Genomic DNA, 55,756 nt, shown 5'->3' with positions numbered 1-55,756 from the left:
CGCCGCGAACGGCTCGTCCAGCAGGAGGAGTTCCTTCTCACCGGCCAGCGCCCGGGCGATCGCCACCCGCTGCTGCTGACCGCCCGAGATCTGCCAGACGCGGCGGTCCGCCACGCCCGCGAGGTCCACCCGCTCCAGCAGCGCCTCGATCCGCTCCGCCCGCTCGGCGCGTGGCACTCCCGCGTAGCGCAGCGCCAGCCCGATGTTGTCACCGACCGTACGCCACGGGAACAGCCTCGGCTGCTGGAAGACGACCCCGGCCCGGCGGCCCGGCTCGGGCGGCTCGCCGGCCACGGTGACCCGGCCGGACGAGGCCCGCTCGAACCCGGCGATCAGCCGCAGCAGTGTGCTCTTCCCGCATCCCGACGGGCCGACGAGCACCAGGAACTCACCCGCCGGAACCTCCAGCGACAACGGCCCCAGCGCGGTCACCTCGTCGGCGCCCCGGCCGTACCGGTGCGTGACGTCCCGCACGGAGACGGCCGTACCGGAACGGGAGGCTTCCACGCCGCCCCGCAGGCCGGTTGACGGAGCGTCAGTTCTTGACGTCATCGTCGAGCCCCTCCACGTAGACCGACTTCTCCAGGGACTTCAGATCCGGCGCGGCGTCGATCTGCTTCTGGTCGACGAGGAACTCGGCGGCGCTGCGCAGATTCTCCGCCAGCCCGCCGGCCCGGCCCGGCCGGCCCAGCCAGGTGGCGCTCGCCTGGTCGGCGGGGGCCAGGAAGATCCCCTGTTCGAGCTGCGCCGCCGCCTCCTTCGGGCTGATGCCCAACTGCCTGCCGACGGCGGCCGACGCGGCGTCCGGATCGTCGTGGATCAGGTCGAGCGCCCGCGCCTGCGCCTTCCGCCAGGCGGCGACGGCCTGCGGATGCGCCGTGACGAAGGACGTGGCGGCCACCCCGAGATCGAGGGTCGGCTTGCCCGAGGCGGCCAGCTCACGGCTGGTCACCAGGGTCTTCCCGGACTTCTTCAGCTCGTCCAGGGTCGGCAGCCAGACATACGCGGCGTCGATGTCGCCGCGGGTCCAGGCGGCCAGGATGTCCTGCGGTTCGAGATCCAGCAGCTGGACCTTCGACGGTGCCACCCCCGCCCGGTCCAGCGCGGCGAGCAGGCTGTAGTGCGAGGTCGAGCTGAACGGCGTGGCCACCTTGTGCCCCGCCAGGTCCTTCACACTCGATATCCCGGCTCCCTCGCGGGCGACCAGGGCCTCGTTGTCACCGGCGACATCCAGGACCCAGGTGACCTGGTACGGGATGTTCAGCGGCGCGGAGAGCCCGCGCGCGACCGGGCTGGAGCCGATGGCGGCCAGATCGACCGACTCCGCCACGAACGCCGTGTTGATACTGGCCCCCGAGTCGAACTTCGTCCACTTGACGGTGTATTCGGGCAGCGCCTTCTCCAGCCACCCCTGGTCCTTCACGATCAGGTCGCCGCTGGGGAACGACTGGTAGGCGATCCTGATCGTCCTGCCGTCGCCTCCCGGTCCACCGCCCGTCGTGCCGCCCGATCCGCAGGCGCTCACGGTGAGCAGAGCGGCCAGTGCCGCGATCAGGGGGAGTGCGCGGCGCATACCGCGTGGTGCGGACATGAGGGAGTCCTTCGGTAGAGAGGGCGGAGCGGAACGACAGGGACGAACGGGAAGGGGGGACGGTCGGTCAGCCGCGGCCCCGCCAGGGCGCCAGCCGGTGTTCCAGGGCCCGCAGCACCCCGTCGATGAGCAGGCCGGAGATCCCGATCGCGAGGAGGCCGAGGACGACGATGTCCGACTGGTTGTAGCGCTGCGCGTCCCGGATCATCCCGCCGATCCCCGGCAGACCGTTCACCGTCTCCGCGGCGACCACCGACGAGTAGGCGATGCCGAACGAGAGCCGTACCCCGATGAGGATCTCGGGCAGCGCGGACGGCAGGACGACCGCGCCGATCACCTGCGTACGCCGGGCACCGATCGCTCGCGCCGCCTCCACCAGCGGGGCCGGCGCGGAGGCCACCGCCGAGGCGGTGGCCACGGCCACCGGGGGCAGCGCGGCGATGGCGAGCAGCCAGAGCTTCGGGGCCTCGTCGATGCCGAACCAGATGATGAGCAGACTGAAGTAGGCCAGCGGCGGCAGTGTCCGCAGGAAGGCGACCGCCGGTTCGAGCACGACCCGCACCCATGGCAGTGTGCCCATCAGCACGCCGGTGACCAGCCCGGCCAGCACGCCCAGCCCGGCCCCGACACCGATCCGGCGCAGACTGACGCCCAGATGCTCGATCAGGGTGTGTCCCTGATATCCGCGGACACCGTCATGATGGGTACCGGAGGTCTCCACCAGCGCGTGGAGCACGGCGGAGGGCGGCGGGACCAGCAGCGGCGACCAGAGCCGCAGCGCGACCACCGACTGCCACAGGGCGAGCAGCACGACAAGTGCCAGCAGCCGCAGGCCGATCCGGCGCACCAGGTCCCGGCGGGCCGTGGAGCCGGCCCGGCCGGCCGGGGGAGGGGCGGTGGCGCGCGGTTCGGCGGACAGCGAGGTCGTCGACATGGGTGCTCCGTCGGGGACATGACACACCCGCGCCCGCAGGTGCCGGTACGGGCCCGCGAGGGCGTCCGGAACACCGCGCGTTCGCGCGCGTGGTCAAAAGGGGGAAGGCGGGAAGCGAGGAAGGAGCGGGAAGCGGGGGGCGCTCAGGAGCGCCGCGGCAGGCTCAACAAGAGGCGCTGGTCACGCGGCACAGATCGATGTGGAGACACTCCACCAGAAAACGATCGCCTGTCACGGGAGGATTTTTAGCACACCCGTGTGGCCGGCACCAGCACGTCACCACACCTTGAGACATCTCACCCGCGCGCTCCGCCGCCGGCCACGGCGACGCGGGTGTCCGCCGGCTCGACAGCCGGCGGACACCCGCGTCCACCGTCGCGGCGCCTCGGCGCCTCCTCGGTCAACTCGTGGGAATCCGGGTCCGCGTGACGATCAGGGAGCGTCGACCAGGTGGTGCGGGGGCACCGTCACCGTACGGGCGCCGGGCTCACCGCTCAGGACGACCCGGCGCAGCGCGATGTTGTTGCCGAGATCCGTCTCGTGGAGCCGGTTCCGGGGTTGGCGATCACCTCGATGTCGTACGTGCCGTTGGGCAGATCGGTGATCTCGAAGGACTGGCCGGGACGGTACTGCGTGCAGGTGTCACCGGAGCCGACGTCGAGCACCTCCCGCACGGAGAGCGAGTTCTCCCCTCCGCGGGCGGTCGACAGATCCGTGTTGTCCGGGTGCCGGTTGGCGTTCTTCACCGTGTAGTCGATGGCGTCGGTGTCGGCGAGACAGAACGCCTCCTTGCCGCCGCGCACGACCTCTTTCCGGTCGGCGCCGAGCAGCCGGTAGCTGGCGAAATCGGTGAAGTGCCAGTGCTCGTGCCCCACCCGCGCGTCCCACTCCATGGTGCCCGCGGGCGCGTATCCGACCTGCTTGCCCCGGGCGTCGTGGAAGTACGGGGAGGCGTCCATCAGGTCCTCGCCGGGACTGCGGAAGCCGTCCCAAGGCGCCCAAATTCTCCGAAAAATGGGCGCTGGAGAGGAAGATCAAGCCACCGGCGGACGCCCGGGCCCGCCGCCCTTGCCGTTGCCCGGACCGAAGGCGATCCGGCCGTCACCGACGGCGTACTCCGTCGTCTCGAAGGACAGCTCCCCGCCGCCGGTCCGCTCCCGCATCCCGTACGTCGACCGCGGTGAGCGCGAGCGCCAGCGGGCCCGGTGCCAGGAACGCGAGCGGGAGCATCATCCACGCGCACAGCACGGCCGCCGCCAGCGCGGCCAGCACCAGCGCGCTGCCGCCCGGATCGCGTACGGCGTCACCGGCCGCCCGCCGCACCGCCCCGCGCCAGTCGGACACCGACTCGGGACGCGCGCACGCCCGCAACGCGACCACCAGCGCGGCTGCCCCCACCAGCGCGGCCACCACCGAGAAGGCCCGCGCCCCCGGCAGCCCCGCCCCGGCGAGCGCCAGGTCCGCCGCGAGCAGCAGCGCCCCGGCCAGCGCGGCGACCCCCGCGACCAGATCGCGCGCCGGCGGCCTGCGGCGCAGCAGCGCGAGATAACGCCCCGCGGTCACCGGCCGGTTGTGCCGGGCGCCGCGCAGCACCGCACAGGCGGTGGAGAGCGCCGCCGGGACGGTGACCAGCGGCAGACAGACCAGCGCCGTCATGACACCGATGCTCAGCACATCGGCGAACAGGGTGGTGCGCGGCCCGAATATCTCGCCCGGCTCCCGGGTGCGCGCCGCGCTCATCCCTTCACCCCCGAGCTGGCCATGCCCTCGACCAGGAACCGCTGGAAGGCGAGGAAGAACAGCACGATCGGCAGCAGCGCGATCACCGACATCGCGAACATCGGACCGAACGCCGACTGGCTGGACGCGTCCACGAACGAGCGCAGTGCCAGCGTCAGGGTGAACTTCTCCGGCGAGAAGAGGTAGATGAGCTGGGTGAAGAAGTCGTTCCAGGTCCAGATGAAGGTGAAGATCGCCGTGGTGATCAGCGCCGGCCTGGTGAGCGGCAGGATGATGGAGAAGAAGCTCCGGAACGGGCCGCAGCCGTCGATCCGCCCCGCCTCCTCCAGCTCCCGGGGCAGCCCCCGCATGAACTGCACGATGAGGAAGACGAAGAACGCCTCGGTCGCCAGGAACTTCGGCAGGATCAGTGGCCAGTAGGTGTTCACCATGCCCAGCTGGTTGAAGATGATGTACTGCGGGATCAGCACCGCGTGGTGCGGGAGCATGATCGTCGCGATCATGAAGCCGAACAGCGGCCCCCGGAAGCGGAAACGCAGCCGGGCGAACGCGTAGGCCGCCAGGGAGCAGCTCAGGACGTTCCCGAGGACGGCGCCGCCGGCGATCAGCAGCGAATTGGTCAGCAGCTGCCAGACGCTCACCCCGTTCACCCCGTCCAGGGCGGTCGTGTAGTTCGACCACTCCAGCCGGCCGGGCAGCAGGTTCAGGCTGGCGATGACCTCCTCGGCGGGCTTGAGCGACGTCGCCAGCAGCCAGGCCAGCGGATACAGCATCACCGCGAGCACGGCCAGGGCGCCGACGTGCAGCGCCACCCGGCGCCACGGCACGGGCCGCCGGTCCGCGGCGGCGGGACCCCCGGCGCGCGGGGCGGTCCCGGTGGGCGGGACGGTGGTCATCGGCCCTCCTCATCGGCGTAGAAGACCCAGGAGCGCGAGGTGCGGAACAGCACCGCGGTGACCGCGCCGATGGCCAGCAGCAACACCCAGGCCATGGCGGAGGCGTAGCCCATGTGGGACGCGACGAAGCCTCGGTCGTAGAGATAGAGCGTGTAGAACAGCGTCGAGTCGGCCGGTCCGCCCTTGCCCGCGCTGACCGCGAAGGCCGGGGTGAAGACCTGGAACGCCTGGATGGTCTGGAGGACGAGGTTGAAGAAGACCACGGGCGAGAGCATCGGCAGGGTGATGGACAGGAACTGCCGCCACCGGCTCGCCCCGTCGACCGCGGCCGCCTCGTACAGCTCGCCGGGGATCTGCTGGAGCCCCGCCAGGAAGATCACCATGGGCGCGCCGAACTGCCACACCGTCAGCAGTGCCACGGCCAGCATCGCCCAGCCGGGCCGGTTGACCCAGCCGCCCGTGCCCAGCAGGTTGTCGACCGTACCGCCGTCGTTGAAGATCGCCCGCCAGACCAGCGCGATCGACATCGAAGCGCCGAGCAGCGAGGGCGCGTAGAACGCCGACCGGTAGAACGCCTTGCCGCGCCGCATGGACTTCAGCGCGACCGCGACGGCCAGCGCGACCGCCAGTTGCAGCGGTACGGCGATCACCACATAGGTGAGGGTCGAGCCGACCGAGCGCCAGTAGCGGGGGTCCTCGGTGAACATCTGGACGTAGTTGCGCGCCCCCACCCAGCGCGGCGCGTTGAACATGTCGTAGTCCGTGAACGACAGATACAGCGACACGGCCATCGGCAGCAGCGTCAGCACGCTCGCGCCCAGCACCCAGGGGGAGAGGAACACCCAGGCCGCGCCCTCACGGCGGCGTCCGCCGCGCTTCTTCCCCGGAGTGTCGCGCGCCTCGCGCGCCGGGGCCGCGGGTATGTCGGTGGTGGTCATCTACCTCAGCTCCGCCTTCGCCTCGGTGACGTAGCTCTCGGCCGCCTCGCGCGGCGACATCCGCCCGAACGACACCTGGTCGTAGTCGCGGCTGAAGGTGTTCTGGAGCGCGTTGTCGCCCGAGGGCGGCGCCTGCGGCGGGGCGTTGAGGGTGCCCTCCACCGAGGACTGGTACGCGGCGACCGTCGAGTCGAAGCCTTCGAGGCCGGGGACCAGGTCCCCGCGGATCGGCTCGTTGACCGGGATGCCCCGGGTCGCGCCGAGGATCTTCGCCGCCTCCTTGTCGTTGGTCATGAAGTCGATGAGCACGGCCGCCTCCTCGGGATGCGAGGTGCTCGCCCCCGCGCCGATGAACATCGCCGGCTTGAAGTACTGCCCCGGAGTGCCGTCCTGCCCCACCGGCATCGGCGCCAGCGTCAGCCCCGCCCCGACGAGGTCCTGGAAGCCGCTGGCCGGCGCGTCCCAGTTGAAGTCGGAGACGGCCCTGCCACGCCCGAGCGGGGTGTTCTCCACCGATCCGTCGAGCTGGGTCGTCTGCTCGGCGGGGGAGACCGCCCCCTCGCGCCGCAGCCCGTCGGTAAAGGTCCACCAGCGTGTCAGGTCGTCGGCGGTGAAGCCGAGCCCGCCGTCCGCGGTGTACAGGGACTTGCCCCGGCCGCGCAGCCACACCTCGAAGCAGTCCTCGCTCTGCCCGGGATCGACGGAGCCGGGCCCGCCGCTCTCATGTGCCACCTCGCGCACGCTGTCGGCCCACTCGTCCCAGGTCCAGCCGGCCCGCGGCAGGGCCACCCCGGTGGCCTTCCACCGCTTCGCGTCGTACGCGACGGTCATGGTGCCCCGGGCCATCGGGATCGCGTACTGCGTTCCGCCCAGCCGGCCCGCGGCCAGCAGCCCCTTGTCGATCGCTTCGGTGCTCAGCTCCGCCGACCGCTCGCCCAGATCGAGCAGGACCCCGCCCGAGGCGTACTGGTCGATCATCCGGTAGTCGAGCTGCATGACATCGGGGGCGTCACCGCCGGCCGCCTGGGTGGCGAGCTTCTGCTTGTACGCGTCGTAGCCGGCGAAGGACGTCTGCACGTCGATCCCGGGGTGCTTCTTCTCGAACAGCGCGACGGCCCGGTCGGTACGGGCCGCCCGGTCGGGGTTGCCCCACCAGGTGAAGCGCAGGGTGACCCGGTCGCCGCCCCCGCTCGTGTCGCCGGAACCGCCGCAGGCGGTGAGCAGGGCACTGAGCGTGAGGGTCACCAGTAGCGCGCAGGACCTCTTCGTCCTGTGTCCGGGCATGCTGAACTCACCTCTCCTCTCGGTAGGTCGACAGTGGCAGGTGCTGACGCGCCGGAGCGCGGTGACGGGTGGCGCCCCCGCCGGGCACGACTGATGGCGCTACGCGTCGGGAACGGGGAGCGTGGTGCCGGGCAGTGTGTACTCGTCGCGCCGCCCGCACATGCCGTAGCCGCCCCGCCGCGTGGGAACGGCCCCGTACACGCCGGAACCGGTCAGATAGCCGGGCGCGCCCGCCTCCAGGGCATCGAGCTGAGCGCCGGTGCGCTCGGCCGCGGCCAGCGCCCCGGCGCGCCACAGCTCACGCCAGGCGGGGACCTTCGCCCGCACCAGCCGGGCCGCGGCGCGCTGGAAGTCGAGATACGGACCGCTCTCGCCCGCTTCGAGCGCCTCGCGCAGGACCGAGTAGCCCTCCACCGCGAGATCCCGGCGGCGCCGCGCGGCGGCCTCCGCCTCCGGGCCGGACGCCGCCGGCAGCGCCGCGGCGGCCGCGTACCGCTCCGGATCGTCGAGATGGCCGGGCGGGAAGGTGAAGACCGCGTCGCCCGCCTCGGGCAGCCCGCTGTTCTGCATCAGTACGGTGATCCGCAACCCGCCCCCCTGCACCATCCGGTGCACGGTGCCCGGGGTGAACCAGGCGACCGATCCGGCCTCCAGCGGCGTCTCCCGGTAGCCGTCGGGGCTCAGGGTCTGCACCGCGCCCCGGCCGCCGGTCACCACGTACGCCTCGGTGCACACCAGGTGCAGATGCGGCGATCCGCCGCACACCCCGTCGGCCGCCTCCCAGTCGTAGGCGCTCAGATGCGACAGTCCGACGGCGCCCGGAAGCGGGTGCGGCAGGCTCACCATGCCAGCCCCTTGAGGTGCGCGCCGACCCGGTCCCGGTCCCAGGCGCCGTCCGCGACGACCAGCCGGTAGCGGTAGGCGAACGAGTCGCCCGGCTCCAGCGCGAACTCCTCGAAGAACGCCCAGGAGAACGCGACGGTCGGGATCGGCTCCGCCCGTACGAACCAGTGCGAGACGTGCGCCGCGCTGCCCTCCTCGCCCTCGGGCGCGTGCGCGAAGACGAGGGTGGAGTGCGCGTCGACGTCGTCGTGCTCGGCGGTGTAGGCGAGCCAGGGCCCGCGCGTGCCCATCAGCCCGTACTCCGGCCGCGCCGGGTCCTGCGGCCCGAACACCGTCCCCCCGGTGAAGTCGCGCGGGCCGCGCCACTGGAGCCCCGTGTAGCCGGCCATCTCCCGGCCCGCCGTGGTCGGCGAGCCGAAACGCAGCGGTTCCGCGCGGAGGTTGGTGAGCCGGATCGACCAGTCCAGGGCCCAGGCACCGGCCGCCTCGTCGACCGAGTGGACCGTGATGCCACGCTCCTCGCGCGCCCACTCCTGACCGCCGTTGGCCACCCAGGTCAGCTCCTCGGCGAGGGAGAACCGGTCGTCCTCCACCGCGAGGACGGGGAAGGAGTCGTGGCGCATCGAGCCGACCCGCTCGGGCAGGGCCAGATAACCCTCGCCGTGCACATAGGAGTTGCCGCCCCAGAAGTTCTGCCCCGACAGATGGCTCGCGGTCATCTGCAGACCCTTGTGCCAGCGGTGGTCGTTCGGCCGGTAGCCGCTGACCCGCCGCCCGCCGAGGGTGCGCAGCGGATGGATGTACGGCTTGCGCGCCTCGAACGCCTCGGGGTCGGGCCGGTACACGTAACGCAGCAGCTCGACGCCGCCGGAGCGCACCGTGATGTCCTCGCCGTGGGTGTGGGTGACCTGGATCGTCATCGCTGGGGGCTCCAGTCCGGGTGGTCGCCGTGCATGGCCGTGTAGTAGGGGTCCCCGGGCGCGATCTCGCCCGCGTGCACGGGCCGCCCGGTGAAGGCCGCCTTGTAGAGGGCGGCGGCGAATTCGAGGGTGGAGCGGGCCGCGGGACCGCTCCCCGGCGGACGCGCCCCCGCCTCCCGCGCGTCGAGGACCGCGCCGAGCTGCGCGGTGTGCGAACTGGGCACGTCCGCGGCGGGGGAGCGCCAGGCCCGCGCCCGCTCCGGCGCGACGTGCGGGGCCGGGGTGTACGTCCAGTCCTGGTTGGTGTGGCCGTAGAGATGGGTCAGCTCGACCGTCGCCTCGGCGCAGTCGACCCGGATGCGGCTGACCTCGTCCGGGGACAGGACGCTGTTGACGACGGTGGCCAGCGCGCCGTTCGCGAACCGCACCAGGGCGGTCGAGACGTCCTCGCTCTCGGTGTCGTGGACCAGCCGGGACGCCATGGCCCGCACCTCGGTCCACTCGCCGAGCAGATGCAGCAGCAGATCGTACTGGTGGATGCCGTGCCCCATCGTGGGGCCGCCGCCCTCGGTGGCCCACCGGCCGCGCCACGGCACCGCGTAGTAGGCGGCGTCCCGGTGCCAGGTCGTCTGGCAGTGCGCCACCAGCGGGGCGCCCAGCTCCCCGCTCGCCAGCAGCGCCGCGGCGTGGGTGGCCCCCGAGCCGTAGCGGTGCTGGAAGATCACGGAGGCGTACGCGCCCGACGCCCGCTCGACCGCCGCTGTCTCGTCGTACTCGGCGAGCGTGAGACAGAGCGGCTTCTCGCACAGCACCCAGGCGCCCGCCTTCAACGCGGCGACGGTCTGCGCGCGGTGCAGCGACGGAGGGGTGCCGATGAGCACCAGATCGGGGCGTACGGCGTCGAGCATGGCCCCCAGGTCGTCGTACCCGGCCACCTCGGACCCGGCGGCGGCCGCCGTGGCGCGGAACGCGTCCAGCCGGCCCGGATCCACATCGACGGCCGCGACCAGCTCGACCCGGTCGGAGTGGGCCGTCAGGGCCGGCAGATGGCTGCCGGTGACGATGGCACCTGTCCCGACGACGGCGGCGCGGAGACGGTCGGACTGGCGTGGCATATACGGCGCTCCTCGGAGACGGTTGAGGCGACGTGGGATGCGGGACGGCCGGGAGGACCGGGCGCGGCCCGCGGCCGGTGCGGCTTCGCGCGATCTTCATTGACGCCGGTGGGCCGGGGTGCCAACCTCGGGGCGTGCAGGTGACGATTCGTGAGGTGGCCAAGGCGGCGGGGGTCTCCCCGTCCACCGTGTCGCGGGCGCTGGCGGCCGGCGGCACGGTCAGCGCGCTGACCCGGGAGCGGGTCAGGGCCGCCGCCGACCGGCTCGGCTATCAGCCCAACCCCGCCGCGCGCGGTCTGATCACCGGGCGGACCGGCCATCTGGGCCTGATCGTCCCCGACCTGCTGAACCCGTTCTTCGCGGATATCTGCAAAGGGGTGCAGGCCCGGGCCCGGGGGCTCGGCCACGCGGTCTTCGTCAGCGACGCCGAGCGCGACGAGGGCCTGGAGCTCGACGCGATCCGCACCCTCGCCCCCCAGGTCGACGGCATCCTGCTCTGCTCGCCGCACCTGAGCAGCGAGGAACTGGCCTCCCTGCCCGGGCTCACCGACAAGCCGATCGTGCTGCTGCACCGCAAGGAGCCCGGCTTCGCCAGCGTCACCGCGGACCTGACGGAGGGAATGACCGACGCGCTGACGCATCTGCACGCGCTCGGCCACCGCCGGGTCGCCTACGTGGGCGGCCCGCGCTCCACCTGGGCCGCGAAGGAACGCGCCGCCGGAATCGAGGCGGTGGCCGCATCCGGTCTGCTCGACATCGTCCGTGTGGGCAGCGTCGCCCCGCACTTCGACGGCGGGATCACCGGAGCCGCCGACGTGGTGCTGGCCAGCGGGGCGAGCGCGGTGGTGGCCTTCAACGACATCGTCGCCTTCGGGCTGATCAGCCGCTTCACCGCGCGCGGCGTCCGGGTGCCGGACGAGATGAGCGTGGTCGGCTGCGACGACATCGCCCTGTCGGGCATGGCCGCGCCGCCCCTCACCACCGTCTCGGTCCCGAAGTCGCACGGTTCCAGGGCCGCCGTCGATCTGCTCTTCCGCATGCTGGGCACACCCGCCGTCGACGGCGCGCCGCCCCTTCAGCGGGTGCTGCCGACCCACTTGGTGGTACGGGGGTCGACGGCCGCCCTCGAACGCGGCTGACCTCGGCACATCTCGGCCTTTCACTCGACACGCGACAGGCGGCTGCAAACGTTGCCAGTCTGTTTCCAACTGGCCGGGAAGCTACGCCCGCAGCCATATCCCAGTCAATGAAAACTCCCGGATCAAATGTAATTACATAGGCGCCGGCGGCCTCTTGTCGATCCCCGTGCGGCATGCAATCGTTGCCGCACCGACCGTCATTCAGCAGCGCCGTACCGCTGCCCGTCCACCGATCGGAGCTCCCGTATGCCCCCCGACACCGCACCCCGCCGCTGCGCCGTCGTAGGGCTGGGCGCCCGGGCCCGGCTCTACACCGAGGCGCTCGGCGGACCGTACGCGGACCGTGCCGAACTGGTCGGCCTCTGCGACGTCAACACGCACCGCATGACCGTCCACAACGGCTGGATCTCCGCCGCCCGGCCGGGCCGTCCGCCCGTACCCGCCTACCCCGCCGGGCGGTTCGACGAGATGCTGCGCCGCGAGCGCGTCGACCTCGTCGTCGTGTGCGGCGTGGACCGCACCCACGACGACTACATCGTGCGGGCCCTGGAGGCCGGCTGCGACGTGGTGACCGAGAAGCCGATGACCACGGACGCCGCGCGCGCCCGCCGCATCCTGGACGCCCGGCGGCGCACCGGCCGCGAGGTGCGGGTGGCCTTCAACTACCGCTACAACCCGGTGCACGCCGCCGTACGGGAGATCCTCGCGGCGGGCCGGATCGGCGAGGTCGGCTCGGTGCACTTCGAGTGGCTGCTCGATCTGCGGCACGGCGCCGACTACTTCCGCCGCTGGCACCGCGACAAGGCCAACTCCGGCGGCCTGATGGTGCACAAGGCCACGCACCACTTCGACCTGGTCAACTGGTGGCTGGACACGGCCCCCGAGACGGTGTTCGCCCAGGGCGGGCTGTTCTTCTACGGGGACGAGGCCGGCCGGCGCCGAGGTCTGGCCCGCGACTACACCCGCGCGCACGGCTCCCCGGCCGCCGCGGACGACCCCTTCGCCGTCCACCTGGCGGACTCCGCCGTACTGACCGAGCTGTACCTCGACGCCGAGGCCGAGGACGGCTACCACCGCGACCAGAACGTGTTCGGCCCCGGCGTGAGCATCGAGGACGACATGGCCGTCCTGGTGCGCTACGCCTCCGGTGCCACCCTGACCTACCACCTCACCGCGTACGCGCCCTGGGAGGGATACCGGATCGCGTTCAACGGCAGCGAGGGCCGTCTCGAACTGCTGGTCGAGGAGTCGACCTGGACGCGGCCCGCCGCCCGTGGCGCGGGCGCGAGCGCGGTGATGCACGGCGCCGCCGTCGGGGACGCGGCGGGACGAACGGAACTGACGCTGCGCCGGTTCTGGGAGGAGCCGGTGGAAGTGAAGGTCACCACCGGCGAGGGCGGCCACGGCGGCGGCGACGCCCGAATGCTCGCCGACCTCTTCGGCGAGCGGGCCCCCGGCGCGACGGATGCCCTGGGCCGCGCGGCGGACGCCACCGACGGGGCCCGCTCGCTGGTCACCGGCCTCGCCGCGAACGAGTCCTTCGTCACCGGCCTGCCGGTCAGGGCCGGGGACGTCCTGGACATCTGACCCCGCCTCCGCGTCCGCCCGCCCGCGTGATGTTTCACCGGGCGCACACGGGCGCACACTGCGGAACGGACCTGTTCTTCCCCGGACCGGAAGAAGGAGCGCACGCATGCGGCTTCCCTCCCGTACCCGCGTGGGCATCGTCGGAGCCGGCCCGGCCGGTCTGCTGCTGGCCCGGCTGCTGCACCGGGCCGGCGTCGACTGCGTCGTCCTGGAGAGCCGGGAGAGGGAGTACGTCGAACAGCGCCAGCGCGCCGGAATCCTGGAACAGGCCACCGTGGACGTCCTGCGCGGCTGCGGCGCCGCCGAGCGGCTGGACCGTGAGGGCCTCGCGCACGAGGGGATCGAGCTGCGCTGGAACCGCCGCGCGTACCGGGTCGACTTCCCGTCCCTGACCGGCGGCCGCCGGGTGTGGGTGTACGCGCAGACCGAGGTGGTCAAGGACCTGATCGCGCTCGATCTCGCGGCCGGAGTCCCGCTCGCCTTCGCCGCCCCGGCCGTCGCCGTCACCGGCGCGGACACCGACCGCCCCGTCGTGCACTACCGCGACCGGGGCCGGGAACGGACGCTGGCCTGCGACTACCTGGTCGGCTGCGACGGCTTCCACGGCATCGTGCGGGCCGCGGTGCCCGCCGCCGCGCGCACCACGTACGAGCGGCTCCACCCGTACTCCTGGCTGGGTGTGCTGGCCGATGTCCCGCCCTCCTGCGACGAGTTGATCTACGCGCGCTCACCGCGCGGCTTCGCGCTGCACTCCCTGCGCTCCACCACCGTCTCGCGTCTCTACCTCCAGGTGGCGAACGGAACGGACCCCGAAGCCTGGAGCGACGAGCGGATCTGGGACGAGCTGGACAACCGATTCGCCGTCGAGGGCGACTGGAGGCTCCGGCGCGGGCCCATCACCCAGAAGTCGGTCCTGCCGATGCGGGGCTCCGTCACCGTGCCGATGCGGTACGGGAGCGTCTTCCTGGCGGGCGACGCCGCGCACATCGTCCCGCCGACCGGCGCCAAGGGGCTCAACCTCGCGGCGGGCGACGTCACCGCGCTGGGCAGGGCGTTCGCCGCGCGGTACGCGGACGGTTCGGACCGGCTGCTGGCCGCCTACTCGGACAGCCGCCTCGACCGCGTCCGGCGCGCCCAGGAGTTCTCGTACTCGCTGACCACCATGCTCCACACCGACCCCGGCGGAACGGACTTCGACGCCCGGCTCCAGGTCTCCCGGCTGGAGCGGATCGCCGAGTCCCGCGCCGCCCGCGCCGAACTGGCCGAGAACTACGTGGGACCGCCGTCGGACTGACGGCCCGGACACACCGGAACCGGTCGGTGAACACAGTGGTCCGGCCCGCGCCCGGTCCGGGCGGAGACCGCCGCGTGCGTTACGGCGCACCCTCCGTGCCCCCGGCCGTGCCCTCAGCGAAGTGCGCCCGCAGCACGCCCGCCACGGCCCCCGGCCGCTCCGCGGGCGCCAGGTGCGAGGCGCCCGCCAGCTCCACGAGGCCGGCGCCCGGAACCGCTCCGGCGATCTCCCGGGCGTGCGCCGGCGGGGTCACCGGGTCCTCGCGGCCCGCGACGGCCAGTACGGGGACGCGGATCACCGGGAGGAGTTCCCGCAGGTCGTAAGCGGCCAGCGCGTCGCAGCACGCCGCGTAGCCGGCCGGATCGACGCTCCGTACCCCGTCGACCAGGCCCGGCACATTGAAGCCGGGCGTGAACCAGCGCGCCGGCGCCGCCCGCGCGATGGCCTCCATGCCCTCGCGCCGTATCCGCGCGGCCCGCTCCTCCCACGGCCCCGGCGGGCCGAAGCGCGCCGACGAGCAGACGACGGCGAGGCTCGCCACCCGCTCGGGGAAGTGGGCGGCCAGGTGCAGCCCCACCGCGCCGCCGAGCGACACCCCCGCGTACGCGAACCGGCCGAGCCCGAGCGAGTCGGCCAGCGCCAGCACGAGGTCCGCCAGGTCGGCGACGCTCGCGCCGGGGGCGATCAGCTCCGCCGGGGAGCCGCCGTGACCGGGCAGATCCCAGCGCACCACCCGGTGCGCGGCCGACAGTTCGGAGGCGACCGCGTCCCACAGGGCGGTGGTGGTGCCCAGGGACGGCCCGAGCAGCAGCGGGGGAGCGCTGTCGGGTCCCTCCTCGCGATGGTGCGGCAGCGCGGGGTCCGGTGGCGTCACGACCGCTCCAGGGCCCGGTCGGTGAGGGCTCCGGCGGCCCCGGTGTAGTGGGTGGGATCGGCCGACCGGGCCGGATCGAGGGTCTCGTCGCCCAGGTCCGCGAGCTCCGGCTCCGCTGCGAGGATCTCCCCGAGCGGCCGCCCCTCGCCGACCGCGCGGCGCGCCGCCTCCGTCACCAGGGCGTCGGCGCGGGCGCGGCCCAGACGCGGGGCGAGCATGGCGGCCAGCCGCTCGGAGACCAGCAGTCCGTGGGTGAGACGCAGATGCGCGGCCATCACCTCCGGGTGGACCCGCAGGCCGCCGCACAGCTCAGCCGCGTCGTGCGCGGCGCCCCCGACCAGCCGCAGCAGGTCGCGCAGGGGTTCCCACTCGGCGTGCCAGGCGCCGGCGGGCCGTTCGTCCTCGGCGGCCATCGACGCGTAGAGCGTGGCCGCCTGGGCGGGGGCCCGGCGCGCCGCGGCGGCGATCAGCGTGGCACGGACCGGGTTGGACTTGTGCGGCATCGCGGAGGACGGCCCGCCGGCGCTCTCGGACAGCTCCGCGATCTCGGTGCGCGCCAGGACCAGCACATCGGCCGCCGTCTTGCCGAGCGCGCCCGCCGTGAAGGCGAGCGCGCCCGCGAGATCGGCGACGGGGGTGCGCAGGGTGTGCCAGGGCAGCACCGGCTCCGCCAGGCCGAGTTCCCGCGCGAAGGCCCCGGTCAGCGCGGGCCCGTCCGCGCCGTACGCCTCGAAGGCGGCCAAGGTGCCCGCCGCGCCGCCCAGTTGGACGGGGAGCGAGCCGCGTACCGCTCGCAGCCGGTCGCGGGCGTCCAGCACCAGGCTCCGCCAGCCCGCCGCCTTGAGGCCGAACGTCGTCGGCACCGCGTGCTGGGTGAGGGTGCGCCCCGGCATCACCGTGTCCCGGTGCGCCGCCGCGAGCCGGGCCAGCGAGCGTTCGGCGCGGCCGAGGTCCGCCAGCACCACGCCGAGCGTCCGCGCGGCCACCAGCATGGCCGCCGTGTCCAGGATGTCCTGGCTGGTCGCGCCCCGGTGGACGTGGGGCGCGGCCTCGGGCGGTACGGCCGCGGTGAGCTCCGCGACCAGCGGGATCACGGGATTGCCGCTCTCGCGGCCGCGCAGCGCGAGGGAGCGCGGGTCGTATCCGGCGGCGTCGGCCGCCCTGGTCACCTCGCCCGCCGCTCGCAGCGGCGCCAGCCCCAGACCGGCCAGCGCGCGGGTGAGCGCGGCCTCCGCGTCCAGCATCGCCTGGAGGAACGCCCGGTCGTCGGTGGTGGCCTCGGCGCGGGTGCCCGCCCGCCCGGGTGCGAGCAACCCGGCGTCGAGCGACCCGGCGCAGGGCGATCCGGCTTCGAGCGACCCGGTGCCGAACGGCTCTGCGCCGAACGGGCCGCCGCCGCTCACGAGAACTCCAGAAAGACCGTTTCCCCTTCGCCCTGAAGGCGGATGTCGAACCGGAAAGCGCCCGGCGCACCCGGATCGGCGGCGGCCAGCAGGGTGGCGCGGCGGTCCGGTTCCAGCGCATCGAGCAGGGGGTCGCTCGCCCCCGTCAGATAGGCACGCGTGTACAGATGGCGCAGCAGCCCCCGGGCGAAGACCGCGACCGCGATGTACGGAACACCGCCGGGCGGCAGCGTACGCACCGCCCAATGGCCGTCCGCGTCCGTGGGCACCCGCGCGAAGCCGGTGAAGGAGACCCCGTCGCGGCCGATGACCCGCCCGTCGACCGGATCGCGCCGCAGCGACCCGGGCCGGCCGGCGCGCGAGCCGTCGGGCGCCGGCTGCCAGGTCTCCACCAGCGCGTCGGGCACCGGATCGCCCGCGCCGTCGAGGACGTACCCGTGCAGGGTGAGGGCGTCGGGATGGCCGGCCGGGGCGACGTCACCGCCGCCCGCGAAGGGCAGCGCGTAGCCGTAGAACGGGCCGACGGTCTGGGAGGGGGTGGGCGCGAGGGACATCAGCGGTCCTGTCCTTCCTCGAAGAGGGTCGCGGACGGTCCGTCCAGGACGATGTCCCATCGGTAGCCGAGGGACCGTTCGGGCACGGACAGGGCGTGGTCGTACGTCGCGATCAGCCGCTCGCGCGCCGCGGCGTCGGACACCGACTGGAGAACCGGGTCGTACGGGACGACCGGGTCGCCGGGAAAGTACATCTGGGTGACCAGCCGCTGCGCGAACGCGGTGCCGAACAGCGAGAAGTGCAGATGCGCGGGGCGCCACGCGTTGACGTGGTTGCGCCACGGATACGCGCCCGGCCTGATGGTCGTGAAGGCGTAGCCGCCCCCGTCGTCGGTCAGACACCGCCCGAAACCGGTGAAGTTGGGGTCCAGCGGCGCCGGATGCCGGTCGAGCCGATGGGCGTACCGCCCGGCGGCGTTGGCCTGCCACAGCTCCACGAGCTGCCCGCGCACCGGCCGCCCGGAGCGGTCCACCACCCGGCCGGTGACGGTGATCCGCTCGCCCAGCGGCGCGCCCGGATGGTGGGCGGTCAGATCGCTGTCCAGGGCGGTGATGTCCGTGACGCCGAACGCGGGCCCCGTCAGTTCCACCGCCTCGGGGTCGCGCAGGGGTATCAGGGGCCGCTCGGGATGGCGCAGCCGGGTGCCGCGGTACGGGGGGAAGTCGCGCGGCGGATGGTGCCCGCCGCGCGAAGCGGCCCGCGCCCGGGCGACCGCGTGGTCGATCTCGTCCTGACTGAGCCCGTCGGGCAGGGCCGGGGACATGGTCATGGGACGGCTCCATGAGTGAGGGGACGTGGGCACGGGCGGTCCGGCGCCCCGAGCGGTCCGGGGTACGCGCGGTCGGGCGCACGAGCGGCGCCGGCGGCTGTCACGGCGGCGACGGGCGCGCGGTCAGCGTTCGAGCACGAGGGCGAGACCCTGGCCCACGCCGATACAGAGGGCGGCCACTCCGGTCCCCGAGCCCCGCGCCGCCAGCTGGTGGGCGACCGTCCCGGCGAGCCGGGCCCCGGAAGCGCCGAGCGGATGGCCGAGGGCGATGGCGCCGCCGCGCGGGTTGAGGATCCCCGGATCGAGGTCCGGCCACTCGGCGACACAGCCGAGCACCTGCGCGGCGAACGCCTCGTTGAGCTCCAGGGTCGCCAGCTCGCCGAAGTCGCGGCCCGCCTTCGTCAGGGCGCGGTTCACGGCGTCGACGGGCGCCAGCCCGAAGTAGTGCGGTTCCCGCGCGGCCACACCGGACGCCGAGATCCGGGCGAGCGGCTCACGGCCCGTCTCCCTGAGCCCCGCCTCGTCGGTCAGCAGCAGGGCCGCCGCTCCGTCGTTCAGCGGCGAGGAACTGCCCGCCGTGACCGTTCCGCCGCTCTCCCGGAACGCCGGCCGCAGTGCGGCCAGCGCCTGCGCCGACGCGTCGGACCGTACGCACTCGTCCTGGTCGAAGAGGACCGGGCCGCCCTTGCGCCGCTCCACCGGGACCGACACCACCTCGGCGTCGAACAGGCCCTCCCGCCAGGCCCGTGCCGCCTTGCGGTGACTGTCCAGCGCGAACGCGTCCTGCCGCTCGCGGCTGATCCCGTGCTTCTCCGCGACGAGTTCGGCGCTCTCCCCGAGCGGCACGGTCCACTGGGGCTCCATCCGCGGGTTGACCATGCGCCAGCCCAGTGTGGTGGAGAACATCTCCGGGTGCCCGGCCGGGAAGGCGCGGTCGCTCTTCGGCAGCACATAGGGGGCGCGGGTCATCGACTCGACACCGCCCGCCACGGCGACCGAGAGGTCCCCGAGCGCGATGGCCCGCGCCGCCTGGACGACCGCCTCCAGACCGGAGGCGCACAGCCGGTTGACGGTGACACCGGGCACGGACACCGGCAGCCCGGCGAGCAGCCCGGCCATCCGGCCGACGTTACGGTTCTCCTCGCCCGCGCCGTTGGCGTTGCCGAAGTACACATCGCCGATCAGCGCCGGGTCCAGCCCGGGGGTGCGGTCGAGCAGCGCGCGGATCGCGTGGGCGCCCAGATCGTCCGGCCGTACGCTCCCGAGCCCTCCGGCGTACTTGCCGATCGGGGTGCGCACGGCATCGACGACAAAGACCTCACGGGACTGCGGCATCAGTTGACTCCTTCGGCGACACGTATTCTCGCGGCGGTTCTGCGGGCGACCTCGGCGGCCGGTACGCCCGGCGCGCACTCCATCAGCACCAGACCGTCCGGGGTGACGTCGAGGACGCCGAGGTCGGTGACGATCCGGTTCACACACGCCCTGCCGGTGAGCGGAAGGGTGCACTCCCGGAGGATCTTCGCACCGCCGTCCCCGGCCGTGTGGGTCATCACGGCGATCACCGTACGGGCGCCGTGCACCAGGTCCATCGCGCCGCCGATCCCGGTGATCATCCGGCCCGGCACCGCCCAGTTGGCCAGATCGCCCCGCGCGGAGACCTGCATCGCACCCAGCACCGCCACGTCGACATGGCCGCCGCGGATCATCCCGAAGGAGAGCGACGAGTCGAAGAAGGAAGCGCCCGGCAGCACGGTGACGGTCTCCTTGCCCGCGTTGATCAGATCGGGATCGACCTCGTCCTCGCGGGGGTAGGGGCCGACCCCGAGGACGCCGTTCTCCGACTCCAGGACCACCTCCACGCCGTCCGGCAGGAAGTTGGGTATCAGCGTCGGCAGCCCGATCCCGAGATTGACGTAACTCCCGTCGGGCAGTTCACGCGCCGCGCGAGCGGCCATCTCCGGCCTCGTCCAGGCCATCAGCCGGTCACCGTCCTCTTCTCGACCCGCTTGTCGGCGGCCTGCTCTGGGGTGAGCGCGACGACGCGCTGGACGAAGATGCCGGGCAGATGCACCGCGTCCGGATCGATCGCCCCCGGCTCCACCAGCTCCTCCACCTCGGCCACGGTCACCCGCCCCGCCATCGCGGCCAACGGGTTGAAGTTGCGGCTCGACCTGTTGAAGACGAGATTGCCGTGCCGGTCGCCCCGCGCGGCGCGCACCAGCGCGAAATCGGTCCGGATGGAGCGCTCCAGGACGTACGGCGTACCGTCGAACTCGCGCACCTCCTTGGGTGGCGAGGCGACCACCACGCCGCCCCGCCCGTCGTAACGCCAGGGCACCCCGCCCTCGGCGACCTGGGTGCCCACACCCGCCGGCGTGTAGAACGCGGGGATACCGCAACCGCCGGCCCGCAGCCGTTCGGCCAGCGTGCCCTGCGGAATCATCTCGACCTCGATCTCACCGGCCAGATACTGCCGGGCGAACTCCTTGTTCGCCCCGATGTACGAGCCGGTCACCCGGGCGATGCGCCCGGCCGCCAGCAGCAGCGCCAGCCCCGACCCCAGCGCACCGCAGTTGTTGGACACCACGTCGAGGCGGCCGGCCCCGAGCCGGTGCAACGCCTTGATCAATGCGTCCGGCACACCGCTCAACCCGAACCCGCCCACGGCCAGCGACGACCCGTCCCGGACATCCGCCACCGCCTCGACGGCGGTGGCGACCACCTTGTCCATGCGTGAGATCCCCCTCCCGGGCACTCCGCGCCCCTCGACGAGCCGCCGCCTGTGCCGAGACGGTCAGCACACTGACTGTTCCGGCGAGGCCGCGCTCACGCTGCCACCAGCCCGTAATCCCGTCAATACCCCACGCACAGAAGGGAGATGACGGTACGCACGCTCGACAACCGGACCTGCGCGGGGGACGATCGATCAGTACACACACGGATCGCCTCGACGGACGGGAACGAGAAACACGCATGACGGCGGTGGACCTGACCACACATCCCGGGCATCTGGCCCGGCGCCTCCAGCAGGCACACCACCTCCTGTGGAACGCCATGGTCTCCGAGGACATCACCTCCCCCCAGTACGCCGTCCTCAACGCCCTCGTCGCCGAACCCGGCCTCGACCAGCGCACCGTCGGCGACCGCGTGGGCCTGGACCGCTCGACCACCGCCGAGGTCATCAGCAGACTGGAGCGCCGGGGCCTGCTCGCCAAGACCCGCGCCCCCCGGGACGGCCGCCGCTTCCTGCTGCGCCTCACCGACGAGGGCGACCGCACCCACCGCAGACTGACCGTGCGCACGGCCCGGATGAACCAGGTCTTCCTCGGCCCCCTCTCCGCCGACGAACAGCGCGTCCTCCTCGATCTGCTGCGCCGGGTCTCCGACGCCGCGGAGACACTCCGGACCCCCGGCCGGCCGGCCACCACGACCGGCGGCTGACCGGCGCCTTCCCACCGTCACCGCCCCGACGACGGGCGCGTTGTTTCACAAAGCCGTAACGTGTGCAACGTTCGGGGTCTCCCAAGGGTCTACGCCGTCATGAAGATCTCCTTTCTGATTCACAACGCCTACGGGATCGGGGGCACGATCACCACCACCTTCAATCTGGCCCGAGCGCTCGCGGACCGGCACGAGGTGGACGTCGTCTCCGTCCTCCGGCACCGGGAGGCCCCCAACCTCACCCCGGACCCGAGGGTGCGGCTGCGGGCCCTGGTGGATCTGCGCCACGAGGAGGATCACCCCGATCATCTGCGCCCGGCCGGCGTCTTCCCGGCCGCCGAGCGCCGCTACGGGCAGTACAGCGAACTCACCGACCGGCGGATCGCCGCGTTTCTCGCGGACACGGACGCCGACATACTGGTGGGGACGCGTCCCGGGCTCAACGTCCACCTCGCCCTCCAGGCCCCGCGGCACATCGTGCGGGTCGGGCAGGAACACCTCACGCTCGACCGCCACTCACCGAGACTGCGCACGACGCTGCGCCGTGCCTACCCCCGGCTGGACGCGCTGACCACCGTCACGGAGGCGGACGCGGCGGCCTACCGGCGCAAGGCCCGGCTCCCCGGCGTCCGGGTGGAGGCGCTGCCCAACAGCGTGCCCGACCCGGTCCTGCCGCCCTCGGACGGTGAGTCGCACACCGTGATCGCCGCCGGCCGGCTCGTCCGCGTCAAGCGCTACGACCTGCTCATCGAGGCGTTCGCCGCGGTGGTCGCCGACTACCCCCACTGGCGGCTGCGGCTGTACGGGAAGGGGGAGGAGCACGACAGACTCCGGCGGCTCATCGAGGACCTCGGGCTCTACGACAATGTGTTCCTGATGGGCGCCGCCACCCCCATGGAGGCGCAGTGGGTCAAGGGCTCCATCGCGGCGGCCACCTCCGACTTCGAACCCTTCGGCATGACCATCGTCGAGGCGATGCGCTGCGGCCTGCCGGTCGTCAGCACCGACTGCCCCTACGGTCCCGGCGAGATCATCGCGGACGGCGTGGACGGCCGGCTGGTGCCCGTGGGCGACCGCGACGCCCTCTCCGCCGCCCTGCTCGACCTCGTACGGGACGACGAGGGGCGCCGCCGAATGGGCCGCGCCGCCCTGGAGAACTCCCGGCGGTTCGCCCCGGGCCCCGTCGTCGCCCAGGCCGAGCGGCTGTTCGAAGAACTGCTCGCGGCCCGGGCCGACGGACGCCCCGCCGCCCCCCGCCGCACGGACCACCCCCTCTCCGGCCGGGGCCACGCGGTCAAGGACGGCGCCCTGGTCGCCGCGAGCGGCGTCCTGCGCACCATACGAAAGGTCACCCGATGAGCGAGGACCGCACCGAGGCCCTCCGCGCCGACTGCCTGATGGACCGGGAAGGCCGGCTCACCGTCGACCTCAGCCTGCCGGAGGCCCGGCAACCCCGGCTCCTGCTGCGCCCGCGCCCGAAGAAGGGCCGCCCCCAGGAGCCCGGCCACACCCTCGAACTGCGCCCCCTGGCGGAGCACCGCCGGCGCGCCGTCCTGGAACCCCACCCGCCCCTCGCCGAGGGCCGCTGGGACGCGTACGTCCTGGACGGCCCCGGCGGGGAAGGCACCCGGCTCCGCCCCGGCCTGCTCGACCTGCGCGCCCTCCAGCCGGGCCGCGACCCGGGCCGGACGGCGACGCCGCTGGCCGTCCGCGTCCCGTACCCCACCCGGGACGGCTTTCTCGCGGTCAGGACCTGGCTGCGCACCACGCACGGCGAGATCGACACGATCCGCGTCTCCGGCGACTCGATGACGGTACGCGGACGCCTCTTCGGCGCCCGGCTCGCCGACGGCGCGACGGTGCGGCTGGTCCGCCGGGGCACGGACCACGCCGTACGCGAGGGCGTCGTCCACCATGACCGCGGCCACGGGTTCTCCCTCACCGCGGCCTACCGCGACCTGCTGGACGAGCGCGCTCCGGGCAGCGAGCCGCGCCGCGCCTTCTGGGACGTCTTCGTCCACCCCGCACCGGACACTCCCCGGATCCGGCTGGGCCGGCTGCTCGACGACGTGGCCGACCGCAAGGGAGTCTTCGTCTACCCGTCCACCGAACTCGACGGGGCGACGGTGCGGCCCTACTACACCGTCGACAACGACCTCGCCGTGGTGGTCGACGGCTGAGGACGCGCCGCCCCGCCTCCCCGGTCAGGCCCGGCCCAGCAGGCGCCGCCCGACCGGGGAGCCGGCCCGGCCAGCGAAGAACGCGCCGAGCCCCGCCGCGAACTCCGCGACCGTGACCCGGCCGTCCCCGTCGGTGTCCAGCAGCCGGAAGCTCTCCAGCAGTTCGGGCCCGTGCCCCCCGCCGCCGAGCAGATGGGCGTACTCGGCCTGGTCGACGAAGCCGTCGCCGTCCCGGTCCACGGCGGCCGCCACGGTGTCCATCGCGGCGCGCAGCGCGGCGCCGTCCGGGCCGGTCCGCGCGTACTCCTCCCGGCTGAGCAGCCCGTCGCCGTCCGTGTCCGACCCGGCCCGCAGCTCCAGCCACCAGGTGTGGAAGGCGTCGTAGAGGGCCGTCTCCGTGGCCTCGTCCACCTCCAGCCGGACCGCCACCACCCGCGCCACCGCCGCGAGATCGGCCCAGCTGACGAACCCGTCGCCGGTCTGGTCGAGAATCCGGTCGAACAGCTCGGGCACCGCCGCGTCCGGTCGGGCGGCCCGGCGCGCCAGACTGCGCCGGAGCTGAAGCTCGGCGGCGATGGCCGTGGCCGCCACCGGCATGTAGCGCAGCCGGGGCGGCGCGATCCGGTCGAGCAGCCCGGCCGCCCGGCACACCACCGCCGCGATCGCGGGACCGGCCGGCCCCGGCCGCAGATCGAGCCGCTCCCGCAGCGCGGGGGAGAGCAGCGCTGCCGTCATGTCGAGATACGCGCGGGCCGCCGCACCGCGCACCGCGCGCCAGAGCGGCGCCGGCAGGAAGTCGAGCTGCGCCGGGGGCGGGAAGTCGCCGGACAGGGCCGACACCAGGCCGCGCAGTCCCCCGGTCGCGTCGAGCCGCTCGCGGGTCATCCGCTCGAAGTACACCCAGAAAGCGGCGACATCGGCGGGCATCACGTCGTCGTCCAGCCCGATCACCCGGCCGCAGGCCCGCCACTCCTCGTACAGCTGCTCCTCGTCGCGCGCCGGGAGCGGGTCGCCACCGACCCGGCACATCGTGACGATCGCCTCGAAGAGGGTCAGATGAACCCACGCCTTGGCCTCCGGGTCGAGCGCGTCGAAGGAACGGCCCGCGCCGTCCACGCCCTTGATGTGCCGGTGCAGCCGCACCAGCCTGGCCGCCTCCTTCTCCCGTCCCCGTACGTCGAGATACACGACCCGCTGGAGGCTGAGCAGGGTCTGCTGCGCCCGCCGCCACGGGTGGTAGCGGTACGTCGAGAACGCCTCGACGCCCGAGCCCACCACCGGATGGGCCGTCTCCAGCACCAGGGCCCGGCCCAGAACGGTCAGCAGCCGCCACTGCCCGACATAGCGCCAGGCGATCGAATCGGGTCCGGGGAGCGGAAGGGCGCCGGACGCGGTGCCGGGGTCCGGCCGGCCGGGAATGTCGTTCATGGTGCCGCCTAAACACGAGAGGGAAACGTGGAGATGGGAGGGGAGCGGGCGGGGGAAGCACCCGGTCAGCGGCCGCCGAAGCGCCGTTCGCGCCGGCTGTACGCCACCGTCGCCGCCCACAGGTCGTGGCGCCCGAAGTCCGGCCACAGGGTCTCGGTGAACAGCAGTTCGGCGTAAGCGCTCTGCCAGAGAAGGAAGTTGCTCAGCCGCTGCTCCCCGGAGGTACGGATGAACAGATCGACATCCGGCAGATCCGGCCGGTACAGATGACGGGCGAAAGTCCGCGCGTCGATCTGCGCGGGGTCGATCCGGCCCTCCACGCTCTGCCGGGCCAGTTCCCGCGCCGCCCGGCACAGTTCGTCGCGGGCACCGTAGTTGAGCCACACGGTCATCTCCAGCCGGGCGTTCCCCGCCGTCCGCGCCTGGAGGGCGTCCAGATCGCCGAGCAGCCCCGCGCCCATCCGGCCGCGCCCGCCGGACCAGGTGACCCGCACCCCCCGCCGGTCCAGCCAGTCACCGTGGTCCGTCGCGAACCCGTTGATCAGCCGCAGCACTTCAGCGACCTCCGCCGGGTCGCGCCGCCAGTTCTCGGTGGAGAACGCGAACAGCGACAGGTGCCGCAACCCGAGCTGGAGGGCACCGTCGACCGTGTCCAGCACGGCCCGTGCCCCCGCCCGGTGGCCCTCGGTACGCGGCAGCCCCCGCCCGGTCGCCCAGCGGCCGTTGCCGTCCAGCACCAGGGCGACATGGACGGGCAGCCGCCCGTCGGGGATCGGCGGCGGCCCTTCGTCCGGGCACCGCCGGGGGCCGGGAGCCCGCTCCTCTGGGACAGTGGGAACAGAAGGGATCACCACGGGCTCGCCTTCGCCGACCGGTGCGTCTGTGAACGGGACACGGGGGAGCGGACGCCAGGCGTCCGGGCGGCGCGGCGCCCGGACGCATCGGATACTCTCCGTACCTCAATAGTAACATCAGGTAGTTGTGCGGTGGTTGAGGTTCGTCCTGCCCGGACGCCCGGTCAACTTCCGCTCCGAGCGAGGGAGATCGCATGAACGGCTGGCGGCGCGGGCTGACGGAGGCCGGGGTCGGCGAACCGGGCCTGCGTGAGAGCTACACCCGGCAGGCGACGCGACTGGCCCGCTACGCGCCCGCCCAGTACGCCGCCCTGCGGCTGCTGCTGCCGCCCGCGACCGCGGTGCACGTGGTGGCGGCGGTGTCGTTCATGCACACCTGCGACGAACTGCTCGACCGGGACGACCGGGCGCCCGTCGAGGTGCGCGCCGCCCGGTTCGCGCGCTACGAGACGCGGGTGCGCGACGTCCTGGCCTCCCCGACCGCGCCCGCCGGCGGCCTCGCCCCGCTGTGGCACACCGTGCACGCCCATCCGCGCCTGGCCGGCCGCGTCGACGACTTCTTCCGGGCGGCCCCGGCCGACCTGTACTTCACCGGCTTCGCCGGCGAGCCCGACTTCCTGGCCTACGTCGACGAGTACGTCGTGCCGGGACTGATGCTGATCGGCGCCGTCCTCGCCGGGTCCGAGGAGAGCGACGCGCGGCTGCGGGAGAGCGTGCGACTGCTCGCCGTACCGATCCAGCGGATCGACTTCCTGACCGACCTGGCCGAGGACCTCCGGGCGGGCCGGCTCTGTCTGCCGCGCTCCGACCTGCGGGCCGAGGGCGTCGAACCGGACGAGCTGCGGCAGGGGCGCGCCACCGCCCGCGTGCGGGCGCTGCTCGCCCGTACCGCCGCCAAGTGCTGGACCGATCTCGTGGCCGCCAGGCCGGCCGCGGCCGGCGTCCCCGCGCTCTACGCGCCGATGATCGCGGCCCAACTCGACGTGTACGCCCATCTGCTCCAGGAGGCCCAGGCGCACGGGTCGCGGCTGCTGCGCGGCGGCGTCCGGCCGAGGATCCCGGCCGCCGTCGCCATCCTGCTGCGCCACCGCCGGACGTCCTCGCCGGCCGGTTCCGGTCGTATGAGCGGCCTTTACGGCAAAAATGCCTCATCCGGGTGAGGAAGCCGTTTCAGTCTGGCGAACGCGACGTTCGGCATGTCATAAGGAGGTAACACCCAAAAGGGAAAGAGGCAATTGTGCACAAGATCCGCGTCAACCACCGTGTCACCACCGTGCTCGCCGCCGCCCTCATCGCCGCCTCGGGAGCCCTCGCCGCCACCCCCGCGGTCGCGGACGGCGCTCCCGGCACCGCCGCGGGAGGTGTCTCCGCGGTCCCCGCCGCTCTGCCCAAGGGGAAGGTCGTCTCCCGGCTCCCGCTCCACATCCGAGAGCGGGCGACGACCGATTCGCCGTCCCTGGGCGTCCTCCAGCCGGGCGCCGTCGTCCCGTTGTCCTGCAAGGTGCACGGCCAGAACGTGGACGGCAACGACCTCTGGTACCGACTCGGGGACGGCTGGACCGGCTATGTCGCCGCCCGCTACGTGCAGAACCTGGCGCACGTGGACTTCTGCCGCCGCTGACCCCGTCCCTCCCCGCCGGCGGTCGCGCCGGACGTCCCGGCCGGCCCGCCGGGACGGGAGCGCCCCGGGTGGGCCGATGACGCCACCGCGCGCCGTCGGCCCACCCGGCCGCCGTGCGGGCCCGCCGCCCCGTGCCCCGTGAAGTCGCCCGCCCGCGCCGCCCGTTGGGACCGGCGGCCGGGCCTTCCGGCATCCGCGGCCACACGCTGCCCGACGGGGCCGGTGGCGCTCACGTCCGTACGGACCGCCCCGCGCCCGGGCTTACGATCACTGCGTGCGCGACCACGAGGCGGAGGCTCCCATGCCCTACCAGCAGCCGGTGCTCGACGAACTCGACCGGCGGATCCTCGCCGCCCTCGTCGCCAACGCCAGGACCAGCTTCACCGAGATCGGCCAGACGATCGGGCTCTCGGCGCCCGCCGTGAAACGACGCGTCGACCGGCTGCGCGAACAGGAGGTCATCACCGGCTTCACCACCGTCGTGCGGCCCTCCGCCCTCGGCTGGCGCACCGAGGCGTACGTCGAGATCTTCTGCGACGCCGCCGCCCCGCCCCGGCGTATCGCCGAGGTCGCGCGCACCTACCCCGAGGTCGTGGCGGCGGTCACCGTGACCGGGGGAGCCGACGCGCTGCTGCACATCAGGGCCGCCGACATCCAGCATTTCGAAGAGGTGCTGGAGCGGATCAGGGCCGAGCCGTTCGTCACCAGGACCAACAGTTTCATCGTCCTGACGCATCTGCTCCCCGACAGCCCCGAGGCCGGTGCCCCGGCCGACCTCCCCACCGTGGAGCCCGGCACACCGCCGAATGGAACGATCAGCCGCTGAATGGCCCCACTGCGCAACACTCTTGCGCGTACACGCAATCCTTGATCCTTGAGCATCGCCACCCGCGGTTCCTATCGTTGAGAACATCCCCGGCAACGAGAGGAGGCCGCGTGCCGCCCGTTCCCGTACGCGTGTCACGTCCCCGGCGCTACCTCACCTGCGCGCCCACGCATTTCGACGTCACGTATGCCATCAACCCCTGGATGCGCGAGAACGCACCGGTCGACCGCGCCCTGGCCCGTGCCCAGTGGGAGTCCCTGGTACGCGCCTACCGCGAGGCCGGCCACACCGTGGAGACCGCCGAGCCCGTCGCCGGTCTGCCCGACATGGTGTTCGCCGCCAACGCGGCGCTGGTCCTCGACGGCAAGGTCCTGCGCTCCCGGTTCCGCGCCGAGCAGCGCCGGCCGGAATCGGCCGCCTACGCGACGTGGTTCAAGGCGGCCGGCTTCGACGTGCACGAACTCGAACCCGGCCCGGTCTGCGAGGGCGAGGGCGACCTCGTCCCCGTCGCCGGACTGATCCTGGCCGGCACCGGATTCCGTACGACGGTCCCCGCGCACCAGGAGGCGCAGGAGTTCTTCGGCGTCCCCACGGTCAGCCTCCATCTCACCGACCCGTACTTCTACCACCTGGACACCGCGCTGTTCGCCCTGGACGACCGGAACATCGCCTACTATCCCGAGGCGTTCTCGCCCGGAAGCCGCGAGGTCCTGCGCCGCCTCTTCCCCGACGCCGTGACCGGCACCCGGCAGGACGCCATGGCGTTCGGGCTGAACTCCGTCTCCGACGGACGCCACGTGTTCGTCCCGCCGCGCGCCACCGGTCTCATCGACCGGCTCACCCGGCGCGGCTACGTCCCCGTCCCCGTCGACCTGTCCGAGTTCCACAAGGCGGGCGGCGGAATCAAGTGCTGCACCCAGGAGGTCCGTACCCCATGACGTACACCGCTGCCGCCCCCGGCACCAACGCCACCGCGACGCGCACGTCGGCGGAGCTGATCCGCGCCGACGAGGCGGCTCTCGCGCACAACTACCACCCGCTGCCCGTGGTCGTCGCCCGCGCCGAGGGCGCGTGGGTCGAGGACGTCGAGGGGCGCCGCTATCTCGACATGCTCGCCGGCTACTCCGCCCTCAACTTCGGACACCGGCACCCCACGCTGATCGAGGCGGCCAGGCGCCAGCTCGACGAGGTCACCCTCACCTCCCGGGCCTTCCACAACGACCGGCTCGCCGGCTTCGCCGAGTCGCTGTCGGCGCTCGTCGGGCTGGAGACGACCCTGCCGATGAACACGGGCGCCGAGGCGGTGGAGAGCGCCGTCAAGGTCGCCCGCAAATGGGCGTACGAGGTGAAGGGTGTCGCCCGGGACCGGGCCACCATCATCGTGGCCGCGGGCAACTTCCACGGCCGCACGACCACCATCGTCAGCTTCTCCGACGACGAGACGGCGCGCGGCGGCTTCGGCCCGTTCACCCCCGGCTTCCGGATCGTGCCCTACGACGACCTCGCGGCCCTCGAAGCGGCGATCGACGAGACGACCGCGGCCGTCCTCGTCGAACCGATCCAGGGCGAGGCCGGCGTCATCATCCCCTCCGACGGCTATCTCAGGGGCGTACGCGAACTCACCCGGCGCACAAACGTGCTGTTCATCGCCGACGAGATCCAGTCGGGACTGGGCCGCACCGGCACGACCCTCGCCGTCGAGCACGAGAACGTGCTCCCCGACATGCTGCTCCTGGGCAAGGCGCTCGGCGGCGGCATCGTCCCCGTCTCCGCGGTCATGGCCGACCGCGCGGTCCTGGGCGTCCTGCACCCCGGCGAGCACGGCTCCACCTTCGGCGGCAACCCGCTGGCCGCGGCGGTCGGCTCCGCGGTGGTCGAGCTGCTCGAAACCGGTGAGTACCAGCGCCGCGCCAGGGAGCTGGGCACCGTCATGGACGCCGGTCTCGCCTCCTTGGTGGGCAAGGGGGTGGCGGGCTACCGCTGCCGCGGCCTGTGGGCCGGTGTCGATGTCGACCCGGCCGTGGGCACGGGCCGCGAGATCAGCGAGCGTCTCGCGCGCGAGGGCGTCCTGGTGAAGGACACCCACGGCTCCACCATCCGGCTCGCCCCGCCGCTGACCATCACCGGGGAAGAGATCGAATCCGCGCTGGACGCGCTCGCCCGCGTGCTGGGCTGAGCCCCCGCGGTCCCGCCGACCGGGCTGACCGGGGCGCTGGACCGCTACCGCGACACGGACCGGGACCGGGACGACCCCGCCGCCCTCGACGGCGCGCCGATCGCCCGGCCCCCGCCCTCCGTCGACACCGGGACCGGATACCCGGATCGGCCCCCTACGGGCCGTTCCCCCGTCCGCCGAACGGGGTACTGCTCGTGCGAGGGGGAGGTACGGACGCGACGGCGCCCGCCACCGCCCCGACACAGCCGACCCGGCCCCGGGAGGACCCGTGAACGATGACAACCCCGCCCAGGACCTGCCGAGGCTGCGGCTCGGCCTCTACATCGAGACGCTCAAGGCCAGAATGCCCGAGCCGCAGTACCGGCTCCTCATGGACGTCATCCGCATGTGGGCCGAGAACGGCGGCGGTACGGTGCGCCTGCGGATGGACGACGAGGAGAAGGAGCTGTTCACCCGGGACGTGCAGCGGGAGATGCTCAACATCATGGGGCTCATCGGCGCGCTCCAGCCCGGCCACGAGGACCGGGCCGACCATGTCGTCGCCGATCTCGGCGACGGCGAACACACCAGCGGCGCCCTGACCCTGGTCCCGCCCGAGGTGGCCGCCGACCCCGAACGGCTGCGCACCATGCGCGACGAACTCGACGCCAAGGCGGAGCGGCGCCAGAAGGACGAGGAAGCACTCGACGGCATCGCCAGGGCAAGCGGCATGCTGCCCGACCAGCGGGACGGTCAGGACGGCTGAACCCCTCGGAACCGTCCCGCCGTCCCGGTTGCCACGCCCCGGCGCGACGCCGCCCGTGCGCGGATCAGGAGCCCGTGCGCGACTCCAGATCGCGGCGGGTGTTGGCGCCGTAGACGCCGGTCTCGTCGCCCCGGATGCCGTACCAGAGCTGGAAGCGGCCGATGGCCTCGGCGAACGCGGCGTCGTAGATCCCGTCGACGCTGCCCCCCTCGTACACGCCGGGGACGCGCAGCAGCCGCTCCTGGACCTCGCGCACCTCCGGGCCGCTGTCGCCCTGCCGCAGCACGTCGGCGCCGGGGACCGCGGGCGCCGGGCCGACGGGCGCCCCGGGATCCGATGAGGCGGTGGCCGGAGGCGGGGCGAGGGCCGGAGGGGTCTCCTGCGGCCCGTTCCGGGCGAGCAGCAGCAGCGCGGCGGCGAGCCCCACCGCCGCCAGGCCGGCCAGCGCGACCAGGGCCGTGGTCCTGCCGCGCCCGTCGCGCCCGCCCGGACGCGGCGGCCCGGCGGGCGGTGGCGGATACGGCGGTACGGGCGGCAACTCCGCTGTCTCCTGGGCGTCCTGGGCCGGCCCCGGCCCGGACGCAGCGCCCACCGCCACCCGCTCCCAGCCCTCGCCCCGGCCGTCCTCCGGCTCGTCCGCCCGGAACGGAGCGCCGAAGTCGGACAGCGGCTTCGGTCGCCCGGGCCGCATGACATGGGTCGGTTCGAGCACTCCGCGCCGGTCCTGCGGGCGCTGCTCGGCGGATCCGGTCATCTGCGCGCATCCCTCCTGTCCGGCGCCGCCGGCCTGCCGGGCCGGCGGGATACGGGACGCTACCGCTCCCGCGCCGGACATGTGTGCGAATCGGGGTACTGGCTGGTCAGCGCCCCGGTCACCGGCTCCCGATCTCGATCAGCAGTGCCTGACCGGGGTTCAGCGTCGGCATCGGCAGCCCCGCGCCCGTGAGCACCGCGCCGGGCAGCGTGACCCAGCCCTCCAGCGCGGCCGGGAACCACGCGGGTCCCGCGATCTGATGCGCCGACGGGAGACCCGCCTCGGTGCGGATTCGTGCCCGGTAGCGCCCGCGCGGATCCAGCCCGGGCAGCCGTACGCGTCCCGACTGCCCCTCGGGGGAGGTGGCGAGCCGGGCCCAGCAGTAGAGCGCGGAACCCCGGTCGGCGGCCACCACCCCGTGCAGCACGGTCGCCTCGTCCGGCAGGTCCGCGCGCACCACCCGGCCGCCGTGCAGCAGCGGTCGCAGCTCCTTGTACAGCTCCGCCCACCGCCGCAGCTCCGCCAGCTCCCGCGGCGTGCGCGCGGTCAGGTCGTCCTCGATGCCGGCGTGCCCGAACAGCGCGGTGATCCGGCCGAACGACGCGTCGTTGGTGCGCGCCGTGGTGTGACTGCGCGGCGCGCCCACATGCGTGCCGATCAGTTCGGGCGGCAGCAGCTGACCCGTCCAGCGCTGGACGGTCTGACGCTCGACGGGATCGTTGCAGTCGGACGCCCACACCCGGTCGGTGCGGGCGAGCACGGAGAGATCGACCCGGCCGCCGCCGCTGGAGCAGCTCTCGATCTCCAGCGCGGGGTGCCGCTCGCGCAGGGTGTCGAGCAACCGGTGGACGGCGTGGGTCTGGGCGTGCACACCGGGCCGGTCCGCGCCGTCCGCGCCCTGGCGTACCGCCTCGTGCAGATCGCGGTTGTGGTCCCACTTCAGATAGTCCACCGCGTACCGGGAGATCAGGGCGTCCAGCGAGGCCAGCAGATACTCCCGGGCGCCGTCGTCGGCCACGTTCAGGACGTACTGGTGACGGGCGCTCGGACCGAGGCCCGCGGTGTACGGGCCGAGGATCCACTCGGGGTGCTCCTCGGCCAGCCGGGAGTCCAGGTTGACCATCTCCGGCTCTACCCACAGCCCGAACTGCATGCCGTGGCCGTGCACCCGCTCGGCGAGCGGTCCCAGCCCCCGCGGCCACACCGTCTCGTCCACGGTCCAGTCGCCGAGTCCGGAGGTGTCGTCGCGGCGGCCCGAGAACCACCCGTCGTCCAGGACGACGCGCTCGACCCCCGTCGCCGCCGCCAGGTCGGTCAGCTCCAGCAGCCGGTCCAGGCGGTGGTCGAAGTAGACGGCCTCCCAGGTGTTCAGCGTCAGCGGACGCGGGCTCGACGGATGCGCCGGCCGCGCCCGCAGCAGGGTGTGGAAGCGGTCCGCGAGTCCGTCCAGGCCCGCGTCGGACCAGACGAAGTGGCAGACGGGCGCCGTGTACTCGGCGCCGGGGGCGAGCCGGATCTCACCGGGCGCGAGCAGTTCACCGCCCCCGAGGACGGCGCCATGCACCCCGGCGCCCTCCGGAAGGCGCTCGGCCAGCCAGCGCTGGTCCCCGCTCCACGCCACATGCAGACCCCACACCTCGCCCGAGCGGAAACCGAAGCCGGGCACCCCGACGGTGAGCAGATAGGGCGAGTCCTGCCCCGGACGCCCCCGGCGCGTCTCGCGCACGTGCGCCCCGTATCCGAGCCGGCCCCGCTGCGGCGACCGTTCCCGGCACCACTTCCCGGTGAAGTCCATGACCTCGTCGGCCCGTTGCGGCAACGGCAGCAGGGTGGTCACCCCGGCGAGGTCGTACGGTGTGCCGTCGTCCACCGAGTCCCCGCCACCGGGCCGGAGGGGACGGGCGAGGCGGGTGGTGACACTGAGCACCCCGGACCGGTCCAGCCGGTAGGAGAGGGTGATGTCGAGATCGCTGACGCGGTCCGCGAGCCGTAGCACCAGCTCGTCCGCGCTGTCCCGGGCTTCCGTCAGCCGCACCCGCGGCGTGGTCGCGACACCGCCCCGGTGTCCCTGGTGCGCCGGGGTGCCCGACCATGTGTCGGCCTGGGTCGGCCAGACCGTGAACCGCCTCGGCCCGTCCGGCGCGTTGTGCAGCACCGCGCCCTCGGAGGTCAGGCACAGCGCGGCGAGATCCTCGTCCGTCAGCTCTCCCAGATCCTCGCCCCAGTGCAGCACACGGGGCAGCGGATCGCCGAGTTCGACGACGAAGCTCACTCCGGCCGCGCGCAGATGGACGGTCCGCGCGATGGTGCGGGTCATGCGGTTCCCCTTTGGCTGCCGTTCCTGCCGGTGGTCGTACGCTACGTGCCCCACGGGTACGCCACGGCAGTGGTGCGCCGCCAGGGCCCCGCGCGGTCCTCCCTCTCAGATGCCCGGTGTCCCGCCGTCCCCGGCCGGCCCGTCGCCGAACAGCTCCCGTACGGTGGCCCGGTGGTTGGCCCGCACATGGGCGAGGGCCTCGGCCCGTGCCCGTACCGGGTCGCCCGAGGCGATGGCCTCGTACAGGGCGCGATGTTCGGCCAGTTGCCTGGACCACCGCTCGTTGCGCCGGGTGAGCCAGCGCAGCCGTCCGCCGACCGGTTCCATCACCGAGCTCAGCAGGCTGTTGCCCGCCACGGCCAGGACGCGGTCGTGGAAGAGGGTGTTGAGGTCGGTGATCCGCTCGGCGTCCAGTGCCCGGGTGGCGGCTGCGGCCCGCTCCAGCACCTCCGCCAGCCCGGCGAGGCTCGCGCGGTCGGCGCGCTCGGCGGCGAGCCCGGCCGCGTACACCTCCAGGGCCTCGCGCAGTTCGAAGAGTTCGTCGACGTCGTCGACCGTGAGCCGGCGCACCACCGCGCGGCGCGGGGTCTCGAAGAGGACGAAGCCCTCCGCGACCAGCGCCCGGACCGCTTCGCGCACCGGGACCCGGGAGACGTCGAAGCGTTCGGCGAGTTCGCGCTCCACGAGCCGGTCGCCGGGGCGCAGCCGGCCCGCGATGATGTCCTGCCGCAGTCCGGCGAGCACGCGCTCGCGTACGGCTCCCAGCGGTTCGGGGGTCGTCATGGTCCCCATGATCCCCGACCCGCCGGTGTTTTACCGGGCCGTAACCGCCGGGACACGATCGGTGGTGATCGAGGGGTCGACCATGGGGCGCAGCTTTGGTATACCAAAACCGCCCCCATTTCCCCCACCGGGAGGCCCCGTGTCCCTCGTCGACCGTGCCGAGACCACCGGCACCACCGCGTTCGTCCCCGATCCCCGGCTCACCAACGAGGACCTGGCGCCCGCCACCACCCGCACATGGAAGGTCTTCGACCTCTTCGCGCTCTGGATGTCCGACGTCCACAATCTCGGCAACTACACCTTCGCCGCCGGGCTGCTGGTGCTCGGCATGAACGTCTGGCAGGTCTTCACCTCGCTGCTCGTCGGCTTCGTCCTCATCTATCTCGGGATGAACCTGATGGGCCGCATCGGCCAGCGGCACGGCGTCCCCTTCCCCGTGGTCAGCCGCATCAGTTTCGGGGTCTGGGGAGCCAACGTCCCGGCCCTCATCCGGGCCGTCATCGCCATCATGTGGTACGGCATACAGACCTATCTGGCCTCCGTCGCGGTCAATGTGATGCTGCTGGCGGCGCTACCCGACCTGGTCTCCTGGACGCGCCACTCCTTCCTCGGACTCGACGCGCTGGGCTGGACCTCCTTTCTCGTCCTGTGGATCGTCCAGGCGCTGATCATCAGTCAGGGCATGGAATCCGTCCGCAAGTTCCAGGACTTCTGCGGCCCGGCGATCTGGCTCGTGATGATCGTGCTCGCCGTGTGGATCCTCGCGAAGGCCGGCTGGACGATCTCGCTCACCTCCACCCCGCACCCCGTCTCCACGGGCAAGCAGGTCGCCCAGTGGTTCGGCGCGATCGGTCTGATCCTGTCGATCTACGGGACGCTGATGCTCAACTTCTGCGACTTCTCGCGCTTCGCACCCGACTACCGGACCGTCAGGCGCGGCAACTTCTGGGGCCTGCCGGTCAACTCGACGGCCTTCGTCATCGTCTCCGTCATCGTCACGGCCGGCTCCATCGAGGTCTTCGGCGAGGCGATCACCGACCCCGCGCTGCTCGTCGCCGAGGCGGGCAACACCTGGGTGCTGGTGCTGGGCGCGCTCACCTTCGCGATCGCCACGATGGGCGTCAACATCGTCGCCAACTTCGTCTCACCCGCGTACGACCTGGCCAATGTCTGGCCGCAGCGGATCAGCTTCAAGGTCGGCGGAATGATCAGCACCGTCGCCGCGCTGCTGGTCACGCCCTGGAACCTCTACTCCAACCCCGCCGTGGTCAACTACTTCCTCGGCGGACTCGGCGCCTTCCTGGGACCGCTGTTCGGCGTCATCATGGTCGACTACCACTGGGTGAAGCGCGGCCGGATCGACGTCGACCAGCTCTTCGACGCGGGGAAGGACTCCCGCTACTACTACCGCAAGGGCTTCAACCCGAAGGCGCTCCAGGCTTTCCTGCCGTCGGCCGGCGTCGCGGGGGTGCTCGCGCTCGTACCGTACTTCGGCGACATCGCCGCCTACTCCTGGTTCATCGGCACGGCCGTGTCGGCGGCGCTCTACGCGCTGCTCTGCCGTACGGAACGCGCCGCGTCCGCGGGCGAGGGGTCCGGCCACGCCTCGGCGGTGTCCGCCCCGAGCGTGGAGGTCTGAGCGGCGTGCGGATCGTCGTCACCAACTGCAACACCACCCGGGCGATGACCGACGAGATCGTACGCGGCGCCAGGGCCGCGGCCGCTCCGGGCACCACGATCACCGGTCTCACCCCGGCCTGGGGCCCCGAGTCGGCGGAGGGATGGCTCGACAGCTATCTCTCGGCGGCGGCGGTCCTCGACACCCTGCGCGGCCACCGGGAGCCGTACGACGCCGTGGTGATGGCCGGGTTCGGCGAGCACGGCCGCGAAGGGGCCAGGGAACTCGTGGCGACGCCCGTCGTCGACATCACCGAGGCCGCCGCCCATCTGGCCTGTCTGCTGGGGCGGCGCTACGGAGTCGTCACCACCCTCGACCGCGCCCGCGGCCAGATCGAGGACAGCCTGCACACCGCCGGCGTCGGCCGGAACTGCGCCGCCGTCGTCTCCACCGGGCTCGGCGTACTCGACCTGGGCGATGAGAGCCGTACCACCGAGGCGTTCCTGACCGCCGCCGCGCGGGCCAGGGACGCCGGGGCCGAGGTCCTGGTCCTCGGCTGTGCGGGCATGACCGGACTTCAGCGCACGGTGGGGGAGCGGCTCGGGATGCCGGTGGTCGACGGTGTCGCCGCCGCCGTGAAACTCGCCGAGTCCCTGGTCTCCCTGGGCCTCACCACCAGCCGTACCGGCGGCTACGCCCGCCCTCTGCCCAAACGGCGCTCCTGGTCCGCGCCCACATGAGGCACGGCGTGCCGGGCTCCGCCCACCGCCCGCGCCGTCTTCGGGGCCCCGGCCTACTTCGGGGTGTAGACGACGCCGAGCTTGTCGATCTCGTCGCCCGAGCGCCCGGTGAAGCCGCTGATCCGCCAGCCCGCGGGCGCGGTGTATGTCACGGCGTCCGAGGTGGGGGTGCCCGCCGCCAGGGCGCGCCCGCGGTCGGTGGTGAACGCGGCGGAGAAGATCCTGCTGCGGCCGTCCTTCCGGCCCTGGGTGAGGGTGACCGAGGTCAGGTGCTCGCCGGAGGCCAGGGTGAGGGAGGCGGCCGTGCCTCCGGTGCCGCCGTGGCTGAGCACGCTCCCGCCGTCGAGGGCGAGGGCGAGGCCGTCGAGCCGGGCGCCGCCGCGCAGGGTGAGGGTGCGGGGCGAGGGCGCGGCGGGCAGGGCGCCTGCGTCGTTGAAGGCGGTGCCGTGCGGGCCGCCGAAGCGGTCGGAGGCGCGGCGGTCGGCCGGCAGCGACCAGGTGAAGGCGGTGGAGTGCGGATAGTGGTCGGAGAGGTGTTTGCCCGCCGGGTCGAGGAACGCACGCCACGCGTTGGTGTAGCGGGTGGCGGTCAGCCGCAGCAGCGGGCCGCTCCGGTAGAGGACCTTGTCGACCACCTCGCAGTCGTCGCCGGGCGCGAGCGCGTCACAGACGAGTGCGTCGCTTCCGGCGGCCGGCGCCGAGCCGCCGCGCGCCAGCTGCACCCAGGCGTCGGTGAGGCCGTTGTCCGAGACGAGCGTGCGGATGTTGTCACCGGTGCGGGTGTAGCGGGTGTTGGTGTCGCCCATGACGATCACGGCGTTGGAGTCGCTGTTGGCCTGGATGAACCGGGAGAGCTGGGTGATGTTGGCGCGGCGCGCGGCCAGTGCGGCGGCCGTGGTGTCGGCGTTGGTGTGGACGTTGTACACGTCCACGGACACCCCGGCGGCGAGCCGGACGCGGGCGAGCGAGAACCCCTTGGGGGTGAGGCAGTCCGTACCCGTGCAGTCGTTCCAGCGGACCCGCTCGAAATCCTCGAAGGAGTGGTCGGAGAGGGTGTTGAGCCCGTCCCCGAACGCCGCGCCGCCACTGGTGGCGGTCCGGTAGGGATGGGTGTCGTTCGCGTACAGCGAGGCGTGATAGTTGAAGTCCTCCTGCACGTTGACGATGGCGTACGGCGCCAGCCGCTTCCCGATGAGCGGTGTGTTGACCTCGGGATCGCCGTCACCGAGCCCGAGCGGCAGCCCGGCGATGTTGTACGTGAGGACGGTGAACGCACCGGATTCACCGGCGGCGGCCGAGGCGGGCGCCGCACCGGCGCCGGCCGCACCGGTGAGCGCGAGGACGCCGGCGACCAGGACGCCGGCCAGTCTTCGGATCGGGATTGGCATCGTGGGGGCCTCTTCCATGAGGTGCGGGGGTACGGGCGTACCCGCCCGGCCGCGCCGGCCGGACGACCACTGTCTACGGTGAAGTAACGTGCAAAGCAAGGGAGTTGGGAAATTCTTCCTGCGCTCGTCCGCTCGTCCGCTCGCGCGCTGGACCGCTCGTCTCCTCGCTCCGCACGGTGAGGAGGCGATGGCGGCGGCGGCCCGGCGGGTCGGGTCCCGGTGGCCTCCCCGCCGAAGCTCCCCCCCTCGAAGCGCCCGTCGTTTTCAAGGAATCCCCATCCGATCTTGCATAATCATGTGCGAGAATGCATACTCTTCCTATGTCTAAGGTTCTTACCTCCCTGCCCACCGGCGAACGCGTCGGCATCGCCTTCTCCGGCGGCCTCGACACCTCCGTCGCGGTCGCGTGGATGCGCGACAAGGGCGCCGTCCCGTGCACCTACACCGCCGATATCGGCCAGTACGACGAGCCCGACATCGCGTCGGTGCCCGGCCGGGCGGAGGCGTACGGCGCCGAGATCGCGCGCCTGGTCGACTGCCGTGCGGCACTGGTCGAGGAGGGCCTGGCCGCACTCGCCTGCGGCGCGTTCCACATCCGCTCGGGCGGTCGCGCCTACTTCAACACCACCCCGCTGGGCCGCGCCGTGACCGGCACCCTGCTCGTCCGGGCGATGCTGGAGGACGACGTACAGATCTGGGGCGACGGCTCGACGTTCAAGGGCAACGACATCGAGCGGTTCTACCGTTACGGTCTGCTCGCCAACCCGCACCTGCGCATCTACAAGCCGTGGCTCGACGCGGACTTCGTCACCGAGCTGGGCGGCCGCAAGGAGATGTCGGAGTGGCTGGTGGCCCATGGGCTGCCGTACCGCGACAGCACCGAGAAGGCGTACTCGACCGACGCCAATATCTGGGGCGCCACCCACGAGGCCAAGACGCTGGAGCACCTCGACACGGGCGTGGAGACCGTCGACCCGATCATGGGCGTCCGCTTCTGGGACCCCTCGGTGGAGATCCTCGCCGAGGACGTGACGATCGGCTTCGACCAGGGCCGCCCGGTGACGGTCAACGGCAAGGGGTTCGCCTCCCCGGTCGACCTGGTGATGGAGGCGAACGCGATCGGCGGACGCCACGGCATGGGCATGTCGGACCAGATCGAGAACCGGATCATCGAGGCCAAGAGCCGCGGCATCTACGAGGCGCCCGGCATGGCGCTGCTGCACGCCGCGTACGAACGTCTCGTCAACGCGATCCACAACGAGGACACCCTCGCCCACTACCACAACGAGGGACGCCGCCTCGGCCGCCTGATGTACGAGGGCCGCTGGCTGGACCCGCAGGCGCTGATGGTCCGCGAATCGCTCCAGCGCTGGGTCGGATCGGCGGTCACCGGCGAGGTGACCCTGCGACTGCGGCGCGGCGAGGACTACTCGATCCTGAACACCACCGGCCCCGCGTTCAGCTACCACCCGGACAAGCTGTCGATGGAGCGCACCGAGGACTCGGCGTTCGGCCCGGTGGACCGTATCGGTCAGCTCACCATGCGCAACCTCGACATCGCCGACTCGCGCGCCAGGCTCGAACAGTACGCCGGCCTCGGCATCGTCGGCACGACCCACCCCGCGCTGATCGGCGCCGCCCAGGCGGCCGCGACCGGGCTGATCGGCACCATGCCGGAGGGCGGCGCCGAGGCCATCGCCTCACGCGGCGAGGTGTCCGGCGACGACGAACTGCTGGACCGCGCCGCGATGGAGTTCGGCACCGACTGACCGACCGACCGGCACGCGACCGGGACGCCGGGGCCCCGTACGGTTCGACGGGAGAGGGCCTGGCGTCCCGGTCGTCGCCCGGCGTCCGTGCGGGGCGGCGCCGGGCGCTGCTACGGCCCGGCGCGAACAGAGTGGTGAATCATTCTTACAATGAATTCATATTCTGATGAAAAGTGTAATTGATCGAGTCTGTGTTTTATGGCGTACCGGGCGTGGGCGGGGTACGCTCTGTGTGCATCGGGATGAAATCCTGCGAGATATCCCGCTCCGCCGCACGGCGTGGCGTGCGTCTCTCCCCTCGTTTCGTATGAAGGACAGCAGGAGGCGATCCTGGTGAATCCGGAAACGATTCTTCTCTCGACATTCACTCCGGACGGCCGAGAAGATCCCTATCCAGCTCTCGCGGAACTCCGGAAAATCGCTCCGGTCCACTACAGCCAAGAGCTGGATTCATATTTCCTGACGCGTTTCTCCGACTGTCACGCGGCTCTGAGGAACCCGCTCCTCCGCACTCCGGATCTCGAATGGTTCCACCGCGAGGTGGCCGCCGGCCGGGAGCACCCGGCCGCGGAATTCTTCTACTCCTCCATCCTCCGCGCCAATTCCCCGCTCCATGACCGCATGCGCCGGATGGTCGGCGCGGAGTTCAGCGCCCGGCACATGGCCGTGCCGGGACCGACCGTGGAGAAAATCACCCACGAGGTGCTGGACGGATTCGCCGACGCGACCTCCGGGGGCGGCACGGCGAACTTCCAGGACATGGTGGGATACCCTCTCCCGGTCGCCGTGGTGGGCGCGCTCATCGGCGTACCCCGTGACGAACAGGAACGGTTCTACCGCTACGGCCGGGACGCCGGCCGCATTCTGGAGCCGGTGCGCTCACCGGACGACTGGAAGCGCGCCGACCTGGCGGTGGAGACCCTCCGGGAATACTTCACCGAACTTCTCAGGCGCCGCCGCGCACACCCCGCCGACGGTCTCGCCTCCACACTCCTCGCGATGCGCGAATCCGCTGACGAGCCGCTCGGCGAGCGGCAATCGACCGACATATTGCTCCTGGTGTTCGTGGCCGGCTTCGAGAAATCGCGATCCCGAACACCACCAGGAACCCGACGCGTTCAGGGTGCGGCGAAAGGACACCAAGGTCCTCAGCTTCAGCGGGACCGCGCTTCTGCCTCGGCGCGGCGCCGGCCCGTATGGAAGGCGCGGCCCTGGTACGCCAGATCCTGCCGCGCTTCCCGGACTTGGCGCCGGCCGGCCCCGCGGTGCGCCGCGACTCGGTGAGCCTGCGCACGTTCGACGTACTCCCGCCGTCCACCAGCGGCTGAGCGTCGGCCGCGTGCCTCCGGCGGATCGCGGCACCCCCTTCCGGCGGCCGGATCGGTCCGTAAGCCCACGTCCCCCGCCGACGCCCCGGGACAGGCCCCCAGAAGGGACCGCAGATGAACTTCCTGCACACCGAACGCTCGACCCTCGAAGCGTTCATGCCCGGACTCGACACCGACCTCGCCCAGCACCCGCTCATGGAGCTGGAGCGCGCGCCCAGCCCGGCGATCGCGCACTTCCGTACCGCGGGAGGCCCCGCGCTGCTGGTGCCCGTGAGCAACGGGGGCAGCGGAGCGACCCCCCTCCAAGCGGTCCGGGCGCAACGCGCCATCGGGTCCCGCTGCCCCTCACTCGCGGTCGCCACCACCATGCACCACTTCTCGGTCGCGGGCCTGGTCAGGGCGGCCCGGGACGGCACCGGGATGGAGACACCGCTGCTGGAGACCATCGCCGCCGGACATCTGCTGCTGGCCTCCGGCTTCGCGGAGGGCAACACCGGCCAGAACATCCTCCGCCCGCACATCACCGCCGAACTGGTCGCCGGACGGGTGGTGCTCAACGGCCGCAAGGCGCCGTGCAGTCTCTCGCGCTCCATGGACCTGCTGACGGCGTCCGTCGTGGTGAAGGACACCGAAGGGGTCGGCCGGCTCGCCATCGCGCTCATCCCCTCCGGAACACCCGGCCTGGAGATCCGGCCGTTCTGGCGGACATCGATCCTGGCCGGCGCCGAGAGCGACGAGATCGTCCTCACCAATGTGGAACTGGACCCGCAGATGGTGGTGGTCACCGACGTGACCGCCGACGCCGTGCCCGACGCCGTCAACATCGCCGGGTTCCTCTGGTTCGAACTGCTGCTGACCGCCGGCTACCTCGGCATCATCAGCGGACTCGTCGAACGGGTCCTCGATCACCGGGCCGGAGCGGGCGAGGACCCCGGCCCCTACCTGGTCGACACCGACGCGGCGATGCTGGCCGTGGAGGCCGTCGCACGCGCCATGGACACCGAGGAGTGGACCGACGCCCTCCTGGTCAACGCCCTCACCGCGCGCTACGCGGCCCAGGACGCGATCTCCCGCACCGCCCACACCTGCCTCACGGCGCTCGGCGGCATGGCCTTCATCAGCTCGCCCGACGGCAGCTACCTCGCCTCGGCCGCCACCGCCCTCGCCCACCATCCCCCCGCGCGCAGACGGATGGCCCGCCCACTGCGGGACTTCCTCGACGGCCGGCCCCTGCGGATCGGCTGACGCACCGCCTCCACCTCTCCTCATCACGCGACAAAGACGAACAGGTGGCCTCATGCAGCGAGACGCCAACACACCCCGCCGACGGCCCGGCGACGCGCCGCCCGGCCTGTCCGGCGACTACCGCGTCGAGGTCCTGCCCAGCATCGAAAACCTCTCCCGCGCGATGTGGGAGGACCTCGCCCCCGCCGACGACCCCATGTGGTCCCGGGCCCTGTTCACCGCCATGGAACGCGGCGGCATCGGCCCCGACGGCTACGCCTACATCGTCGTACGCCGACGGGCCGCCGTCCGCGCCGTACTGCCCGTCTGCCGGTTCAGGGAGCTGCGGCTCGACGGCCTCGTGGGACCGGACGAACGACGCTTCCTGACCCCCGTCGGCCGGCTGTTCCCCGGGCTGCTGCGGGTGCCGACGCTGCTGTGCGGCAATCTCCTGGGACAGGGGCACGTACTCACCCCCGGCGGCCGACCGGGGCAGACGGTCCAACGGCTCCTCATCGACGCGGCGCTCGACTACGCCCGCCGGGAGCGGCTGGGCACCGTGGTGTTCAAGGACTTCGCCCCCGCCGAGCTGCGACCGCTCCGCGCGGCCCTGCGCCGCTCCGGCTTCTTCTTCGCCCCCGGACTGCCGGACACCGAACTACGCCTCGGCCACGGATCGTTCGACGGCTACCTCGAAGCGCTCCCGGCCAAACCGCGGCGCAACGCCCGGAGCAAGATGCGTAAATTCCGGGCCCGTCCCGGCCTGCGGATCGAAATCCTCGACCAGTTCGCGGAGCTGTTGCCCCAGATCCTCGCGCTCTACCGGCAAGTGATGGAGCGCGCCGACCAGTTCCTCGACATCCTCGACGCGCCGTTCTTCGACGCCGTGCACGCGCAGAGCGAGCCGCGCCGACGCCTCGTCGCCTGTTTCGAGGGGGACACCCTGGTGGCCTTCCTGCTCTGTCTCTTCGCCGGGTCGGGAGCCGTCGGAGCCCGGATCGGCCTGGACTACCGGCTCGCCCACGAAGCCCGGCTCTACCACATCGTCCACTACGCGGCGATCGACCTCGCCCTCACGTCCGGATGCGACCACATCCGGTTCGCCCAGACCGCCTACCTCCCCAAAATGGAACTCGGCTGCGACCTGGTCCCACAGTCGTACGCGATCACCCATCTGCGCCCGGTGCGCCGTGCCGTACTGCGCCGGACACTACCCCGGACACTGGCGGCCGCGCGGACACGGGCGCTCGGCCCGCGCCTGGCCGCGGTGACGGATACGCCGGCCCTCAGCTCTCGTCCGCACTTCCCTCCCGACGCAGAACGGCCGGCCGATGCCCCGAGTTGACACGCAGTTGTCCATCGCCGCCCCGCCCGAAACGGCCTGGGCGGCCGTGGTCGACGTGGAGAGCTACCCACGGTGCATGGAGAACGTCGAATCGGTCGTGGTCACCCACCGGACCGACGAGTTCCGCCGCACGACGGCCTGGTCGGTCCGGCTCAAGGGCTCGCTGCTGCGGTGGACCGAGGAAGAGGTGATCGATCCTGCGGCACGCCGCTTCGACTTCCGCCAAGTCAGCGGTGACCTGGGTGAGTTCACCGGTCACTGGTCCGTCACCGCGGCGCCCGGCACGGGCAGCGTCGTCCGTCTGTACGTGGATTTCGACATCGGTATCCCACTGCTCGCGGAGATGCTCAACTCGGTCGCCGCCGACGCGCTGCGGGAGAACGCCGCGCAGATGATCGCCGCACTGGAACAGCGGCTGCTGGCCGCCACCGGCTCCGGGCGGCCGGAGGACGCCGCACGGACCATATCCGTGGCCGCCCCGGAATCCGATCCTGATCCCGATCCCGCACTCCGGCCCGATCCCCGGCCCGATCCCGCAACCCGGTCCGCATTCGAGGCCGTACCGGCAAAGCCAGCGCCCGGGGCCGCCCCCGAGGGCACGGTCGCGTCGACGGATCCGCTCCCTCGACCGGGTCCGGAGGACACACCGTGACAACACCGCCCCCGGCGAGCCCGATCGACGCCGACCTCACCTTCGACCGGATCCGGCGCCACCTCTCCGCCAAGCTCGCACTGGCCGGCAGCTTCGCCGGGAACGGGGCCGTCGAGGCGAGCGCCGACGGCTGCCGGGTCAGACTGTCGGACGGCCGCTCGGTGCTCGACTTCGGCTCGTACGCCGTCACCCTGCTCGGCCACCGCCACCCGGCCGTGGTCGCCGCCGTCCGTCGACAGCTCGACACCATGCCCACCTCGACCCGGAGCCTGGGCAACCCGGTCGCGGCGGAGGCCGCCGCCCACCTCGCCGACTACTTCGGAAACACACTGCCCAAGGTCCACTTCGGACTCAACGGCGCGGACGCGGTGGAGGTCGCGGTGAAGCTCGCCCGGCTCGCCTCCGGCCGGGACCGCGTGGTGGCGGTACGCGGCGGCTTCCACGGCAAGTCGCTCGGCGCACTCGCGCTGACACACCACCCCCTCTACCGCACAGGTCTGCGCGGCTGCTCCGTGGACGTCGTCCACGTGGCCCCCGACGACCCCGGCGCCGTACGCGCCGAAGTCGCCTCGGCGGACGTGGCCGCCCTCGTCTTCGAACCGGTGCAGGGCGAGAACGGGGCGCACTGCCTTCCACCCGACGTGCTGCGCCAATGGTGCGCGGACGCCGCCCGGCACGGCACCTTCGTGATCGCCGACGAGATCCAGTGCGGGCTGCGCAGATGCGGCGAGCGCTCGGTCGCCCTGGCCGAAGGGCTCCCGGTCGACGCGGTGCTGGTCGGCAAACCGCTGGGCGGAGGCGTCGTACCGCTGTCCGCGGTGGTCTGCTCCGAGGAGCTGTACGCGCCGCTCGACGCGGACCCCTTCCTCCACTCCGCCACCTTCGGAGGCCATCCGCTGAGCTGCGGCGCGCTGCCCGCCGCACTGACGGCCATCGAGGAACTGGCACCGCGCGGAGCGGAACTGGCCCGGCTCCTCGGACAGATCCTGGACGACCTCCACCACCGCTACCCGCGTCTGATCCGTGCGGTCGGCGGCCGGGGACTGCTCCGGGGGATCGACCTGGACACACCGCGCACGGCGGGGCTGGTCGTCATGGAACTGGCCGCGGCCGGACTCCTGGTGTCGCCCTGTCTGAGCAGGCCGACCACCGTGCGTCTGCTGCCGCCGCTGACCAGCACCGAGACGGATCTCGCGGAGGCCGCCCACATCCTCGACTCCGCGATGGCCGCGGCCGCCCGAAACGTCACGAGCGGACCACGACGGACCGCCCCGCCGCCCCCCGCCGCCACCTGAGCCAGGAAAGGAACGACCGACATGCCCAACCGCGAGGAACTCGCCCTGATCCTGCGCACCGCCGTGGCGGACGTACTCGGCACGGAGATCGACGAGATCGGCGAAACCACCGACCTGATCACCGACTACGGCATCGACAGCCTCGAACTGATGGAGATCGGAGCCCGGTTGGAGAGAAACCTCGACCTGCCGATCGCGATCGAGGACCTCACCCGCACCCAGTCCATCGGTGAGGCCATCGACCTGCTGGAAGCCAGATCGGCCGACCGCGCGTGAACGGGCCCCGCCGCCCGGGACGCGTGCGCGTCGCCGTCACCGGAATCGGCGTGAAGTCACCGGCCGGCAACACTCCCGACGAGGTGTTCGCCACACTGCTGGCCGCCACGCCCACCGCGACCGTCGTTCCGGGGCTGGTCGAGCGGGGGATGGCGGTGCGCTTCGCCTGTCTCGTACCGCCCTTCGACACCGACGCCTACATCAGCCGCCGCGAAGCGCGCCAGATCGACCGTCCCACCGAACTCGTCCTGTGCGCCGCCGCCGACGCCGTCACCGACGCGTCGCTTCCCCCGGAACTGGCGCGGGAGCGGGCGGGGGTGCAGCTCGGCACAGGAGTCGGCGGCCTCGCCAGCATGGAGGCGACCACCCGGGACCACAACGACCGGCCGTCGGCCATGCCCGTCCACACCGTGCCCCGCACCATGGCGAACTCGGCCTCCTGCCGTATCGCCATGCGTCACGGATTCCAGGGCGACTGCACCACGTACGCCACGGCCTGCGCCAGCGGCACCACGGCCATCGGCGAGGCGGCACGCCGCATCCGTGACGGTCAGCTGGACGTGGCGCTGGCCGGAGGTGTCGACGCACCCGTCACACCGGTCATCATGGGCGGCTTCCACCGGCTGCGGGCCCTGTCCGTACGCAACGAGGCACCCGAGCGGGCCAGCCGCCCCTTCGACGCGGACCGGGACGGCTTCGTCATCGGGGAGGGCGCCGCGGTACTCGTCCTCGAACGCTGGGACATGGCGCACGCCCGTGGCGCCAGGATCTACGGCGAGGTCGCCGGCTACGCCTCCACCTGCGACGCCTTCCACATCGTGGCTCCCCGGCCCGACGGAGAACCGGCGAGCCGGTGCATGCGGCTCGCGATCGCCGACGCCGGATACGCCACGGGGGACATCGGGCACATCAACGCCCACGGCACCTCCACCGTCCTCAACGACCAGTCGGAGGCGCGTGCCATCGCCCGCTGTTTCGACGGCCACTCACCGCCCGTCACGGCCATGAAGGGCGTCACCGGCCATCTCGTCGGAGGCTCCGGCGCCCTGGAGGCCGCGCTCTCCCTTCTCTGCGCCGCCCGGGGCCTGGTACCTCCCGTGGCGAACCTGCGCTCCAGCCCCGAAGCCGCCCTGGTGAACCTGGTCATGGGCGCCCCGCGTCCGGTGGCGCCCGCTCCCGTGCTGTCCAACTCCTTCGGATTCGGCGGGCAGAACAGCTGCCTGGTGCTGACCCCGGGAAGCGACCGCCCCGCCACGACCCGCGCATCGTCGTAACCACCCGCCCCCTCATCGACCGGAAACGATGCCCCATGCGAATCCTTGTCACCGGCGCGACCGGCGTGGTCGGCACCGAGGTCGTCTCCTGTCTCCTCACGTCCGACCGCCCGCCGCACCTGTCCCTCACCCGCGTGGCCCGCCGCCCCGACGCCGGCCCCGTCGTGTGCTGGGACATCGGCAACGGGCCGCCGCCCGCGGAGCTCGGCGGGCACTGGGACGTCATCGTGCACGCCGCGGCCTCCACCCGCTGGACGCTCAGCAGGGAGGAGGCCGTCACCGCGAACATCCGGCCGCTCCGGGCGGTACTGGACCTCGCCGACCCGAGTACCCATCTCGTCCACATCTCCACCGCCTACGTCGCGGGCGACCGTGACCTCGAAGATCCCCGCAGCGCCCTCTTCGACGGATACCGCAACGGTTACGAGTGGTCAAAGGCCCTGGGCGAGAGCATCGTGCGGGAAACACACCGGGGGCCCCTGACACTGGTCCGCCCGCCGCTGGTCGTGGGCCGTCGGCACAGCGGCGAGATCGCCCGTTTCTCCGGGCCCTACACCCTCCTCCAGGCACTCGTCTCCGGTCTGGCCGCCGTGGTGGTCGGCGACCCCGACGGCTACGCCGAGATCAGCCCCGTCAACGACGTCGCGGCAGCCGTCACCGCCGCCGTACTGTCCACCCCGCCCGCCACCCCGCGCACGGAGGTGATCGCGGGCGGCCTCGCCAGCCTGAGACTCGCCACGCTTCTCGACATCACCTGTCGCACCATCAACGAGTGCCGGGCCGAGGCCGGGGTCGCGCCGATCGCTCGGCCGCCCATTGTCTCCGGCGACAGCTGGGACCGGTTCTTCCTGCCGCTCGCCGAGCAGTACCTCTCCCCGTTCCAGAGCCAGGCCGTCAAACTGCTCGCCATGTTCCAGAGCTACACCAGCATGAACACCCCTTTCGAACCCACCTGGCCCGTCGAAGCGCCAGGAGAGGTCATGGCGGCCTCCGTACGTCACTGGGCCGCCCGCAAACCCCGTCTGGCGCTGGCAAGTCCGGTTCCCTGGAAGATGATCGGCACGCCCCGCTGAGAACATGTGCCGGGGAGGATCCGCAACGGTGCCGGGCGACGCCGAACGAGACGATCGCCGCCGCGCCCTCGCGGCGGCGCGTTCAGCCCGTTCCGGGAACGGGCTTCGCCGCCGCCCCCGCGTACCTGGCGTGAACGTGACGGCCGGTGGACCCCGAGCGGCCGGCGCACCACACGCGCCCGGCACGCGTCAGACGCTCCAGGCGAGACGGAACAGTTCGGCGCGCTCCTCCGGTGACTTCTCCGCGTGGTGGGTCTGTTCGTGCCGCCGGGTCACCACCGTCGTGTCGATGATCGCGTCACCGACCAGCCGGCGGGCCAATGAGGACTTGTCGAGTACGTCGATCACCGCGGCGATGTCGTGCGACAACACGGTGACCTGAGAAGCCGCACGCTGCTGATCGGTCAGCGTTCCCGGGTCGTCGGTGACCTCCACCGGCAGTGGCGCCCGCGTCGTGATGCCCTCCAAGGCGAGCGCGAGCACGGCGGCCGAGGCGGTGTAGACGTTGGCGGACGGGTCGATGATCTTCACCTCGAAGTTCGCCCCATGGGGGTTGCCGGGGCCGCCTCGCAGGAAACGCACAGCGGCCTCACGGTTCTCCAGGCCCCAGCAGGCGTGGGCCCCGGACCACAGGCCGGGCGCCAGACGCTCGCCGGAGAGGACCGAGCCGGTCAGCAATCCCTGAATGTCGGACAGCCCGTTCACGACACCGCTGATGGCCGCGCCGCCCTCGGCCGTCATGCCGTACGGTCCGTCGCCTCCCTGGAACAGGCTCTTTCCGTCGCGAGTGAGCGAGAAGTGCTGGTGAGCGCCATTGCCAAGGCCCCCCGGAAAGGGGACGGGAGAGAACGACGCCCGCAGTCCGTGCCGCCGGGCGACCCTGCCGACCAGGATCTTGGCCAGCACCACGCTGTCGGCGCCCTCGACCGGTGAAGCAGGCGGGAGAGAGAACTCGAACTGGTTACGGCCGTACTCGCAGTGCACCTGCTCCATCCCGGAGCCGACGGCAGCCGTCGCGGCGAGCAGATCGGCGAGGAAGTCCTCGTGGTCCAGCAGGCCGGTCACGCCGTACGGCACCCACGAGGTGTCCTCCAGCGCCGAACCGTCCGGCGCGACCAGGACGAATTCCAACTCGTGCCCGACACATGCCTCCAGGCCGGCGTCCGCGAGCCGGAGCCCGACGGCGCGCAGCAGCCCGCGAGGGCATCGCGGGTCGCGTTCGCCCGACTGCGCGAAGAAGTCCGTCGGTCCCCAGGCCAGGCCGCCGCCCAGATCCCGCACCGCCCCGAGATCCAGCCGCAGCCGCAGGTCCCCGACCGCGCCGATCGAATCGATGGACGCGATATCCCCGTCGGCGCAGAACACGTGCCAGACCTCTGCGGCACCCATACCGCTCCGGTGGAAGGCGCCCAGGCGCGCGACCGGGACGCTCTTGGCGAGGGTGAGGCCGGCCGAGTTGACGGCCGTTCCGATGACGGTCCGCACATCGGATTGCGTGATTTCCTCATGTACTGCGCTGATCTCGGCGATATCTAAGTTTCGCGGTTCTTTGTCCATGTGGTGCATCATGCACCCGGCCGCCGTCGGCTGAGGGACGGCGGCATCCCCCCTCCGACGGCCGGGCGCGAGAATCCCGGTCCGGTGCCTCCGTGCTGGAAGGGGCGGTGGTGCGGGATTCGGCCCCGCCGGGTGTGTCCTGGTGGGCCGAACGGAACCGGGCCGGGCCGTGCCGGCGGGCAGGGGCAGGTCGGGCGTGCGGAGCGGCTCGGGCGGCGCGCGTAGCGCGGGAGGCGGCGAGGCGTACCTCTGTGCGCCGTCGGCCGCGCGGACCCGGCGTCAGCGGGGGGCCGACCGGGGTTTCTCCCGCACGGACAGGCCGAGCCGACTGCGGCCGGCCGCACTCTATGGCCGGTGGGTCGGGTCCTGTGGTGGTCCTTCTCCAAGCGGTGGAGCTGGATGCATGTCGATGATCTGGTTGATGCCTATGTACACGTCCTCGACGATCCGGGCGTGGTCGACGCGGAGGTGTTCGTCATCGCGGATGATCAGCGTCCGGCCGGGTTGGACGTGCCGCGTGCCGCTGTGTGCGCGGTGGGCTGGACGGGCGGGATCGCCGTGGAGCCGCGGAGGCGGGTGGCATGATGTAATTGGCCGCCGACCAGGACGAGTTGGTCACCGGTGCAAAGGCTCGCAGTAGGCTCGGCTGGCCTCCCCGCCATGTCTCCTTCGCCGATGCTCCCGAGCGGCACTACCGGGTCTGTGAGGCCGCGCAACCGGCGGCCTGAGCGTGGGGCGACGAACGGCGGTGCGCGGTGTGCCCGTGTGCGGAGCCGATATCGCGCGACCGGGGTGCGGCGCGCCGGCGATCCCCGACGCCGCTGGCTTGCGCTGGTCGGCGCGGGTGTCGCTCAGGGCCTGAGTTCCGGCATCGGGATGGGGTGGTGCTCCTGCCGGTGCTCCTGCCGTACGGAGGTTCTTCCCGGCGGTTGCCGTACGCGGGCAGGGGCGAACAGCTGCTCGGGGGAGGGGCGGATTACCGTGCGGCGGGGGGCTGGTCCTGTGCGCGGGCGCGCAGGAGGAGGGCGATCCAGCTGCGGTAGGGGCGCCAGGCGTCGGCGATCCGGGCGAGTCGGCGTGGGTTGTCGGCGATGGCGGTGTCGAGTTGATAGGCGTCGGCCATGGCGCGGTGCACGCGGGGTTCCGCGGTCGGGAAGACGTCGGGGTGGCCGGCTCCGCGGATGAGGATCAACTCGGCGGAGAACGGCCCGATGCCGGGTAGTTCCCGGAGCGCGGCGAGGGCGTGCTCGGCGGGCTGGGCGCGCAGTTCGTCGGCGTCGAGGTATCCGTCCAGGGCGGCCTCGGCGATCGCGTGCAGGCGCTGGATCTTGATGCCGGTGAGGCCGGGGATGTGGTCGAGGGAGCGCAGTACGGCCGGAGCGGGGAAGGCGTTGAGCCGTCGGCCTGCGACATCGAGGGCATGACCGTGCTGTTGTGCCAGGCGGGCCTTGACGGTGGCGGCCTGGGACGTGCGGATGCGGTTGCCGATGATGGTCCAGGCAGCCGCTTCGTAGGGGGAGGGGAAGCAGACGGGGCGCAGTCCCGGGTAGTCGGCCTGGAGACCGGCCACTATCGGATCGTTGTCGGCGAGGGCGGGAAATCCGGTGCCGTCGATGTCGAGGGAGAGGATGCGGCTGATCTGGCCCAGGGCGTCGGGCGGCTTACGGCCGTCGTCAGTACGGACGGTGATCTCCGCGCTGACCGTGCCGGGCTTTCCGTCCGCTGTCTCTTCCTCTTCCTGCCGTAGTGCGCAGCCGATCACGGAGACGCTGTCGTCGGCGGGGAAGGCCAGGCGCAGCACCTGGTCGGCCGCGGGGCCGTAGGAGGCGGGGGTGAAGCCTCCCAGGAACCGGATGGACGAGTCGAGGGAGAACGGTCCCGCCGGGGTGAGGGTGAGGGTGGTCATCGTGGGGCTCCGTGGACGGTCAGGACGTAGCCCTCGGGACCGGCGAAGGAGAACATCGGGCCGAACGGGCTGTCGGTGACCGGGGTGAGGACGTGGACGCCGTTCGCGGTGAGCTGTTCGTACAGGGCCCGGGCGTCGGGTGTGCTGAACCAGAGCGCGACGCCGAGACCGGGACGGCCGGCGTCCAGGTCGGTGCCGGGCAGCGGCCGGCGCACGGCGAACGGGATCGGCTCGGTGTCGAAGACGACAGCCCCGGGGGGTGAGACGGCGCTGCGGCGCAGGCCGAGGTGGTTCTCGCAGTAGGCGGCTGCTGCCTCGACGTCACGAACCTGCAGGGCGACGAAGTCGGGTCCGTCGATGCCGATGGACATGAGTGCTCCTCGTTTGGATGTCAGGGTTTTGACATTGCCGACGGTAGGATCATCGCGCTTGTATGTCAAACTACTGACATGCAGGAACGCGGGCCGCAATGGCCACACCCCGCCGAGGACGTGACCGATCACGTGGGATACCGCCTCAAGCGCGCGCACGCCGCCCTGCGTGGCGCCATGGACAAGGCGCTGCGCGAGCTCGACCTGACTGTCCCGCAGTACTCCTGCCTGGAAGTTCTGGCGCTGCGCCCGGGCCTGTCCAACGCCGAGCTCGCCCGCGCCACTTTCGTCACCCGGCAGTCCATGAACGTCGTACTGCGGGCGTTGCAGGAGGCGGGCCTGATCACTCGCCCGGACACGGTCGACCACGGTCGGGCCCGCCCCGTCAGCCTCACCGGCCGCGGTCGCGACCGTCTCGAAGCGGCCCAAGCTCGTGTCTACGCCATCGAGGCGCGCATGATCCGGGCGATCCCCGGCAGGCGCCTGGCCGTCCTCCTTGAGGACCTCGACCGTCTGACCCAAGCCCTCAACGAGTAAGGGGCGGCCTCGATCCATCCTTTGCCCGCGCCACCCGCTCTGGTTGGTGAGGCGAGCGGAAGGAGGGGGTATAGCCACCCGGCCGTGCGGATCGGCCGTGCGGATCGGCCCGGCGAGGGCGTGGGGAGCGGCCCCACCGGGGCGGTCCGCTCGCCGTCGAAGTCCCCGCTCAACGTCGTCACCGTGCAGCACACGTGATAGTTCGCCGGTACGAGCGTGCTGATCAACGCCGCCTGCCCGGCCGGGCCGCGTCCGATTTCACCGATGTGGATGCGCATGCGCGCCCGTGGGGCCGAGGGGCGCGGGCTGAGCGCGGGGGCGCTTGACCTCCTGGTCCGACTGAGCGCCGCGCCCGATGATGGGATCAGCATCGGGGAGTTGGCGCAAGCGGCTGGGGTCAGTTCGCGCAATGTCACCGGACTGGTCGACACCCTCGAACGCGATGGGCTGGTCGAGCGGGTGGCCGACCGGCGCGACCGTCGTTCGGTCCTGGCTCGGATCACCCCCGCCGGGCTGGCCTGGATGGAGTCCTTCCGCCGCCCCACCCAGGTCGCCATGGCGGCGGTCTTCCGGGGATTCTCGCCGGCCGAGCTGACTCAGCTGCGGCATCTGTGCCTGCGTCTGGTCGAGAACCAGCGTCAACTCGACCAGTACCTGAGCCGTGCCGACGGCGCGAACACCCAGCCGTGAACCGGACTTCCACCGCCCGAAGAAACGACCGAAGGACCGAACCACGATGACATCCCGGACCTGGACCTGGACCCGGGAGATCGTCCGGAGCTATCACGAGGCCAGGTTCGGTGGAGACGTATCCGCGGCCGTAGCGCGCCTCGCCGAGCCGTTCACTTTCCAGAGCCCGCTGATGAGGTCCGAGGACCCGGCCGGCCATCTGGCTGGGCTCCCCGGCTTCCTCCAGGTGGCCACTGGAGTCGACATGATCAGCGAACTGTACGGAGAGCGCGAGGCCACACTCGTCTACGACGTGCATACCGCCACACCGGCCGGTACCCAGCGCACCGCCGAACACTTCCGCCTCGACAACGCCGGAATCACATCGATCATGCTGATCTTCGACGGAGTGCCCTGGCAGGCGACGATGGCCATGATGAGCCAGCACACCACCGATCACGGGGACGAATCCTTCGCTGCTCCCGCAGTTTGATCAACAGTTTGATCGACTCCCGAGAGCTGCTTCCGGGCCGATCGCTGCGGTTCCGTATGAGCGTCCTCTTGGTGTCGGCGCGGCCCTGTAATTCGTTGAAGATCCTCTGTCAGGAGCCGATCAGCTGTCAGCGGCGGAACAGGCCGGACACCATACCCATGGCCCGTTCCGCCCTGGCGGCGTTGGCGGCGTTCTTCCCCAAGATCTCGACTCCGCTTGGCCGGGGAGACCTGCTGCGCTCAACGTGGGCTCCCTGCCTCCGCCTTGCGGTCCACGGCACCGGATCGTGGCCGCTGATCCGGGCCGGTCCGATCCAAAGGTTTTTAGGTGGTGGCGGGGAGGAGGGCGGCCATGAGCCGTTGGGTGAGGGATTGGATGTGGGGTGTGGTGGCGGCGGCGGGGGTGGTGATGAGGACGGCCTGTGTGGTGATGAGCGGGGGGCCGAGGGTTTTGAGGTGGTGGGCGTTGAGGGTGCGTCCGGTGTCGACTACGTCGGCGATGGCGTGGGCGAGGCCGAGGTGGATGGCGATTTCGACGGCGCCGGTCATTTCGATGATGTCGGCTTTGATGCCGTGGGTGGCGAGGTCGGTCGCGGTGAGGTGCGGCAGTGAGGTGGCGATACGTAGGCCGTGGAGGTTGTTGAGGGTGTCGGGGTGGTGATGGGGGACGGCGTAGCGGACTTGGGCGTGGCCGAAGCCGAGGGTGAGTAACTCGACGAGAGGCAGGGGGGTGTCGGCGACGAGGTCGCGTCCGGTGATGCCGGCGTCGATGTGGCCGTGGGCGATGAGGCGAGGTATGTCGCGGGCGCGTATGTGGAGGAACTCGATGTTGTTGCGGGGGTCGAGGCGGTGGAGACGGTCGGGGGTGGAGCAGGTGTAGCCGGCGGCGGTGAGGAGGCGGCGGGCGCCGGGTGCGAGGGTGCCTTTGTTGGGCAGGGCGATGCGCTGGGGGCGGTGGCGGGGGCCGGGTGCGGGGGTGCGGGGTGTCTGGGTCATGGAGTGTTGGTCCCTTGGGTGTGTGGTGTTGGGGTTTTGTTGGTGTGGTGGTCGGGGTCGGTTGCCGGGTGAGTGGGTGGCTGGTGGCCGGGTCGGGGTGTGGGTGGTTGGTTGGGGGTTGGGTGGGTGGGAGGTTACGTGGGTGGGTGGGGGGTGGCAATGTGGGAAGATTTTTTGGGGGAAAGGGGCTGGCCAGGGGGGTGGGGGGTTTTGATCGTTTATTTCGTTGCGGGGAG

At 72.3% G+C, this 55,756-nt stretch carries 53 protein-coding genes and 3 pseudogenes (1 of these 56 cut by a window edge); 28 read left to right on the top strand and 28 right to left on the bottom strand.

What is annotated here, in order from left to right; translation table 11 throughout:
* The 11 genes and pseudogenes from ACFY6S_RS00280 to ACFY6S_RS00230 form a co-directional block, all read right to left on the bottom strand.
* Positions 1–552, bottom strand: the 5' portion of a protein-coding gene (locus tag ACFY6S_RS00280; RefSeq protein ID WP_388829006.1) for an ABC transporter ATP-binding protein. It extends 276 nt beyond the left edge of the window; 552 of the gene's 828 nt are visible here — the first part of the coding sequence; it begins with the start codon at positions 550–552; the stop codon falls past the left edge of the window.
* Positions 536–1,591, bottom strand: a complete 1,056-nt coding sequence (locus tag ACFY6S_RS00275; protein WP_388829008.1) for an ABC transporter substrate-binding protein — start codon at positions 1,589–1,591, stop codon at positions 536–538. The genes ACFY6S_RS00280 and ACFY6S_RS00275 overlap by 17 nt, the downstream gene beginning before the upstream one ends.
* A gap of 67 nt (positions 1,592–1,658) precedes the next feature.
* Positions 1,659–2,525, bottom strand: a complete 867-nt coding sequence (locus ACFY6S_RS00270; protein WP_388829011.1) for an ABC transporter permease — start codon at positions 2,523–2,525, stop codon at positions 1,659–1,661.
* Positions 2,526–2,957: 432 nt separating this feature from the next.
* A pseudogene (locus ACFY6S_RS00265) lies at positions 2,958–3,559 on the bottom strand (lysyl oxidase family protein); the annotation flags it as partial.
* Positions 3,560–3,626: 67 nt separating this feature from the next.
* Positions 3,627–4,265: a hypothetical protein gene (locus ACFY6S_RS00260; RefSeq protein ID WP_388829014.1), complete on the bottom strand. Its 639-nt coding sequence runs from the start codon at positions 4,263–4,265 to the stop codon at positions 3,627–3,629.
* On the bottom strand, positions 4,262–5,161 hold the full coding sequence (locus ACFY6S_RS00255) for a carbohydrate ABC transporter permease (RefSeq protein WP_388829017.1): 900 nt from the start codon (positions 5,159–5,161) through the stop codon (positions 4,262–4,264). The genes ACFY6S_RS00260 and ACFY6S_RS00255 overlap by 4 nt, the downstream gene beginning before the upstream one ends.
* Positions 5,158–6,099: a carbohydrate ABC transporter permease gene (locus ACFY6S_RS00250; protein WP_388829020.1), complete on the bottom strand. Its 942-nt coding sequence runs from the start codon at positions 6,097–6,099 to the stop codon at positions 5,158–5,160. Before ACFY6S_RS00250 ends, ACFY6S_RS00255 begins: the two co-directional genes overlap by 4 nt.
* Complete coding sequence (locus ACFY6S_RS00245) at positions 6,100–7,383, bottom strand: ABC transporter substrate-binding protein (protein ID WP_388829023.1); 1,284 nt, start codon at positions 7,381–7,383, stop codon at positions 6,100–6,102.
* A 99-nt stretch (positions 7,384–7,482) separates the two neighbouring features.
* Complete coding sequence (locus ACFY6S_RS00240; protein WP_388829026.1) at positions 7,483–8,229, bottom strand: cupin; 747 nt, start codon at positions 8,227–8,229, stop codon at positions 7,483–7,485.
* Positions 8,223–9,146: a PmoA family protein gene (locus tag ACFY6S_RS00235; RefSeq protein WP_388829029.1), complete on the bottom strand. Its 924-nt coding sequence runs from the start codon at positions 9,144–9,146 to the stop codon at positions 8,223–8,225. The genes ACFY6S_RS00240 and ACFY6S_RS00235 overlap by 7 nt, the downstream gene beginning before the upstream one ends.
* Positions 9,143–10,261: a Gfo/Idh/MocA family protein gene (locus ACFY6S_RS00230; RefSeq protein ID WP_388829032.1), complete on the bottom strand. Its 1,119-nt coding sequence runs from the start codon at positions 10,259–10,261 to the stop codon at positions 9,143–9,145. The genes ACFY6S_RS00235 and ACFY6S_RS00230 overlap by 4 nt, the downstream gene beginning before the upstream one ends.
* A gap of 134 nt (positions 10,262–10,395) precedes the next feature.
* Here ACFY6S_RS00230 and ACFY6S_RS00225 point away from each other — a divergent pair, with 134 nt between their 5' ends.
* From ACFY6S_RS00225 to ACFY6S_RS00215, 3 genes are all read left to right on the top strand, one after another.
* Positions 10,396–11,400: a LacI family DNA-binding transcriptional regulator gene (locus ACFY6S_RS00225; protein WP_388829035.1), complete on the top strand. Its 1,005-nt coding sequence runs from the start codon at positions 10,396–10,398 to the stop codon at positions 11,398–11,400.
* A 246-nt stretch (positions 11,401–11,646) separates the two neighbouring features.
* Complete coding sequence (locus ACFY6S_RS00220) at positions 11,647–12,987, top strand: Gfo/Idh/MocA family protein (RefSeq protein ID WP_388829037.1); 1,341 nt, start codon at positions 11,647–11,649, stop codon at positions 12,985–12,987.
* A gap of 106 nt (positions 12,988–13,093) precedes the next feature.
* Positions 13,094–14,281: a 4-hydroxybenzoate 3-monooxygenase gene (locus ACFY6S_RS00215; protein ID WP_388829040.1), complete on the top strand. Its 1,188-nt coding sequence runs from the start codon at positions 13,094–13,096 to the stop codon at positions 14,279–14,281.
* Positions 14,282–14,294: 13 nt separating this feature from the next.
* Here ACFY6S_RS00215 and pcaD read toward each other — a convergent pair.
* The 7 genes and pseudogenes from pcaD to ACFY6S_RS00180 form a co-directional block, all read right to left on the bottom strand.
* A pseudogene (gene pcaD / locus ACFY6S_RS00210) lies at positions 14,295–15,134 on the bottom strand (3-oxoadipate enol-lactonase); the annotation flags it as partial.
* Positions 15,135–15,151: 17 nt separating this feature from the next.
* Positions 15,152–16,468, bottom strand: a complete 1,317-nt coding sequence (gene pcaB, locus ACFY6S_RS00205; RefSeq protein ID WP_388829183.1) for a 3-carboxy-cis,cis-muconate cycloisomerase — start codon at positions 16,466–16,468, stop codon at positions 15,152–15,154.
* 86 nt (positions 16,469–16,554) lie between these two features.
* Complete coding sequence (gene pcaG / locus ACFY6S_RS00200) at positions 16,555–17,112, bottom strand: protocatechuate 3,4-dioxygenase subunit alpha (RefSeq protein WP_388829043.1); 558 nt, start codon at positions 17,110–17,112, stop codon at positions 16,555–16,557.
* Positions 17,112–17,882 carry a protocatechuate 3,4-dioxygenase subunit beta gene (gene pcaH, locus ACFY6S_RS00195; protein WP_388829046.1) on the bottom strand — a complete coding sequence of 257 codons (771 nt, stop codon included), beginning with the start codon at positions 17,880–17,882 and terminating at the stop codon, positions 17,112–17,114. The genes pcaG and pcaH overlap by 1 nt, the downstream gene beginning before the upstream one ends.
* Positions 17,883–18,005: 123 nt before the next feature.
* A complete protein-coding gene (locus ACFY6S_RS00190) occupies positions 18,006–19,217 on the bottom strand; it encodes a thiolase family protein (protein WP_388829049.1) in 1,212 nt (403 codons plus the stop codon).
* Positions 19,217–19,861: a 3-oxoacid CoA-transferase subunit B gene (locus tag ACFY6S_RS00185; RefSeq protein ID WP_388829052.1), complete on the bottom strand. Its 645-nt coding sequence runs from the start codon at positions 19,859–19,861 to the stop codon at positions 19,217–19,219. The genes ACFY6S_RS00190 and ACFY6S_RS00185 overlap by 1 nt, the downstream gene beginning before the upstream one ends.
* The gene (locus ACFY6S_RS00180; protein WP_388829055.1) at positions 19,861–20,616 is read right to left on the bottom strand and encodes a CoA transferase subunit A; all 756 of its coding nucleotides are present in this window, start codon (positions 20,614–20,616) and stop codon (positions 19,861–19,863) included. Before ACFY6S_RS00180 ends, ACFY6S_RS00185 begins: the two co-directional genes overlap by 1 nt.
* 242 nt (positions 20,617–20,858) lie before the next feature.
* Between ACFY6S_RS00180 and ACFY6S_RS00175 the strand changes: the two genes are divergently transcribed.
* The 3 genes from ACFY6S_RS00175 to ACFY6S_RS00165 all read left to right on the top strand — a co-directional run bounded on the left by ACFY6S_RS00175 (position 20,859) and on the right by ACFY6S_RS00165 (position 23,506).
* Positions 20,859–21,326: a MarR family winged helix-turn-helix transcriptional regulator gene (locus ACFY6S_RS00175; protein WP_388829058.1), complete on the top strand. Its 468-nt coding sequence runs from the start codon at positions 20,859–20,861 to the stop codon at positions 21,324–21,326.
* A gap of 99 nt (positions 21,327–21,425) precedes the next feature.
* Positions 21,426–22,685 carry a glycosyltransferase family 4 protein gene (locus tag ACFY6S_RS00170; RefSeq protein ID WP_388829061.1) on the top strand — a complete coding sequence of 420 codons (1,260 nt, stop codon included), beginning with the start codon at positions 21,426–21,428 and terminating at the stop codon, positions 22,683–22,685.
* A complete protein-coding gene (locus tag ACFY6S_RS00165; RefSeq protein ID WP_388829064.1) occupies positions 22,682–23,506 on the top strand; it encodes a transferase in 825 nt (274 codons plus the stop codon). The genes ACFY6S_RS00170 and ACFY6S_RS00165 overlap by 4 nt, the downstream gene beginning before the upstream one ends.
* Before the next feature lie 24 nt (positions 23,507–23,530).
* On the opposite strand, the gene ACFY6S_RS00160 is transcribed toward ACFY6S_RS00165, so the two are convergent.
* A complete protein-coding gene (locus ACFY6S_RS00160; protein ID WP_388829067.1) occupies positions 23,531–24,934 on the bottom strand; it encodes an oxygenase MpaB family protein in 1,404 nt (467 codons plus the stop codon).
* Positions 24,935–24,999: 65 nt separating this feature from the next.
* Positions 25,000–25,788: a polyprenyl diphosphate synthase gene (uppS, locus tag ACFY6S_RS00155; RefSeq protein ID WP_388829070.1), complete on the bottom strand. Its 789-nt coding sequence runs from the start codon at positions 25,786–25,788 to the stop codon at positions 25,000–25,002.
* Between the two features lie 194 nt (positions 25,789–25,982).
* Between uppS and ACFY6S_RS00150 the strand changes: the two genes are divergently transcribed.
* From ACFY6S_RS00150 to ACFY6S_RS00120, 7 genes and pseudogenes are all read left to right on the top strand, one after another.
* Positions 25,983–26,948: a phytoene/squalene synthase family protein gene (locus ACFY6S_RS00150; protein WP_388829073.1), complete on the top strand. Its 966-nt coding sequence runs from the start codon at positions 25,983–25,985 to the stop codon at positions 26,946–26,948.
* A gap of 77 nt (positions 26,949–27,025) precedes the next feature.
* Positions 27,026–27,409: an SH3 domain-containing protein gene (locus tag ACFY6S_RS00145; RefSeq protein WP_388829076.1), complete on the top strand. Its 384-nt coding sequence runs from the start codon at positions 27,026–27,028 to the stop codon at positions 27,407–27,409.
* Positions 27,410–27,710: 301 nt separating this feature from the next.
* Positions 27,711–28,235: an Lrp/AsnC family transcriptional regulator gene (locus ACFY6S_RS00140; protein ID WP_388829186.1), complete on the top strand. Its 525-nt coding sequence runs from the start codon at positions 27,711–27,713 to the stop codon at positions 28,233–28,235.
* A 110-nt stretch (positions 28,236–28,345) separates the two neighbouring features.
* Entirely contained in the window at positions 28,346–29,173 is an 828-nt protein-coding gene (gene ddaH, locus ACFY6S_RS00135) for a dimethylargininase (protein WP_388829079.1), read from the top strand.
* The gene (gene rocD / locus ACFY6S_RS00130) at positions 29,170–30,411 is read left to right on the top strand and encodes an ornithine--oxo-acid transaminase (RefSeq protein WP_388829082.1); all 1,242 of its coding nucleotides are present in this window, start codon (positions 29,170–29,172) and stop codon (positions 30,409–30,411) included. Before ddaH ends, rocD begins: the two co-directional genes overlap by 4 nt.
* 18 nt (positions 30,412–30,429) lie before the next feature.
* Positions 30,430–30,522 (top strand): annotated as a pseudogene (locus ACFY6S_RS00125) (alpha/beta hydrolase); the annotation flags it as partial.
* A gap of 157 nt (positions 30,523–30,679) precedes the next feature.
* A complete protein-coding gene (locus tag ACFY6S_RS00120; protein WP_388829085.1) occupies positions 30,680–31,156 on the top strand; it encodes a hypothetical protein in 477 nt (158 codons plus the stop codon).
* A 64-nt stretch (positions 31,157–31,220) separates the two neighbouring features.
* Here the strand turns inward: ACFY6S_RS00120 and ACFY6S_RS00115 are convergent, their stop codons facing one another.
* The 3 genes from ACFY6S_RS00115 to ACFY6S_RS00105 form a co-directional block, all read right to left on the bottom strand.
* Positions 31,221–31,910 (bottom strand): peptidoglycan-binding protein, encoded by a 690-nt coding sequence (locus tag ACFY6S_RS00115; protein WP_388829088.1) that lies wholly within the window; start codon positions 31,908–31,910, stop codon positions 31,221–31,223.
* Between the two features lie 118 nt (positions 31,911–32,028).
* Positions 32,029–34,227: an alpha-galactosidase gene (locus ACFY6S_RS00110; RefSeq protein ID WP_388829091.1), complete on the bottom strand. Its 2,199-nt coding sequence runs from the start codon at positions 34,225–34,227 to the stop codon at positions 32,029–32,031.
* Positions 34,228–34,332: 105 nt separating this feature from the next.
* Positions 34,333–35,010 carry a GntR family transcriptional regulator gene (locus ACFY6S_RS00105; RefSeq protein ID WP_388829094.1) on the bottom strand — a complete coding sequence of 226 codons (678 nt, stop codon included), beginning with the start codon at positions 35,008–35,010 and terminating at the stop codon, positions 34,333–34,335.
* A gap of 139 nt (positions 35,011–35,149) precedes the next feature.
* On the opposite strand from ACFY6S_RS00105, the gene ACFY6S_RS00100 reads away from it, so the two are divergent.
* Together ACFY6S_RS00100 and ACFY6S_RS00095 are read left to right on the top strand one after the other, a co-directional pair.
* Positions 35,150–36,649 (top strand): NCS1 family nucleobase:cation symporter-1, encoded by a 1,500-nt coding sequence (locus tag ACFY6S_RS00100; protein WP_388829097.1) that lies wholly within the window; start codon positions 35,150–35,152, stop codon positions 36,647–36,649.
* 5 nt (positions 36,650–36,654) lie between these two features.
* Entirely contained in the window at positions 36,655–37,368 is a 714-nt protein-coding gene (locus tag ACFY6S_RS00095) for an aspartate/glutamate racemase family protein (protein WP_388829100.1), read from the top strand.
* A 53-nt stretch (positions 37,369–37,421) separates the two neighbouring features.
* Here the strand turns inward: ACFY6S_RS00095 and ACFY6S_RS00090 are convergent, their stop codons facing one another.
* Positions 37,422–38,744, bottom strand: a complete 1,323-nt coding sequence (locus ACFY6S_RS00090) for a jacalin-like lectin (protein ID WP_388829189.1) — start codon at positions 38,742–38,744, stop codon at positions 37,422–37,424.
* A gap of 332 nt (positions 38,745–39,076) precedes the next feature.
* Here ACFY6S_RS00090 and argG point away from each other — a divergent pair, with 332 nt between their 5' ends.
* From argG to ACFY6S_RS00045, 9 genes are all read left to right on the top strand, one after another.
* Positions 39,077–40,525 carry an argininosuccinate synthase gene (gene argG, locus ACFY6S_RS00085; RefSeq protein ID WP_388829102.1) on the top strand — a complete coding sequence of 483 codons (1,449 nt, stop codon included), beginning with the start codon at positions 39,077–39,079 and terminating at the stop codon, positions 40,523–40,525.
* 279 nt (positions 40,526–40,804) lie between these two features.
* Entirely contained in the window at positions 40,805–41,809 is a 1,005-nt protein-coding gene (locus tag ACFY6S_RS00080) for a hypothetical protein (RefSeq protein ID WP_388829105.1), read from the top strand.
* Between the two features lie 158 nt (positions 41,810–41,967).
* Positions 41,968–43,098: an acyl-CoA dehydrogenase gene (locus ACFY6S_RS00075; protein WP_388829107.1), complete on the top strand. Its 1,131-nt coding sequence runs from the start codon at positions 41,968–41,970 to the stop codon at positions 43,096–43,098.
* Between the two features lie 52 nt (positions 43,099–43,150).
* Positions 43,151–44,422, top strand: coding sequence for a GNAT family N-acetyltransferase (locus ACFY6S_RS00070; protein ID WP_388829109.1), 1,272 nt, complete (start codon positions 43,151–43,153; stop codon positions 44,420–44,422).
* Positions 44,409–45,074, top strand: a complete 666-nt coding sequence (locus ACFY6S_RS00065; RefSeq protein WP_388829112.1) for an SRPBCC family protein — start codon at positions 44,409–44,411, stop codon at positions 45,072–45,074. The genes ACFY6S_RS00070 and ACFY6S_RS00065 overlap by 14 nt, the downstream gene beginning before the upstream one ends.
* Positions 45,071–46,369, top strand: coding sequence for an aspartate aminotransferase family protein (locus tag ACFY6S_RS00060; protein WP_388829115.1), 1,299 nt, complete (start codon positions 45,071–45,073; stop codon positions 46,367–46,369). Before ACFY6S_RS00065 ends, ACFY6S_RS00060 begins: the two co-directional genes overlap by 4 nt.
* A gap of 21 nt (positions 46,370–46,390) precedes the next feature.
* The gene (locus ACFY6S_RS00055) at positions 46,391–46,645 is read left to right on the top strand and encodes an acyl carrier protein (RefSeq protein WP_388829118.1); all 255 of its coding nucleotides are present in this window, start codon (positions 46,391–46,393) and stop codon (positions 46,643–46,645) included.
* A complete protein-coding gene (locus ACFY6S_RS00050; protein WP_389461006.1) occupies positions 46,642–47,919 on the top strand; it encodes a beta-ketoacyl-[acyl-carrier-protein] synthase family protein in 1,278 nt (425 codons plus the stop codon). Before ACFY6S_RS00055 ends, ACFY6S_RS00050 begins: the two co-directional genes overlap by 4 nt.
* 35 nt (positions 47,920–47,954) lie before the next feature.
* A complete protein-coding gene (locus ACFY6S_RS00045; RefSeq protein WP_388829124.1) occupies positions 47,955–48,992 on the top strand; it encodes an SDR family oxidoreductase in 1,038 nt (345 codons plus the stop codon).
* 189 nt (positions 48,993–49,181) lie between these two features.
* Here the strand turns inward: ACFY6S_RS00045 and ACFY6S_RS00040 are convergent, their stop codons facing one another.
* On the bottom strand, positions 49,182–50,477 hold the full coding sequence (locus tag ACFY6S_RS00040) for a hypothetical protein (protein ID WP_388829127.1): 1,296 nt from the start codon (positions 50,475–50,477) through the stop codon (positions 49,182–49,184).
* A gap of 471 nt (positions 50,478–50,948) precedes the next feature.
* Here ACFY6S_RS00040 and ACFY6S_RS00035 point away from each other — a divergent pair, with 471 nt between their 5' ends.
* Positions 50,949–51,134: a hypothetical protein gene (locus ACFY6S_RS00035; RefSeq protein WP_388829130.1), complete on the top strand. Its 186-nt coding sequence runs from the start codon at positions 50,949–50,951 to the stop codon at positions 51,132–51,134.
* Positions 51,135–51,525: 391 nt separating this feature from the next.
* Here ACFY6S_RS00035 and ACFY6S_RS00030 read toward each other — a convergent pair whose 3' ends face one another.
* Positions 51,526–52,455, bottom strand: coding sequence for a DNA-3-methyladenine glycosylase family protein (locus ACFY6S_RS00030; RefSeq protein WP_388829133.1), 930 nt, complete (start codon positions 52,453–52,455; stop codon positions 51,526–51,528).
* Positions 52,452–52,826, bottom strand: coding sequence for a VOC family protein (locus tag ACFY6S_RS00025; RefSeq protein ID WP_388829136.1), 375 nt, complete (start codon positions 52,824–52,826; stop codon positions 52,452–52,454). The genes ACFY6S_RS00030 and ACFY6S_RS00025 overlap by 4 nt, the downstream gene beginning before the upstream one ends.
* Positions 52,827–52,904: 78 nt before the next feature.
* On the opposite strand from ACFY6S_RS00025, the gene ACFY6S_RS00020 reads away from it, so the two are divergent.
* The 3 genes from ACFY6S_RS00020 to ACFY6S_RS00010 all read left to right on the top strand — a co-directional run bounded on the left by ACFY6S_RS00020 (position 52,905) and on the right by ACFY6S_RS00010 (position 54,525).
* Positions 52,905–53,363: a MarR family winged helix-turn-helix transcriptional regulator gene (locus ACFY6S_RS00020; protein ID WP_388829139.1), complete on the top strand. Its 459-nt coding sequence runs from the start codon at positions 52,905–52,907 to the stop codon at positions 53,361–53,363.
* A gap of 216 nt (positions 53,364–53,579) precedes the next feature.
* Positions 53,580–54,053, top strand: a complete 474-nt coding sequence (locus ACFY6S_RS00015) for a MarR family winged helix-turn-helix transcriptional regulator (RefSeq protein ID WP_388829142.1) — start codon at positions 53,580–53,582, stop codon at positions 54,051–54,053.
* 46 nt (positions 54,054–54,099) lie between these two features.
* Positions 54,100–54,525, top strand: coding sequence for a hypothetical protein (locus ACFY6S_RS00010; RefSeq protein ID WP_388829145.1), 426 nt, complete (start codon positions 54,100–54,102; stop codon positions 54,523–54,525).
* A 323-nt stretch (positions 54,526–54,848) separates the two neighbouring features.
* Here ACFY6S_RS00010 and hisG read toward each other — a convergent pair whose 3' ends face one another.
* Complete coding sequence (gene hisG / locus ACFY6S_RS00005) at positions 54,849–55,520, bottom strand: ATP phosphoribosyltransferase (protein ID WP_388829148.1); 672 nt, start codon at positions 55,518–55,520, stop codon at positions 54,849–54,851.
* Positions 55,521–55,756: the final 236 nt, after the last annotated feature.

The organism is Streptomyces sp. NPDC012835, from assembly GCF_042900885.1.
GTDB lineage: Bacteria > Actinomycetota > Actinomycetes > Streptomycetales > Streptomycetaceae > Streptomyces.
Note: the sequence above shows the minus strand (reverse complement) of the source record. Positions and strands in the feature narration are given on the sequence as shown.

What these genes read in the sequence shown, in the direction of transcription:
- ACFY6S_RS00240 (WP_388829026.1), bottom strand. Translation starts at nt 8,229, where the DNA reads ATGGTGAGCCTGCCGCACCCGCTTCCGGGCGCCGTCGGACTGTCGCAT.
- ACFY6S_RS00220 (WP_388829037.1), top strand. Translation starts at nt 11,647, where the DNA reads ATGCCCCCCGACACCGCACCCCGCCGCTGCGCCGTCGTAGGGCTGGGC.
- ACFY6S_RS00030 (WP_388829133.1), bottom strand. Translation starts at nt 52,455, where the DNA reads ATGACCACCCTCACCCTCACCCCGGCGGGACCGTTCTCCCTCGACTCG.
- ACFY6S_RS00235 (WP_388829029.1), bottom strand. Translation starts at nt 9,146, where the DNA reads ATGACGATCCAGGTCACCCACACCCACGGCGAGGACATCACGGTGCGC.
- ACFY6S_RS00110 (WP_388829091.1), bottom strand. Translation starts at nt 34,227, where the DNA reads ATGACCCGCACCATCGCGCGGACCGTCCATCTGCGCGCGGCCGGAGTG.
- ACFY6S_RS00190 (WP_388829049.1), bottom strand. Translation starts at nt 19,217, where the DNA reads ATGCCGCAGTCCCGTGAGGTCTTTGTCGTCGATGCCGTGCGCACCCCG.
- ACFY6S_RS00260 (WP_388829014.1), bottom strand. Translation starts at nt 4,265, where the DNA reads ATGAGCGCGGCGCGCACCCGGGAGCCGGGCGAGATATTCGGGCCGCGC.
- ACFY6S_RS00250 (WP_388829020.1), bottom strand. Translation starts at nt 6,099, where the DNA reads ATGACCACCACCGACATACCCGCGGCCCCGGCGCGCGAGGCGCGCGAC.
- ACFY6S_RS00245 (WP_388829023.1), bottom strand. Translation starts at nt 7,383, where the DNA reads ATGCCCGGACACAGGACGAAGAGGTCCTGCGCGCTACTGGTGACCCTC.
- ACFY6S_RS00215 (WP_388829040.1), top strand. Translation starts at nt 13,094, where the DNA reads ATGCGGCTTCCCTCCCGTACCCGCGTGGGCATCGTCGGAGCCGGCCCG.
- ACFY6S_RS00150 (WP_388829073.1), top strand. Translation starts at nt 25,983, where the DNA reads ATGAACGGCTGGCGGCGCGGGCTGACGGAGGCCGGGGTCGGCGAACCG.
- ACFY6S_RS00180 (WP_388829055.1), bottom strand. Translation starts at nt 20,616, where the DNA reads ATGGACAAGGTGGTCGCCACCGCCGTCGAGGCGGTGGCGGATGTCCGG.
- ACFY6S_RS00270 (WP_388829011.1), bottom strand. Translation starts at nt 2,525, where the DNA reads ATGTCGACGACCTCGCTGTCCGCCGAACCGCGCGCCACCGCCCCTCCC.
- ACFY6S_RS00175 (WP_388829058.1), top strand. Translation starts at nt 20,859, where the DNA reads ATGACGGCGGTGGACCTGACCACACATCCCGGGCATCTGGCCCGGCGC.
- pcaG (WP_388829043.1), bottom strand. Translation starts at nt 17,112, where the DNA reads ATGTCCCTCGCGCCCACCCCCTCCCAGACCGTCGGCCCGTTCTACGGC.
- ACFY6S_RS00170 (WP_388829061.1), top strand. Translation starts at nt 21,426, where the DNA reads ATGAAGATCTCCTTTCTGATTCACAACGCCTACGGGATCGGGGGCACG.
- ACFY6S_RS00160 (WP_388829067.1), bottom strand. Translation starts at nt 24,934, where the DNA reads ATGAACGACATTCCCGGCCGGCCGGACCCCGGCACCGCGTCCGGCGCC.
- ACFY6S_RS00105 (WP_388829094.1), bottom strand. Translation starts at nt 35,010, where the DNA reads ATGACGACCCCCGAACCGCTGGGAGCCGTACGCGAGCGCGTGCTCGCC.
- ACFY6S_RS00165 (WP_388829064.1), top strand. Translation starts at nt 22,682, where the DNA reads ATGAGCGAGGACCGCACCGAGGCCCTCCGCGCCGACTGCCTGATGGAC.
- ACFY6S_RS00070 (WP_388829109.1), top strand. Translation starts at nt 43,151, where the DNA reads ATGCAGCGAGACGCCAACACACCCCGCCGACGGCCCGGCGACGCGCCG.
- rocD (WP_388829082.1), top strand. Translation starts at nt 29,170, where the DNA reads ATGACGTACACCGCTGCCGCCCCCGGCACCAACGCCACCGCGACGCGC.
- ACFY6S_RS00065 (WP_388829112.1), top strand. Translation starts at nt 44,409, where the DNA reads ATGCCCCGAGTTGACACGCAGTTGTCCATCGCCGCCCCGCCCGAAACG.
- ACFY6S_RS00185 (WP_388829052.1), bottom strand. Translation starts at nt 19,861, where the DNA reads ATGGCCTGGACGAGGCCGGAGATGGCCGCTCGCGCGGCGCGTGAACTG.
- hisG (WP_388829148.1), bottom strand. Translation starts at nt 55,520, where the DNA reads ATGACCCAGACACCCCGCACCCCCGCACCCGGCCCCCGCCACCGCCCC.
- ACFY6S_RS00115 (WP_388829088.1), bottom strand. Translation starts at nt 31,910, where the DNA reads ATGACCGGATCCGCCGAGCAGCGCCCGCAGGACCGGCGCGGAGTGCTC.
- ACFY6S_RS00230 (WP_388829032.1), bottom strand. Translation starts at nt 10,261, where the DNA reads ATGCCACGCCAGTCCGACCGTCTCCGCGCCGCCGTCGTCGGGACAGGT.
- ACFY6S_RS00075 (WP_388829107.1), top strand. Translation starts at nt 41,968, where the DNA reads ATGAACTTCCTGCACACCGAACGCTCGACCCTCGAAGCGTTCATGCCC.
- ACFY6S_RS00055 (WP_388829118.1), top strand. Translation starts at nt 46,391, where the DNA reads ATGCCCAACCGCGAGGAACTCGCCCTGATCCTGCGCACCGCCGTGGCG.
- ACFY6S_RS00010 (WP_388829145.1), top strand. Translation starts at nt 54,100, where the DNA reads ATGACATCCCGGACCTGGACCTGGACCCGGGAGATCGTCCGGAGCTAT.
- ACFY6S_RS00025 (WP_388829136.1), bottom strand. Translation starts at nt 52,826, where the DNA reads ATGTCCATCGGCATCGACGGACCCGACTTCGTCGCCCTGCAGGTTCGT.
- ACFY6S_RS00035 (WP_388829130.1), top strand. Translation starts at nt 50,949, where the DNA reads ATGCATGTCGATGATCTGGTTGATGCCTATGTACACGTCCTCGACGAT.
- argG (WP_388829102.1), top strand. Translation starts at nt 39,077, where the DNA reads ATGTCTAAGGTTCTTACCTCCCTGCCCACCGGCGAACGCGTCGGCATC.
- ACFY6S_RS00140 (WP_388829186.1), top strand. Translation starts at nt 27,711, where the DNA reads ATGCCCTACCAGCAGCCGGTGCTCGACGAACTCGACCGGCGGATCCTC.
- pcaH (WP_388829046.1), bottom strand. Translation starts at nt 17,882, where the DNA reads ATGACCATGTCCCCGGCCCTGCCCGACGGGCTCAGTCAGGACGAGATC.
- ACFY6S_RS00255 (WP_388829017.1), bottom strand. Translation starts at nt 5,161, where the DNA reads ATGACCACCGTCCCGCCCACCGGGACCGCCCCGCGCGCCGGGGGTCCC.
- ACFY6S_RS00020 (WP_388829139.1), top strand. Translation starts at nt 52,905, where the DNA reads ATGCAGGAACGCGGGCCGCAATGGCCACACCCCGCCGAGGACGTGACC.
- ACFY6S_RS00045 (WP_388829124.1), top strand. Translation starts at nt 47,955, where the DNA reads ATGCGAATCCTTGTCACCGGCGCGACCGGCGTGGTCGGCACCGAGGTC.
- ACFY6S_RS00275 (WP_388829008.1), bottom strand. Translation starts at nt 1,591, where the DNA reads ATGTCCGCACCACGCGGTATGCGCCGCGCACTCCCCCTGATCGCGGCA.